The sequence below is a fragment of the Pseudomonas sp. FG47 genome (genome assembly GCF_057809115.1).
This window is the reverse complement of the sequence record NZ_JBMDJI010000006.1, coordinates 57,672-115,342: the sequence shown is the minus strand read 5'-3', so window position 1 is coordinate 115,342 and position 57,671 is coordinate 57,672. Positions and strand designations below refer to the sequence as shown.

The window sequence follows — 57,671 nt, the reverse complement described above, 5'->3', positions numbered from 1 at the left end:
CCTCGGGCCTAAAGGTTTCATGGCGGCGATCAAGCGTCAGCTCAAGGGCCTGGGTGTGCCGGAAGGGCAGAGCCGCTACGAGTTCTTCGGGCCGGCGGCGGCTTTGGAGTGAAGCGCTGAGCCCATCGCGGGGCAAGCCCGCTCCCACGAAGCCTAGGATGGCGGTGTGGGAGCGGGCTTGCCCCGCGATTCATCCCAATCGCTGCGGTTCGGCGTTCCGTCGGGGCGTCAGCACACGGATGCTCCCGGCCGTGGGTAATCGAGAACGAAGCGGACGATGACATTCGGCGCTGTCGGCCTGGCCGAGCGCCGAACCGCAGCGATTGGGCCAACAACCCCTTCTCTATATAAGAGGAGATGAACGCGGTTACACCCGCCTTCATCTTTAATCCTCCTTTAATCACTGTATCCTTCACTCCCGAGTGTCGAGGGGCCTGTCCCTGTCCGGCGCTCGGGTTGCCGTGTTTTTCACGCGCGGCCGTTGAACCGAAACCGACCTGCTCGGTCCTAGGTCAGCAGTGGATCGCGCGCACGTCCTTCCTCGATGCATTCAAAGGTCATCTCCAGCGTGTAGACTTGGCGCCCCCGGGCAGCCCGCGCTGCCACACTCCATCGAAGGAATCGGCAATGAACGAACTCTCATCGCGCCTGAATCGGGAACGGCGCTTTCTGGTGCTGCTCGGCGTGATCTGCCTGGCGCTGATTGGCGGCGCCCTGTACATGCAGGTGGTGCTGGGCGAGGCACCTTGCCCGCTGTGCATCCTGCAACGCTACGCCTTGCTGTTCATCGCCGTGTTCGCCTTCCTCGCCGCGGCCATGCCGGGGCGGCGCAGCCTGACCTTCTTCGAGGCGCTGGTAGTGCTCAGCGCCATCGGTGGCATCGTTGCAGCCGGCAACCATGTGTATATACTCGCCAACCCGATGGTCAGCTGCGGCATCGACACCCTTCAGCCCATCGTCGATGAACTGCCGCTGGCCAAGCTATGGCCGCTGGCATTCCAGGTCGATGGCTTCTGCGCCACCCCGTACCCGCCGATTCTCGGTCTGTCCCTTGCCCAATGGGCCTTGGTTGCCTTCGTCCTGACCGCGCTGCTGGTGCCGCTGGGCATCTACCGCAACCGCCGCCGCGCTTAGACCAAAGTCCCGAATTGACCTGGGTCTATTGCGCAGCGAGATAAGCCGCAAAGTGCGCGCAACGGTTGATCCAGGTCAGGCTTCGGCCCTTGCACTACAAGGGGTTGAGGGCTATCAAGCGGGGTGCGACAAACTGTCGCGAAGTTGATTTTTTGAGCAGTATTGTTACGCATTCTGTAAAAGACTGTTGCTCAATAAGTCATAGTCAAGGTCTATTGACCTATCTACAATCGCCCCCAATTTCCGTTCGGCACTGCTTGCGAGTCGCAGGATTGATGGGAGCCGCAGCGCTTTCCATTTGCTGACTTCGACAAGTTTCGCCCAACGGCGATACCGGGCGGACACCCCTCCGCGTTTTCCCGCACCAAATGGACTTGGTCTGAAGTACAGGCCTGTTGCCTACGAAACCATAAGCACCGCTAACCCGCTTGACGCCAAGATCCTGCAGTCGGATCCCGGGCAGGGGCGAGTACGGGCGCCAATTGCCGCACTTGGCAGGACGAAGTGTTGGCTACCAAAACACAAATTGCATTGAAGCAAGCTGATCTAGAGGTCGTGAGATGAGTAAAAAGCGTTACCCCAGACTGTTTGGCATATTGCCCTTTTTAGGCATGCTTTTACTCAGTGGGTGCAACTGGACCCTGCTCGATCCGAAGGGCCAGGTGGGCATTGAGCAGAAGAACCTGATCCTGATCGCCACCGGCCTGATGCTGCTGGTGGTCGTGCCCGTGATCATCATGACCCTGGCGTTCGCCTGGAAGTATCGTGCTTCCAACAAGGCCGCCACCTACACCCCCGAATGGTCGCACTCGACCAAGATCGAAGCCGCGGTGTGGATCATCCCGATCCTGATCATCATCGCCCTGGGTTACTTCACCTACCACTCCACCCACAAGCTGGACCCGTACCGTCCACTGGATTCCGACGTGAAGCCGGTGCAGATCGACGTGGTCGCGCTGGATTGGAAGTGGCTGTTCATCTACCCGGAACAGGGCATCGCCACGGTCAACAAGATCGTCTTCCCGGCCAACACCCCGGTCAACTTCCGTGTCACCTCCGACGCCGTGATGAACTCCTTCTTCATCCCGGGCCTGGGTGGCCAGATCTACGCCATGGCTGGCATGACCACCAAACTGCACCTGATCGCCAACGAGAACGGTGAGTTCGACGGTATCTCCGCCAACTACAGCGGCGCCGGCTTCACCGGTATGAAATTCAAGGCAACCGCCACTTCGCAAGCCGACTTCGATGCATGGGTCGCCGAAGTGAAGGCCTCGCCGAAGAAACTGGACCAGGCCGAATACGACGCCCTGGCCAAAGCAAGCGAAAACAACCCAGTCGCGCTGTACAGCGAGGCTCCGGCTGACCAGTTCCAGCGCATCGTCGACAAGTACGAAGGCATGAACCGCGGTCGTCCGAACCACGAAGAAGCAGGCAGCAAAGACCTGGCCACTACCAAGGGTGTGGAATCGAGTATGCAACCAGCTGCCGGTGCAGAGGAGTAAGAGATGTTCGGTAAATTAACTCTGGAGGCGATACCGTATCACGAGCCGATAGTCATGGTGACGCTTGCCATGATCGCGCTCGGTGGTATCGCTGTCGTTGGTGCCATCACCTATTTCCGCAAGTGGTCGTACTTGTGGACCGAGTGGTTGACCACGGTCGACCACAAGAAAATCGGCGTGATGTACATCATCGTCGCTATGGTCATGCTGCTGCGCGGCTTCGCCGACGCCATCATGATGCGTACCCAGTTGGCCGCCGCCACCGGTGGCTCCGAAGGCTACCTGCCGCCTGAACACTATGACCAGATCTTCACCGCCCACGGTGTGATCATGATCATCTTCATGGCGATGCCGTTCTTCACCGGCCTGATGAACCTTGCGGTTCCTCTGCAGATCGGTGCACGTGACGTTGCCTTCCCGTTCCTGAACTCCCTGAGCTTCTACCTGCTGCTGGCAGGCGTGCTGCTGGTCAACATCTCGCTGGGCGTTGGTGAATTCGCCAAGACCGGCTGGGTTGCCTATCCGCCGCTCGCGGGTATCCAGTACAGCCCTGGGGTGGGTGTCGACTACTACATCTGGGCGCTACAGCTCTCCGGATTGGGTACGACGCTGACCGGCGTGAACTTCCTCGTCACCGTGATGAAGATGCGCGCCCCTGGCATGAAGCTGATGGACATGCCGATCTTCACCTGGACCTGCACCTGGGCCAACGTGCTGATCGTCGCTTCCTTCCCGATCCTGACCGCCGCACTCGCACTGCTGACTGTTGACCGTTATCTGGACTTCCACATCTTCACCAACGAGCTTGGTGGGAACCCGATGATGTACGTCAACCTGTTCTGGGCGTGGGGTCACCCTGAGGTCTACATCCTGATCCTGCCGGCCTTCGGCGTGTTCTCGGAAGTCACCTCGACCTTCGCGGGCAAGCGCCTGTTCGGTCACCACTCGATGATCTACGCATCGGGCGCGATCGCCATCCTGGGCTTCGCGGTCTGGCTGCACCACTTCTTCACCATGGGTGCCGGCGCCAGCGTCAACACCTTCTTCGGCCTGGCGACGATGCTGATCTCCATTCCGACCGGTGTGAAGCTGTTCAACTGGCTGTTCACCATCTACCAGGGCCGTCTGCGCTTCACCGCGCCGATCATGTGGACCCTGGGCTTCATGGTCACCTTCTCGATCGGTGGCATGACCGGCGTCCTGCTGGCTGTTCCAGGTGCCGACTTCGTTCTGCACAACAGCCTGTTCGTGATCGCCCACTTCCACAACGTGATCATCGGTGGCGCGGTATTCGGCTACATCGCCGGCTTCGCCTTCTGGTTCCCGAAAGCCTTCGGTTTCACCCTGAACGAGAAGTGGGGCAAGGCTGCCTTCTGGTTCTGGATCTCCGGCTTCTACGTAGCGTTCATGCCGCTGTACGCCCTGGGCTTCATGGGCATGACCCGTCGTCTGAACCACTCCGACAACCCGCTGTGGGAACCCTACCTGTACGTAGCCGTGGTCGGCGCCGTGCTGATCCTGTTCGGTATCGCCTGCCAGCTGATCCAGATCTACGTCTCGGTTCGCGACCGCAAGGACAACATGGACGTCACCGGCGACCCATGGGGCGGCCGTACCCTGGAATGGTCGACTTCGTCGCCACCTCCGTTCTACAACTTCGCCCACATGCCTGAGCACGTTGGCCTGGACGCCTGGCACGAAGCCAAGCAAGCCGGCGCCGCGTACAAGGCTCCGGCCAAGTACGAAGCGATCCACATGCCGAGCAACACTTCCACCGGTCTGTTCATGGGTCTGTTGCTGACCGTGTTCGGCTTCGCCTTCATCTGGCACATCTGGTGGCTGGTGGGCGCGAGCCTGGTTGCGACCATCGCCGTCTTCGTTCGCCACGCCGCGCGTGACGACCAGGGCTACATGGTTCCGGCCGAAGAAGTGGCGCGCATCGAAGGCGAGCGCATGAAAGCGCTGGCCAACGCTGGTGCACTGCCTGCCGGCGGCGCACGTGTCGAATCGTTTGAACGGGTGTAATCAATGTCCAGTCAAGTAATCCACGGTGGCGCGCATGGTCATGACCATGCACACGATGACCACCACCACGACTCGGGCCAGATGACCGTCCTCGGTTTCTGGCTGTACCTGATGACCGACTGCATCCTGTTTGCGTCGCTCTTCGCCACCTACGCGGTGCTGTCCGGCAGTTTTGCCGGCGGCCCGTCGGGTCACGATATCTTCCAGCTCGACTTCGTTGCGGTCGAGACGCTGTTCCTGCTGCTGTCCTCGATCACCTTCGGCTTCGCCATGCTGCAGATGTTCAAAGGCAACAAGGGTGGCGTGCTGGGTTGGCTGGCCGTGACCTTCTTGTTCGGTGCTGGCTTCATCGCGATGGAAATCTATGAATTCCATCACCTGATCAGCGAGGGCTTCGGCCCGCAGCGCAGTGGTTTCCTGTCGGGCTTCTTCGCCCTGGTAGGTACCCACGGTCTGCACGTGACTGCCGGCCTGATCTGGATGGCAATCATGATGTACCAGATCAACAAGCACGGCATCACGCCGACCGCCAAGACCCGCATGAGCTGCCTGAGCCTGTTCTGGCACTTCCTGGACGTGGTCTGGATCTGCGTGTTCACCGTCGTCTACCTGCTGGGAGTTCTGTAATGGCTAGCGCACACGACACTCATCACGAAGGCAACCACGGCAGCGTCAAGTCGTACATGATCGGCTTCATCCTGTCGATCATCCTGACCGCGATCCCGTTCGGCCTGGTGATGTACCCGAGCCTGCCGAAGAACCTGACCGTTCTGATCGTGGTGGCCATGGCCGTCATCCAGGTGGTTGTACACCTCGTGTACTTCCTGCACATGGACCGCTCGAAAGAGCAGCGTTCCAATGTGTCGACGTTCCTGTTCACCACCCTGGTGATCGCTCTGCTGGTCGGCCTGTCGCTGTGGATCATGTTCAGCATCCACTTCGAAATGTTGGCCAAGTGAGGTAAGACTGCATGTCCGTGAAGCACTTTATCCAAATCACCAAACCGGGGATCATTTTCGGTAACGTGCTTTCCGTGGCAGGCGGTTTCTTCCTTGCCGCTAAGGGGCATGTGGATTTCGCCCTGTTCCTGGCGGTGGTGATCGGTACGTCCCTGGTGGTTGCGTCCGGATGCGTGTTCAACAACTGCATCGACCGTGACATCGACCACAAGATGGAGCGCACCAAGAACCGCGTCATGGTCCAGGGCGGCATGTCGCTGCCCCTGGCGCTGATCTACGCCACCCTGCTCGGGGTGGCGGGTTTCAGCCTGCTGTATGTCCAGGCCAATCCGCTGGCGGCGTTCTGCGCCCTGGTGGGCTTCGTGGTCTACGTCGGCTTCTATAGCCTGTGGCTCAAGCGTAAATCGGTGCACGGCACCTTGGTCGGCAGCCTGTCCGGTGCCATGCCTCCGGTGATCGGCTATTGCGCCGTGAGCAACAGCTTCGACCTGGCCGCGGTCACCCTGCTGGTGATGTTCAGCCTGTGGCAGATGCCGCACAGCTTTGCCATTGCCATCTTCCGCTTCAAGGATTACAGCGCCGCCAACATTCCGGTGCTGCCGGTGGCGCGCGGTATCCTCGCGGCCAAGAAGCAGATCGTGCTGTATGTGCTGGCCTTCGTGCTGGCGACCCTGATGCTGACCCTGGGCGGATACGCCGGCCTGGGTTACCTCGCCGTGGCGGCCGCCATGGGCCTGTACTGGCTGTACATGGCCTGGGGCGGCTACAAGGCCGAGGACGACAGCAAATGGGCGCGCAAGGTGTTCGGCTTCTCCATCCTCACCGTCACCGCCCTGAGCGTGATGATGGGCGTGGACAGCCAGACCGCGGCCGATGTGCTGATGACCTACGCACGCTGATACAGCGGGCTGTTATCTGAAAAACCCTGGCCTGGTGCCAGGGTTTTTTTATGGGCGCTTTCAAGCTGATGCCATCGCGGGGCAGCCCGCTCCCATGCAGTGGATACTCCTGGGGGAGCAGGCTTACCTCGCGATAATATCCTGTGCTGTTTTGTGAAATAGGTATTTTCAACTATTAAGCCTAAAAACATGTAGATAAACAGGAATTTATCCTTTACCTGTTTGGTATTTCGGGATTATCTTCTGTTTCGGTCGCCACAGCGGCCAACGTCGCTCGGACGGTTCCGGGCGCTTACGTCTGCAGAGGAACACCATGGCCAACTCAGGTTCGCCGCGCCGCTTCGCGCGCATCGATCGTCTCCCCCCTTACGTCTTCAATATCACCGCCGAACTCAAGATGGCTGCCCGCCGCCGTGGCGAGGACATCATCGACCTGAGCATGGGCAACCCCGACGGCGCCACGCCGCCGCACATCGTCGAGAAACTGGTGCAGGTCGCCCAGCGCGACGATACCCATGGCTACTCCACCTCGCGTGGCATTCCACGCCTGCGCCGGGCGATCTCCAACTGGTACAAGGATCGCTACGAGGTCGAGATCGACCCGGAAAGCGAGGCCATTGTCACCATCGGCTCGAAAGAGGGCCTGGCGCACCTGATGCTTGGCACCCTCGATCACGGCGATACCGTGCTTGTGCCCAACCCCAGCTACCCGATCCATATCTACGGCGCGGTGATCGCCGGCGCCCAGGTGCGTTCGGTGCCGCTGGTGCCGGGCGTGGACTTCTTCAATGAGCTGGAGCGGGCGATTCGCGAATCGATTCCCAAGCCGAAGATGATGATCCTTGGCTTCCCGTCCAATCCCACGGCCCAGTGCGTCGAGCTGGATTTCTTCGAGCGCGTGGTGGCCCTGGCCAAGCAGTACGATGTACTGGTGGTGCACGACCTGGCCTACGCCGATATCGTCTACGACGGCTGGAAGGCGCCGTCGATCATGCAGGTGCCGGGGGCCAAGGACATTGCGGTGGAGTTCTTCACCTTGTCCAAGAGCTACAACATGGCCGGCTGGCGGATCGGCTTCATGGTCGGCAACCCCGAGCTGGTCAGTGCCCTGGCGCGGATCAAGAGCTACCACGACTACGGCACCTTCACCCCCTTGCAGGTTGCGGCGATTGCCGCGCTGGAGGGTGACCAGCAGTGCGTGCGCGATATCGCCGAGCAGTACCGCCAGCGCCGCAACCTGCTGGTCAAGGGCCTGCACGAGCTGGGCTGGATGGTCGAGAACCCCAAGGCCTCGATGTATGTCTGGGCAAAGATCCCCGAGCAGTATGCGCACCTGGGGTCGCTTGAGTTTTCCAAGAAACTGCTGGCCGAGGCCAAGGTCTGTGTGTCGCCGGGAATTGGCTTCGGTGATTACGGCGACGATCATGTGCGCTTCGCCCTGATCGAGAACCAGGATCGCATCCGCCAGGCCATTCGCGGCATCCGCCAGATGTTCCGGGCTGATGGGGTGACCAGCAAGTAAGCTGCAAGCCGCAAGTCGATCTGTGCAATACAGCCTTCTTGCGGCTTTGCATATTGAGCGGGGCAGGGAAGAGCAAAGCTTTTTCTTGCCGCTTGTCGCTAACAGCTTGAGGCCGCGACAAGCGGCCATCTTTTTTTCATCGCCCCTCTTCTCAGCCGTTCACGGCTGGATTACAAATAGCGCCGCGGGCGCTCGCCCGGATAACAACAACCTCCCTTCCTGGCCATCATGTCCGAACAGAATCCTTGCATGTCCTGCGGCGCCTGCTGCGGTTACTTTCGTGTGTCTTTCTTCTGGGGTGAATGCCAGTCCGCCGGCGGCCTGGTGCCCGACGATCTGGTGGTGCAGATCAACCCCTCCCGTGTCGCCATGATTGGTACCGACGCCAAGCCTTGCCGCTGCGTGAGCCTCGGTGGCGAGATCGGCACGCAAGTGGCGTGCTCCATTTATCAGAACCGTTCCAGCACGTGCCGAGAGTTCGAGGCTTCGTGGGAAAACGGCGAGCACAACCCTAGTTGCGATGAGGCTCGCGCCGCTTATGGCCTGCCGCCATTGACCCCGCCGGGGGCCAACGAGCCGCATTGGCCAGAGGAGGGCGCCGAGGTCGCTTGATGAGTGATCGACCGCCTGCGCCTCGAGCATATTGGCCATTCGCCATGACCGTTCGTCGGTTGGATCCAACCCGCAAGCGGCTGAAACCCGCGAAACACGTGCCGCCTCGACAAAGTATTAACACCATTTGACCGACCCTGACCCCCAGCCAGCCGGCTGCGAGCGGCTACACATTCCAGCAAAGGAAAATTTGTAGCCATGGTCAGGTGTTTCGCCGTTCGCGTGCCCAGATTCACTGCAACAAACGCTGTTCACGCATTCAGGGACTGAACCGCCTGATCCACGAAGGAGCTCTCCGTGGACAGAATTGTTGCCGCCCGTTTACCTGCTCGTCTCTCTCAATTGTCTCTGGCTGTCAGTCTGGCGGTGGGAGGGATGGCGCTGGGCCTGACCAGTGAACAGGCGCTGGCGGCTTGTTCCCTGGCCGGGTCCACCGTGACCTGCAACGGCGCTGCCAACCCGCTCGCACCGAGCTACTCCAACGCCGCCAGCGGGCTCACCGTGAACGTCAACAGCGGTGCATCCCTGGGCGTGCTGCTGGGCGTGGGCGGCACCGCGCTGTCGCTCACCGGCAACAACATCACGTTGAACAACTCCGGTACCGTCAACCCGTCGTTGCTGGGGATCCTGAGCATCCAGTCCACCGCGGCGCTGATCGGCAACACCAGTACCGCCAGTACCATCAACATCACCAACAATGCCACGGGCGTGATTCGCGGTACCGGCGCCGTCCTCGGCGCCAGCCTGTTGAACCTCACTGGCATGGCCCTGGACGTGCGTAACGCCGCCGGTGGCGTCACCACCATCAGCAACGCCGGTAGCATTGGCTCCGCGGCGCTGGCCAGCCTGACGATCCTCAGCGAGGACACCCCGGTCATCGCCGTGAGCGGGGGCGGGTCGGTGGACTTCACCAACACCGGCACCGTGCTCGGTCGCACAGCATTTCAGGCGTCGGCAGCCGGCAACACCTTCACCAACGCCGGGAGCCTGACCGGCAGCCTGTCCATGGGCGCCGGCAGCACCAACCGCTTCAACGCCATCACCGGCTCCAGCCTCAGCGCGGGTGCCGGTATCGGTGTATCGCTGCTGGTCACCAGTAACCCCAACCTGGCCTTCGCGCCTGCCGGCGTGGTCGACGGCGGTTCCGGCGGCACCAACACCCTGGCGTTGCAGAACGCCATCGGTGGCGGCAGCGGCACCAGCGGCAGCGGCACCATCAACGCCTCGAACTACATCAACTTCAACCGCCTGATCGTCGACAGCGGTACCTGGTCGTTGATCGGGCAATTGCTCAACGGCACCACCCAGACCACCCTCAACGGTGGCTTGCTCAATTTCGACAATGCCAGCGCCTTCGGTAGTGGTGGCATCACGGTGAACGGCGGTGGCCTCGCGGGCACGGTGGCAGGCCTGGGCCTTAACAATGCGCTGACCTTGAATGCCGGCCTGAACGTGGGCGGTGCCACCGACATGGCCCTCAACGGCGTGGTTTCGGGCGTCGGCGGCTTGACCAAGACCGGTGCGGGGCTGCTCACCCTTGGCGCCAGCAACACCTACAGTGGTGGAACCACCCTGGCCGCTGGCGGCCTCAACCTGACCAGTGCCACGGCACTCGGCAGCGGCGGGCTGACCGTCAGTGGCGCCGGCAGCCTGCAAGGCAGCGTGCCGCTGGTGTTGAACAATGCGGTGGCGCTGAACGCAGCCTTGACGCTGCCGGGCAGCAACGCACTGACCCTTGGCGGCGTGCTCAGCGGCACCGGCTCATTGGTCAAGAGCGGTACCGGCAGCCTGACACTCAATGGTCTCAATACTTTCAGTGGCGGCACCTCCCTGGGCGGCGGAACGCTTACCTTGGGCAGTGACACGGCGCTGGGCAGCGGCGCGCTGACAGTGACCGCCAGCAGCATCCTGGACAGTGCCTCGGCGCTCAACCTGGGCAACGCGATCGCCCTGAACGCAGGCACGCTCACCCTCGCTGGCAACAATGCCACCACCTTGGGCGGCGTGATCAGCGGCACTGGCGCGCTGGCCAAGGCGGGCGCCGCCGACCTCACCCTCAACGGCGTCAATACCTACAGCGGCGGTACCAGCCTGGCGGGTGGCAAGCTTACCGTCGGCACCAGCAGTGCGCTGGGCACCGGCGCGCTGACCCTGGGGGGCAACGCCAGCCTCGATGCCAGCAGCGCGGTCAGCCTGGGCAACGCCGTCAGTCTTGGCGCCAACACCCTGAACCTGCTCGGCACCAGCGCCACCACCCTGGGTGGCGTGATCAGCGGTACCGGTACACTGGTCAAGAGCGGGGCAGGGGACCTGGCGCTGAACGGCAACAACACTTTCAGTGGCGGCCTGACCCTCAACGCCAGCAAGCTCACCGTGGGCAACAGCAACGCCCTGGGCACCGGCGCCCTTACCCTCGCCGGTAACGCCAGCCTGGACGCCAGCACGGCGGTGAGCCTGGGCAACGCCGTCAACCTCGGCGCCAATACCCTGAACCTGCTGGGCACCAGCAGCACCACGCTGGGCGGCGTGATCAGCGGTACCGGCGCGCTGGTCAAGAGCGGCAGCGCCGGGTTGACCCTGAACGGCAGCAACACCTTCAGCGGCGGCACGACCCTCAACAGCGGTGTCCTCACCGTGGGCAACAACAACGCCCTGGGCACCGGCGGCCTCACCTTGGGTGGCAACGCCAGCCTCGACGCGGGCGTGGCGGTGAACCTCGGCAACGCCATCGACCTGGCCGGCAACACCCTGACCTTGCCTGGCACCAGCGCAACCACCTTGGGCGGCGTGATCAGCGGCACCGGCGCGCTGGTCAAGAACGGCAGCAGCAACCTGACCCTGGGCGGCGCCAACACCTTCAGCGGCGGCCTCACCCTCAACGCCGGCACCCTGACCCTGGCCAGCGCCACGGCGCTGGGTACCGGCGCCCTGACCGTGGGCGGCGCATCGACGCTGGCCAACACCGCGGCGCTGACCCTGAGCAACGCGGTCAACCTGGGCGGCAACCTGACCCTGGCAGGCGCCAACAACCTCAACCTGGCCGGGACCCTCAGCGGCACCGGCGGCCTGGTCAAGAATGGCAGCGCCAGCCTGACCCTCAGCGGCAACAACACCCACAGTGGCGCCACCGCGCTCAACGCCGGCACCCTGGTGCTGGGCAGCAACACCGCGCTGGGCACCGGCGTGCTCAACGCCGCGGCCAACACCAGCCTGGACACCAGCGTCGCCGGGCTGAACATCGGCAACGGCCTGAACCTGGCCGGTAACCTCAACCTGCCGGGCAGCAACGACCTGACCTTGAGTGGCGTCATCGCCGGCAGTGGCGGCCTGACCAAGGCCGGCAACACCACGCTGACCCTGACCGGCGCCAATACCAATAGTGGTTCCACCTTCCTCAACGGTGGCACCCTGGTAGTCGGCAACAATACGGCGCTCGGTACCGGCATCCTCAACACCGCCGTGGGTACCCACCTGGACGCCAGCACCGCGGTCAGCCTGGCCAACGACGTCATCGCCGCCGGCCCCCTGACCATCGACGGCACTGCCAACCTCGGGCTGAGCGGCGTGATCAGCGGCATCGGTTCGCTGGTCAAGAACGGCAACGCCAGCCTGACCCTGAGTGGCAGCAACACCTTCACCAACGGCACCCAGCTCAATGCCGGTACCTTGATTCTCGGCAGCAACACCGCACTGGGCATCGGCGGCCTGACCTTGGGCGGCAACGCCAACCTGGACACCAGTACCGCCGTCTCGGCGACCAACAGCATCAGCCTGGGCGGCAACACCTTGACCGTGCTGGGCAGCAACGCCACCACCCTGACCGGGCAGATCAGCGGCACCGGCGCTCTGGTCAAAAGTGGTAGTGCCGGCCTGACGCTCAATGGCAACAACACCTTCAGTGGCGGCACCACCCTCAACGCCGGGCTACTGACCCTGGGCAACAGCAATGCCCTCGGCACGGGCGGCCTGACCCTGGGCGGCAATGCCAGCCTCGACGGCAGCGGTACCCTGAACCTGGGTAACGCCATCAATCTTGCCGGCAACACCCTGACCCTGCCAGGCAGCAACACCACCACCTTGGGCGGGGTGATCAGCGGCACCGGCGCACTGGTCAAAAATGGCGCCACCAACCTGACCCTGAGCGGCGCCAATACCTTCAGCGGCGGCCTCACCCTCAATGCCGGTACCTTGACCCTGGCCAGCGCCGCCGCGTTGGGAACCGGCGCGTTGACGGTCGGTGGCCCGGCGACCCTGGCCAACTCGACGGCGATGACCCTGAACAACGCCGTCAACCTCGGCGCCAACCTGACCTTGCCGACCACCAGCAACCTCACCCTGGCCGGCACCCTCAGCGGCACTGGCGGCCTGGTCAAGAACGGCAGCGCCACCCTGACCCTGAGCGGCAACAACACCTACAGCGGCGCCACCGCCCTCAACGCCGGCACCCTGGTGGTCGGCAGCAATACCGCACTGGGCAGCGGCGCGCTCAACGCCGCCAACAACACCACGCTGGATACCAGCGTGGCCGGGCTGAACCTTGGCAACGCGCTCAACCTGGCGGGCAACTTCATCCTGCCCGGCAGCAACGACTTGACCTTGAGCGGCGCCATCGCCGGTGCCGGCGGCATCACCAAGAATGGCGGCACCACCCTGACCCTGACCGGCAACAACAGCAACAGCGGCATCACCCGCCTGAACGCCGGCACCCTGGTGGTCGGCAGCAACACCGCGCTGGGTACCGGTACCCTCAACACCCTGGCCGGTACCCACCTGGATGCCAATACGGCGGTGAGCCTGGCCAACGATGTGAACATCGCCGGCCCGTTGACCATCGATGGCAGCGCCGACCTGGGCCTGAGCGGCGTGGTCAGCGGCATCGGTTCACTGGTCAAGAACGGCAACGCCAACCTGACCCTGAGCGGCAACAACCTCTACACCAACGGCACCCAGCTCAATGCCGGCACCCTGACCCTGGGCAGCAACACCGCGCTGGGCATCGGCGCCTTGACCGTGGGCGGCAACGCCAATCTCGACGCCAGCACCGCCGTTGCCGTGACCAACGGCATCAACCTCGGCGCCAATACCCTGACCGTGCTTGGCAGCAACGCCACCACCCTCGGCGGTCTCATCAGCGGCAGCGGTGCACTGGTCAAGAACGGCAACGCCGTGCTGACCCTCAACGGCAACAACACCTACAGCGGCGGCACCACCCTCAATGCCGGTACCCTGGTCCTGGGCAACAACAACGCCATCGGCAGTGGCGCCCTGAGCGTGGGCGGCAATGCCAGCCTAGACTCCAGCGCCACCCTCAACCTCGGCAACGCCATCGCCCTTGGCAACGGCGCCACCCTGACCCTGCCAGGCAACAACACCACGACCTTGGGCGGCGTGATCAGCGGTGCCGGGGCCTTGACCAAGAACGGCAGCAGCAACCTGACCCTGAGCGGCGCCAACAGCTTCAGCGGTGGCCTGAACCTCAATGCCGGCACCCTGACCTTGGCCAACGCCGCCGCGCTGGGCACCGGCGCATTGAACGTCGGCGGCGCCTCGACGCTGGTCAACAGCGTGGCAATGACCCTGGGCAACGACGTCAACCTCGGCGCCAACCTGACCCTCGGCGGCAGCAACAACCTGACCCTGGGCGGCGTGCTCGGCGGTACCGGCGGGTTGATCAAGAACGGCGTGTCCGACCTGACGCTCAGCGGCAACAACACCTTCAGCGGCGCCATCGACCTGCTTGGCGGCAGCATCACCACGGTCGGCAACACGGCCCTGGGCAACACTTCGGCGGTCAGCGTCGGCGCCGGCACCAGCCTCAATCTCGGCGCCAGCGCCACCATCGGTGGCCTGAGCGGGGCCGGCACGGTGAACATCGCCGGCGGCGGTGCCCTGACCCTCGGTGGCAACAACCTCAACAGCGTGTTCAGCGGTGCCCTGGCCGGCAGTGGCGGGCTGATCAAGACCGGTACCGGCAGCTTCGAACTGTCTGGCGTCAACGTGCTCGGCGGCAACACCACGGTCAATGCCGGCCTGCTCAACGTCACCGGTTCGCTGGCCAGCGCCAGCGTGCAGGTCAACAGCGGCGCCAGCCTCGGCGGCACCGGCAGCCTGCTCGGCGCAGTCGACATTGCCAATGGCGCGCACCTGCTGGCCAATAGCGGCGCGACCCTCAGCACCGGTGCGCTGACCCTGCACAGCGGCTCGATCCTCGATTTCGGCCTGGCATCGCCGGCCACCGGCGGCACCGCAGTGGTCAGCGTCAATGGCAACCTGACCTTGGACGGTACCCTCAACGTCACCGACCTCGGCGGCTTCGGCACCGGTATCTACCGGCTGTTCGACTACACCGGCGCGCTGGTCGACAACGGCCTGCTGGTCGGCAACGTGCCGGGCGTCATGTTGCCCGGCGATCTCCAGGTGCAGACCTCCATTGGCAGTCAGATCAACCTGCTGGTCGGCGGCGCCAGCGGCACCGTGCAGTTCTGGGATGGCGCGCAGAGCGTGCCCAATGGCGTGATCGACGGCGGTACCGGTACCTGGAATGCTGGCAACACCAACTGGACCGATGTCAACGGCGTGCTCAATGGCAGCTGGGCCAGCGACTTCGCGGTATTCCAGGGCACCGCGGGCGATGTCAGCGTGGTCGGCACCCAGGCCGCCACCGGCCTGCAGTTCGTCACCAACGGCTATCGCCTGATCGGCGCCGGTGGCCTGGACCTGGTCAACGGCAGCAACGGCGCCTTCGCCTTGCGCGTCGACCCGGGCGTCACCGCGACCCTCAACGTTGGCCTCTCTGGCAGCGGCCAACTGGCCAAGCTCGACAGCGGCACGTTGGTGCTCAATGGCGCCAACAGCTATACCGGCGGCACCCTGTTCAATGGCGGCACGCTGGTGGTCGGCAACAACACCGCCTTCGGTACCGGCACGGTCAGCACCGCCAACGGTACTACCCTGGACAGCAATACCGCTGTCACCCTGGGCAACGCCTTCAGCCTCAGCGGTGTCCTGACCGTCGCCGGTTCCGCCGACCTGGGCCTGTCCGGCGTGGTATCGGGGACTGGCAGCCTGATCAAGAACGGCGGCGCCAACCTGACCCTGGGCAATGCCAATACCTACAGCGGCGGCACCAGCCTGGGGGCCGGTACCCTGATCCTGGGCAACGCCCAGGCCCTGGGCACTGGCGGCCTGACCGTCACTGGCGCCTCAAGCCTGGACTCCACCGGCAACCTGGCGCTTGGCAACACCATCGCCCTGAACGCCAACCTCACCCTGTCGGGGAGCAACGACCTCACCCTCAACGGTGCGCTCAGCGGCACCGGTGGCCTGATCAAGGGCGGCGCGGGTACGCTCACCCTCAACGCCAGCAACAGCCAGCAGGGCATTACCAGCCTGAACGGCGGCACCCTTGTGGTCGGCAGCAACACGGCGCTGGGCACGGGTGCCCTGAACGCAGCCGGTGGCACTACCCTGAGCAGCAATGCCAACGTCACCCTGGCCAACCTGATCAACCTGGCCGGTAACCTGACCGTCGCCGGGGCGCAGAACCTGACCCTGGGCGGCAACGTCACCGGCGTCGGCGGGCTGACCAAGACCGGCAGCGGCACCCTGACCCTGAACGGCACCAATGGCAATCTGGGCAACACCAATCTCAATGCCGGCACCCTGGTGCTCGGCAGCGCCAGCGCTCTTGGCCTCGGCCAGCTCAACGCGGCTGCCGGCACCACGCTGGACAGCGCTTCGGCGATCACTATCGGCAACACCGTCAACCTGGCGGGCAACCTCACCATCGCCGGCAGCAACGACCTGGGCCTGGGCGGGCTGGTAACCGGGGCCGGCAGCCTGACCAAGAACGGTGCCGGCAACCTCACCCTCAGTGGCGCCAACACCTTGGTTGGCGGCGTGACCCTCAATGCCGGCACGCTCACCCTGGGCAACAACCAGGCGCTGGGTACCGGCAACCTTGTCGTCGGCGGCGCCAGCAACCTGGCCACCACGGGTGCCTTGACCCTGGCCAACCAGGTGGCGCTGAACGACACCCTTAGCCTGGCCGGCAACAACGACCTGACATTGAACGGCGTGATCAGTGGTACCGGCGGCCTGACCAAGACCGGTACCGGCAACCTCACCCTCGGCGCAGCCAACACCTATCAAGGCAGTACCACGCTTGGCGCTGGCACCCTGACGCTGGGCAACAACAGCGCGCTGGGCACGGGCAACCTGGCGGTGACTGGCAACAGTACCTTGGCCAGCTCCGGCGTGCTGCAAGTGACCAACGCCATCGGCCTCGGCGCCGCTGCCACCCTGGGTATCAACAATGCCCAGGCCCTGACCCTCGATGGTGTGATCAGCGGTGCCGGCGCGCTGAACAAGCTGGGTGCCGGGCAACTGGTGCTCAATGGCAGCAACACCTACGCTGGCGGCACCTCGCTGCAGGCTGGCAGCCTGCTGCTGGGCAATGCCGGCGCCCTGGGCAGCGGCGCCCTGACCGTCAACGGCGCCGCCGGCCTCGACGCCAGCCAGGCGCTGGTACTGGCCAATGCCGTCAACCTCGCCAGTGGCAACCTGACCCTTGGCGGCAGCCAGGCGCTGACCCTCGGCGGCGTGGTCTCCGGCAACGGCGGCCTGGTCAAGAACGGCTCGGCCAGCCTGACCCTCAACGGCAACAACACCTACAGCGGCGGCACTACCCTCAATGGCGGCACCCTGGTGGTCGGCAGCAACACCGCGTTGGGTAGCGGCGACCTCAGCACTGGCGCCAACACCAGCCTCGATGCCAGCGGCGCGGGCGCTACCCTGGCCAACAACCTGCACCTGGGCGGCACCCTCAACCTGCCGGGCAGCGCCGACCTGACCCTCACCGGCGTGGTGGATGGCGTCGGCGGCCTGAACAAGGCCGGTGCCAGCACCCTGACCCTCAACGGCGCCAATAGCTACCTGGGCGGCACCACCCTCGGTGCCGGCCGGCTGGTGGTCGGCAATGACAACGCGCTGGGGCAGGGTGCCCTGACCGTCGCCGGTGTCTCGACCCTCAGCAGCGGCGCCAGCAGCACCACGCTGGCCAATAACGTCACGCTCAACGCAGGCCTGAGCGTCGAGGGCAGCAACGACCTGACTCTCAACGGCGTGATCAACGGCACCGCCGGCCTGACCAAGACCGGCAGCGGCAACCTGACCCTCAATGGCAACAACGGCTACCAGGGCGGCACCCAGCTCAACGCCGGGCGCCTGACCCTGGGCAGCAGCGGCGCGCTGGGCACCGGCACCCTGGCGGTCACCGCCGACGCCACCCTGGCCAACAGCTCGGCCATGGCCCTGGGCAATACCCTCGCCCTGAGCAACGGCGCCAACCTGACTGTCGAAACCACCAATGCGCTGATCTTCAGCGGCGATCTCGGCGGCAGTGGCAACCTGGTCAAGACCGGTGTCGACGACCTTACCCTGGTCGGCGTCAAGACCTTCACCGGCAACGTCGATATCCAGGCGGGCTCCCTCACCACCCTCGGCAGCGGTGTGCTGGCCAACGTCGACACCCTCAACGTCGGCGCCAGCGGCCAGCTCAACCTCAACGGCAACGCCAGCCTCGGCAGCCTGACCGGCAGCGGCCTGGTCGATGTCGGCGTCGGCAGCGTCCTGAGCCTGGGCGGCAACAACCTCGGCAGCACCTTCGCCGGTGGTCTCAACGGCCTGGGCGGCCTGACCAAGGTCGGCAGCGGCACCCTGACCCTGACCGGCACCAGCAGCCTGGGCGACAACACCCAGGTCAACGCCGGTACCTTGAAAGTCGACGGCACCTTGGGCAGCAACCTGCTCACCGTGGCCAGCGGGGCGACCCTCACCGGCAGCGGCAGCGCCAATGCCGCGGTGGTGATCGACAACGGCGGTCACCTGGCCGGGCAGAGCGGCGCCACCCTGGGCCTCGGCAGCCTGGTGCTCAACAGCGGTTCGATCGTCGATGCCGGCCTTGGCGCGCCGTCCAGTGGCACCACCGCGCTGTTCAACGTCGCTGGCAACCTGACCCTCGACGGTACCCTCAACGTCAGTAACGTCGGTGGCTTCGGCAACGGCGTGTACCGGCTCTTCGACTACAGCGGCGGCCTTACCGACAACGGCCTAGACTTCGGCAGCCTGCCACTGGGTGTCGGCTTGGCTGACGTGGCCTTGCAGACCGCCCTGGCCAACCAAGTCAACCTGCTGGTCAGCGCCGCCGGGCTGAACATCCAGTTCTGGGACGGCAGCCAGAATGTGGCCAACAGCCAAGTCGATGGCGGTAGCGGCGTGTGGAACGCCGGCAACAGCAACTGGACCGACCTCAACGGCTTGGCCAACAGCACCTGGGCCAGCAACTTCGCGGTGTTCCAGGGCACCGCGGGCGATGTCACCGTCGACGGCAGCCAGAGCCTCGGCGGCATGCAGTTCGTCAGCAATGGCTATCGGCTGTTGGCCGGCACCGCTGGCGCGCTCAACCTGGTCAACGGCAGCAGCGGCGACACCAGCGTGCGGGTCGATCCGGGCGTGACCGCCACCCTCGATGTCGGCCTGACCGGCAGTGGCAAACTCAACAAGCTCGACAGCGGCACCCTGGTGCTCAACGGCATCAATACCTATGGCGGGGGCACCACGCTCAGTGGCGGTACGATCGTGGTAGGCAGCGACAGTGCCTTGGGCAGTGGCGTGCTTGCCGCCGCCGCCGGCACCAGCCTGGATGCCAACAAGGCGGTCGCCCTGGGCAACGCCATCACCCTGGCTGGCCCGCTGAGCATCGCCGGCAGCAATGACCTGGCCCTGGGCGGCGTCATCAGTGGTGCTGGCGGCTTGGTCAAGTCGGGCACTGCGCGGCTATCGCTGAGCGGCATCAACACCTACGCCGGCAACACGGCGCTCACTGGCGGTACCCTGGTGCTGGGCTCCAACACCGCCCTGGGCACCGGCATCCTGAACACCTCCTCTGGCACCGGCCTGGACAGCAGCCAGGCCGTGACCTTGGCCAACACCATCAACACCACCGGTGACTTGACGATCGTGGGCAGCAACGACCTGACCCTCGCCGGCACCGTCGGCGGTAGTGGTCGCCTGCTCAAGGCCGGGCTCGCCCGCTTCGCGCTGATGGGCGCCAACACCTACAGCGGCGGGACCGAGTTGCAGGCCGGGACGCTGGTACTGGGCAATAACGCCGCCCTCGGCACGGGTGGCCTGGATGTCACCGGCAACGCCAACCTCGATACCGCCAGTGCCGTGACCCTGGCCAACCCGGTCAATGTCGGCGATGTGCTCAATGTGCTGGGCAGCAACGACCTGCACCTGGCCGGCGTGCTCAGCGGCGCCGGCACGCTGAACAAGAGCGGCCTGGCCGACCTGACCCTGTCGGGCAACAATACCTTCAGCGGTGTTCTCAACCTGCTGTCTGGCAGCCTCAGCACCCTCGGCACCACCGCCCTGGGTACTCAGAGCGAGCTGAATGTCAGCAGTGGCGCTATCCTCAACCTCGATGGCAACACCACCCTGGGCGATATCGGCGGTAGCGGGGCAATCGACATCGCGCCGGGCAACAGCCTCAATGTCGAAGGCGGCAACTTCGCCGGCAACATCGGTGGCACCGGTACCCTCAACAAGCTCGGCGTCGGTGTCCTGGCGCTCAGCGCGGTCAACAGCCACAGCGGTACTACCAACGTCCAGGCCGGTAGCCTGAAGGTCGATGGCAGCCTGGCCAGCAGCACGGTCAACGTTGCCAGCGGCGCCACCCTGGCCGGTGCCGGCAGCCTCGGCGGGACGGTGAACGTGGCCAACGGCGGCAACCTCAACGCAATCACCGGCAGCACCCTGAGTGCCGGCGACCTGACGCTCGGTAGCGGCGCCAACTTCAATGCCTCGCTGGGCACTGCTGGCACGGGCGGCGGGCCGCTGGTCAATGTGGCCAACAACCTGACCCTTGGCGGCACCCTGAACATCACCGATATCGGTGGGTTCGGTGCTGGCGTGTACAGCCTGTTCAACTACGGCGGCAGCCTGACCAACAACGGCATGGCGTTCGGCAGCACGCCCGTGCCGGTCACCGACCTGACCGTGCAGACCGCCATCGCCAACCAGGTCAACCTGGTGGTCGGCGGGGCCAGCAATGTGTTGTTCTGGGATGGCAGCCAGACCGTCGCCAACGGCCTGATCGAGGGCGGCAGCGGCACCTGGAACGCCACCAACAGCAACTGGACCGACGCCAATGGCGTGCTCAACAGCACCTGGAACGACACCTTCGCGGTGTTCCAGGGGGCTCCAGGCACTGTCACCGTGGACGGCAGCCACAGCATCAGCGGCCTGCAGTTCCTCACCGATGGCTATGTGCTCAACGCTGGCACGGCGGGTGAGTTGCTGGGCAATGGTGTCAGCAACCTGCGGGTCAACCCAGGCGTCACCGCCACCCTCAACGTCGCCCTCAATGGCACCGGCAGCCTGGCCAAGCAGGATGCCGGCACCCTGGTACTCAACGCCGCCAACGGTTACAGCGGCGGCACCGCGCTCAACGGCGGCACCTTGGTGCTGGGTAACGACAGCGCGCTGGGCAGTGGCGTGCTGACGGCCGCTGGCGGCACCACGCTGGACAACAATACCGCCGTGACCCTGGCCAACGACGCCGTGCTCAATGGCGCCCTGGCCATCGGCGGCAGCAACGCCCTGACCCTCAACGGTGTGGTCAGTGGCAGCGGTGGGCTGATCAAGAACGGCGCCGGCCTGCTGACCCTGAATGGCGCCAACACCTACGCCGGCGGCACCCAGATCAACGCAGGCAGCGTGGTCGGCAATACCACCAGCCTGCAAGGCGCGATCCTCAACAACGCGGCGCTGACCTTCGAGCAGAACGCCAACGGCAGCTACACCGGCAACCTTACCGGTACTGGCACCCTGACCAAGAACGGCACCGGCGAACTGCTGCTGACCGGCATCAATGGCCTGACCGGCGCGGCCCAGGTCAACGCCGGCAGCCTGCTGGTCAACGGCCGCCTCGACAGTGCCAGCGTGCAGGTCGCCACTGGCGCCCGCCTGGGCGGCAGCGGTACCTACGGCGGCGTGGTGCAGATCGCCAATGGCGCCACCCTGGCCGCGGGCCAGGGCGCCACGCCGCTCACCGTAGGCAGCCTCGACCTGGCCTCAGGCAGTGCCCTGGACTTCAACCTCGGCGCCCCGGCTGCCTCCACTACCGTGGTCAAGGTCAACGGCAACCTGGTGCTCGACGGTACCCTGAACATCACCGATGCCGGCGGCTTCGGCACCGGCGTGTACCAGCTGTTCAACTACGCTGGCGCGCTGACCGACAATGGCCTGGTGTTCGGCGCCATTCCGGGCAGCGTGGTGCTGGGTGACCTGACCTTGCAGACGGCCATCGCCAACCAGATCAACCTGGTAGTGCAGAACTATGGCGAGGATTTGCAGTTCTGGAACGGCGGCAAGACCAACCCTGACGGCAGCATCGGCGGTGGCAGCGGCACCTGGGGTTCGAACACCGGCTGGACCAACGCCAGCGGTACCAGCAACGAAGGCTGGAGTGGCGGCTACGCGGTGTTCGGCGGTACCCCGGGTACCGTCACCGTGGTCGGCAACCAGTCGTTCGAGGGCTTGCAGTTCCTCAGCGACGGCTACCAGGTGGTGCCCGGTGCCGGCGGCAGCCTGACCCCGGTCAACGACGCGGACGGCAGCCTGGCGTCGGTACGGGTCAACGCCGGTGCCACCGCCACCGTCAGCGCGCCTCTGGTGGGCAGCGGCGGCATCGAGAAGCTCGACGCCGGCACGCTGATCCTGGCCGGTGCCAACACCTACAGCGGTGGCACCACCGTCAGTGGCGGTACCCTGGTCGGCAACACCACCAGCCTGCAGGGCAACATCCTCAACAATGCCAACCTGGTCTTCGCCCAAGGCAGCAATGGCACCTTCAATGGCACCCTCAGCGGCACCGGCACCACCACCAAGCAGGGGGGCGGCACCTTGCTGCTGACCGGCAACCAGCCATTGAGCGGCGCCTTCAACGTCAACCAGGGCGTGCTGCAAGTCGGCGATGCCGGCAACCCGGGCAGCAACCTCGGCGCCCAGGTCACCGTGGCCAATGGCGCTGCGCTGACTGGCAACGGCACCGTCGCCGGGTTGACCAACAACGGCACCGTGCTGCCAGGGCCGGCTGGCAACCTGAACGTCTCGGGCAACTTCACCAATGGCGCCAGCGGTACCCTGGTCATCGACCTGGGCACCGCGCCGGTGAACTACCTGAACGTGGGCGGCACCGCCAACCTCGGCGGTAGCCTGATGGTGGCCAACCTCGCCAGCGGCAATGGCCAGTACACCGTGGTCAACGCCGCGGGCGGGGTGAATGGCACCTTCGCCACCACCAACCTGGCCAACTCGGCGTTCATCAACAGCGCGCTGGCCTACGGCGCCAACCAGGTGACCTTGTCGGTCAGCCGCAACGGCACCTCGTTCGCCGAGGTCGCCGCCACCGGCAACCAGCGCGGCGTGGCCAATGCCCTGAGCAGTGCCGGGGCACCGGCAGCGTTGGTCAACAACCTGCTGCCGCTCGACCGTCAGGGCGCCCAGGCCGCGTTCGACAGCCTGTCCGGCGAGATCCACGCCAGCACCGCGACCGTGCTGATCGAGGACTCGCGCTACATCCGCGACGCGGTCAACGACCGCCTGCGCCAGGCCGATTGCAGCAACCAGGACGACCCGCGTCGGACCCTGGCGCCGACCGCCAACCAGCAACTGACCAGCGAAGGTTGCCAGGGCCAGGCAGTGGGTTGGATCCGTGCCATCGGCGGCTGGGGCACCTACGACGGCAGCAGCAGCCATGCCAGTGTCGACCGCGACCTGTCGGGCTTCATGCTCGGTGCCGACCGTGCCCTGGATGACCAGTGGAAGGTCGGCGCCGCCGCCGGCTACACCCGCTCGAGCATCGATGCGCACCGTCGCCATTCGGACGCCACGGTGGACAGCTACCACCTGACCACCTACCTCGGCTACCAGTTGGACGCCTTCGCCGCGCGCCTGGGCGTGGCTTACAGCTGGCACGATATCGACAGCAAGCGCGATGTTCAGGTGGGCAGCTACAGCGATCGCCTGAAAGCCAAGTACAAGGCGCGCAGCGCCCAGGTGTTCGGCGAGGTGGGCTATGCCATCGACGCCGCTGGCATCGCCCTGGAGCCGTTCGCCGGGCTGGCCTACGTCAACTACGACAGCGACACCGCCCATGAGAAAGGCGGGGCCGGGCGCCTGCAGGGCAAGGTCAAGCAGGACGTGACCTTCTCCACCCTTGGCGTGCGCGCCGGCAAGCGCATCACCCTCGACAACGGCAGCCAGATCACCCCACGGGTATCGCTGGGCTGGCGCCATGCCTTCGGCGACGACAAGCCCGATGCCGACCTGCGCTTCATCGGTGGTGGCGACGGTTTCAGCACCGAGGGTGTGCCGATTGCCAAGGACGCGGCGGTGGTCGAGGCCGGGGTGGACCTGTCGGTTGGCGCGAGTGGCAAGCTGGGGGTCGGGTACTCCGGGCAGTTGTCTAGCGAGAACCGCGACCATGGGGTGGTCGTGAGCTTCAGCATGGGGTTCTGAGGTAGATCGCCGGGGCTGCCTTGCAGCCCTTTCGCGACACAAGGCCGCTCCTACAAGGGATCGCGTTTCCCTGTAGGAGCGGCCTTGTGTCGCGAAAGGGGCGCAAAGCGCCCCGAGGGATGCCAGACCGGCGCACTGTCGTTAGACTGTCATCTCCCGCAATCGGACAGGAGTCCCGGTGTGCCCGACCCCCGCAGTTTCCCCAGCGACCTGTGCCTCGATAGCCCACGCCTGCAACTGCGCCCCATGCGCCATGGCGACGCGCAGCAGTGGCTGACCATCATGGCCGACCCCGAGGTCATGCGTTACTGGTACCACGCCCCCTGGCAGACCCTGGCCGAGGCCGAAAGCGCCCTGGCCGCCGACCGTGAAGCCTACGCCGCCGGCCAGTTGCTCAAGCTGGGCATGTACCGCCGCGACAACGGCGAACTGATCGGCATGGTCCAGCTGTTCAACCTCGAGGAGGGCTCGCGCCGTGGCGAGATCGGCTACTGCCTGGCCAAGTCGGCTCAGGGCCGTGGCTACATGGACGAAGCCCTGACCTGCTTCATCGACTACCTCGCGCACACCTTGCACCTGCGCCGTCTGGAGGCGGAAATCGACCCGCGCAACCAGGGGTCGGCACGTACCCTGGAGCGCCAGGGGTTTGTCCTCGAAGGCACCTTGCGCGCTCGCTGGTGCGTGGCCGGCGAGTTGTCTGACTCGGGGCTTTACGGGTTGCTGTTGGAACCTCCTGTTGCCTGAGGTGTGGCTTGTGCGTGAAACGGCTCTACAGTGTTCCGCTGATGCCTAGCAACAGGGCCGGGTCACGGAGGTTGCCTTGCTCGGCGCTGAGTCCGATGGAGGGACGCAAGCCCCACAGGCGCGCGCGCAACCCGATCGCGAACGATGCCTGATCGTTGTTGGTAGCCAGGCCAGGGACCTGCCATTCACCGACCTGGGGTAGGGTTCGAGACCATGCTTTGGCTTTGGGCAGGTTTCTGAATGAGTGATTCCAGTGTATTTGCACATAGGGGGCCAGCATGTCGCCCTCGTAGCGCAGTTGTAGGCCGGCACGTCCTTGCAAGTAGTCGTAGTGCTGGTTGGGGTAGCCAAGCGCGGTCGCACTGAAGGGTTCCTCGAGGTAGCTTTTCAACTGGACCGTCTGCGAGGTCAAGGCGAGCAGAGGCCCATAGCGCAAGCCGCGTTCCTCTCCCCATTCGTAGCCCGCCTGTATCGCAGCGACAATATTGCTTCCGGTGGTATCGCCTTGGTGCTCACGGACAGCAGGGCCTAGACGAACGCGACGACGCACGTCATAGGAGAGCCAGCTGTAGCTGACCTGTACATTCAGCCACGCGCGTGCGTCGTACCAGCCACCGGACAGGCCAAGGGTCGTGGCGGATTGCGTGAACCCTCCTTGCTCCTGGCCAAACCCCACCCGCGCGCGGCCGGCGCCAACGAATCCCCCCACTGCCCACGCGCCGTTGACCCAATCGATACCGGCCAGTCCTGCCGGAGCTGACTGTATATGCGGTGAGTTGTTATCTCGGCCAGTTTCCTGCACCCCTCCCCACCAATGCCAGCCTGCTGCAGGGCGTTGCTCCAGATGCTGGGCAACCTGGTCCGCCTGGTGGATTGCCTGACTGACCGCAGACAGGGGGAGCTGTTGTTGCAGACGTGGCGCCTCCAGTATCGACAGCGCATAGTCTCCCAATAGCTGATGAAAAGCCGTGGTCGGGTGAACGGCATCGGCAAACAGATACGAGTGATTGGCGCCCGGCGCGTTGTAGTCGGCAGGCGTACAGTTCAGTGACGTGAGTGGCCCGGTCGCGTTTCGGCATGCAGCGCTTTGCGTGTGGCTGAAACCATAGCTTTGTGGATCCGCGGCGACTTCTTGCAGGAGGTGAAAGGTGTCCAAGGGGATCACTCGATACCCGGCCTGGGCCAGGCGGGTGAACAGGCGGTTGTTGAGCGTATCGCTCAAGCGGGTCATTTCGGCACGTGTCCCCGGTATGGCCGTCTCGGTTTGTATTGCATACGGGATCAACCCCAAGTCTGGAATGTTTGCCACCAGGATGTAGCGTGCGCCCGCGCCACTGAGCTGGCTGACCATCCCCGAGATGCCTTGTGTTGCCTTTTCGAGGACCGCTGCTTCGGGCTGTCCGCCAGGTCGGATAGCGAAAATGTCGTTGGTGCCACTCCAGATCATGTACAGATCATCACTGCCAACGGGCGCGGGTAGGGAAGACAGATACCGGTGCAGTTGTGACACGGTGGGGTCGGGACCCCCATTGGGGCTGACGGTCCTTGCGCCACCTTGGGCGTAGTTATCGCCTCCCGTGTTGTCGGTCGCGGCATTGGCTCGGTAATGGTGGGCAACATGCTCCGCCCAGACCCATCCTGGGTTGGTGGTAAATCTACCGGCTATTGTCTGAAGCGCGGGGGGGACAGGTAGCGAAAATGGCCGGCATCACTCAGGCTGTCACCGAATACGACTACCTTGGCGTAGGGCGTACTTGCCTGAGCAGACGTGGCATATGCCAATCCCGCCAGGATGCTGGTGAACACCATGGGCGGGAGTTTAAGCCAGTAAGGGTGCATGCTGCGGCGTACTCCCGATCCATGGTGGCATGGATGGATTATTCGCCTGGTTTTGGAAGCTGGATACTGGCAAGAATGCCAGGCTGGCCGGGTCGGTTTGGAAACACTGTGGTGCTTGGGTTAAGGTCGCGGCTTGTCCTATGTTTCCTGGTGCAGAACGTGCCCGCTTTTTACCTGACCTGCAGCCTGGCGCTGTACCTGCTAAGCCTGGCCTTCGATGGCGCGCTGAGCGGCGCCGGGCGGCACATCCCAGCGTTGCAGATGCTGCTCTATGGCCCTTGGGGTATCGCCTTCGGCTTGTACCAATGGTTCGCCAATCCACTGCTGGCGCTGGCGATCCTGGCCCATCGGCGCTTTCGCCGGCTGGCGCTGGGCTGTGGCCTGGCGGCGCTGTACCTGGCGGCCAGCAGCTTCACCATCGAGCGATTGCCCGACAATCAAAGCTACGGTTTCCAGGATCTTACCGGTTTCGGCACAGGGTTCTACCTGTGGTTGCTGGCGATGCTGGTGTTCTGCGCAGGGCAGGCCTGGTGGTGCTGGAGGGCGCGCTCGGCCGCTGACATGCCGGGCTGGCGCTGGCTCGACGTGGCCCTGATCGCGGCCCTGGGCGTCACGCTGTATGCCGCTACGCAAATGCCCTCGCTGCGCTTCGAGCCGCACAAGGTGATCGTGCCGCCGGAGCAGCCGCAGACCTTGTGAGGGTGCCCCGCGATAGGGTTGCCACCTCAGGCGCTCAACGCACCGTGCCCCACTGCACCACGATCATGCCGATCACGATCATCCCCACTCCTGCCAGTCGCAACAGGTTTACCGGGCGCTCCGGCAGGCCCATGAGGCCGAACTGGTCGATCAGCAGCGACGACAGCACCTGCCCTGCCACCACGCAGACGATGAACCCCGCCGCCCCCAGGCGCGGCGTCAGCACCAGCGCGGCAGTGATGTAGAGTACCCCGGCGACCCCGCCGAACCAGGCCCACCAGGGCGCATGGGCCAGTTGCTGCACCTGCGGCACAGGCGCGCGCAGCAGCAGCAGGGCCGGCACCAACATCAGCAGGCTGACCAGCAACGACACCCCGGCGGCCCACAAGGGATGGCCGAGCAGGCGCCCGAGCGCGGCGTTGCTGCCGGCCTGAAACGGCACGGCGGCCCCGGCGAGCAGGGCGATGAGCAAGGGGAGGGCGGCTAAGAGGCTGGCGGGCATGGTGTCTACTCCTGATCAAAACAGTGGCTTTAGTCTCAGTCATGCATTTCAATGATGGAAATTCGAATTTTGCACGGTCTGTATTCGTACCATGGATGATTTACGCCGTATTGACCTCAACCTGCTGCTCACCCTGCACGCGCTGCTCAGCGAGCAACATGTCTCCCGCGCGGCGCTGCGCCTGCACCGTAGCCAGCCGGCGGTCAGCCATGCGCTGGCGCAATTGCGCGAACTGTTCGCCGACCCGCTGCTGGTGCGCCGCGGCGGCCGATTGCAGCTCAGCGCCCGCGCCGAGGCCCTGCGCGAGCCCTTGCAGCAGGCCTTGCAGCAGCTCGATGGCCTGCTTGGCAGCCCCGGATTCGAGCCTGGCAAGGCTCGGCGTACCTTTCGCCTGGCAATGTCGGACTACGGCGCGCGGGTGGTGCTGCCGGCGTTGATGCGCCTGTTGCGCCGCGAAGCGCCGGGCATCGATGTGCTGGTGGCCCAGGGCAGTCGCGAGGCGATGCTCGGGCAGTTGATCGATGGCGAGGCGGACCTGGCGCTGGGGGTGTTTCCGGAGCTGCCGGAGGAGATGGCCCAGCAGGTGCTGTTCGAGGAATCCTTCGTCTGCCTGGCCGATCGCGCCAGCCTGCCGGCGCGCGGCGGGCTGGACTTGCCCCAGTGGTTGGCCCGGCCCCATGTGCTGGTGGCGGTGCGGGCGGGTATCGACAACGAGATCGACCTGGCCCTTGGCGCCTTGGGCGAGCGTCGCCGTATCGCCCTGACCCTGCCCCACTGGGGCGTGGCCCAGGGCGTGATCGCCGGCACCGACCTGGTCCTCACCGTCGCCCGCCGCAGCCTCGCCGGCGCGCGCCTGGACCCGGCCTTGCGCCAGTTCTCACCGCCCTTGGCCATTGCACCTTTCGCCTTCACCCAGGCCTGGCATCCGCGGCGCGAGGGCGATGCCGGGCACCGCTGGTTGCGCGCGCAGATCGCCGCCTTGTGTGTGAATGAAAGCGCGACAGGGTGCTAGTCTGTGCCGCGATCACCCGATAAAGGAATGCCCATGTTCAAGCACTATCTGCTCGGCGCCAGTGCCTTGCTGGCGATGGCCTGCGCCCAGGCCGACGACTATTCGTCCACCTACACCCAGTGCATGGACAAGGCCTCCAGCACCTTGGCCATGGGCGCCTGCATCCAGGCCGAGACCAAGCTGCAGGATGACCGTCTGAACCGGGTGTACAAGCAACTGATGGCCAAGCTCGACAGCCAGCAGCAGAAGGACCTGCGCGAGGTGCAGCGCACCTGGATGAAGTACCGCGACGGCAATTGCGCGTTCCATGGCAAGCTGAGCAACGGCAGCATCTATCGCATCGAAGGGGCGATGTGCGAGATGGACATGAGCAAGGACCGCGCCGCGGAGCTGGAACGAATCCTCAGCCCGGGGCAGTGACCGTCAAGCGCTGCGCTGTTGGCGCCTGGCCCGGGCCTTGAGGTACTCGCGCACCTCCACGCCATCCCCGGCGAACTCGATGCGGCTCGACTTGGCCTCGCGCTGGTAGGCATACATCGGGTCGTAGTATTCCTTGAGCAGCCCTTCGATCCAGCCGCGGTGCAGGTTCACATCGCCACTGCGCAGTTGCTCGTCCAGGGCCTGCCCCAGCAGCTCGGACAAGCGCTGGAAACGCTCGCCGCCGAGGCGCTTGTGGATATTGGCCATGCTCTGGCGCATGCGCTCGGCGAACAGCCCGCGGCCTTCTTCCTCGCCGTGCACCGCGACGAACTCGGCGCACAGGTTGATCACGTAGTCGCGCAGGATGCGCTCCACGCGGTTGGCAAAGCTGTCTTCCAGCCATACCAGCGGGTACTGCTGCATGCCCTGGTACAGCTCCAGCGGCACCGAGCAGCTGCCGACGATTCGCCCTTCGTCCTCGAGCACGAACTGCTCGATGCCACGGTGGCGCTTTTTCAGCACATCGATGGCCAGGGCGTTCTCGAAGTCGATCTGCGCCGGCTGCGCCGTGGCGCGCTTGCCGAAGCTGGAGCCGCGGTGGTTGGCGTGGCCTTCGAGGTCGAGCACGTTGTCCAGCTGGTGCAGCACGTCGGTCTTGCCAGTGCCGGTGAGCCCGCCGACCAGCACGAAGTCGCACTGCTCGACCGCCTGCTGGGTGGTTTCCAGCAGCAGGGTGCGCATGGCCTTGTAGCCGCCGACGACTTTCGGGTACTGGATGCCGGCTTCCTTGAGCCAACCCTGGACGATCTGCGAGCGCAGGCCGCCACGGAAACAGTACAGGTAGCCGTCGGGGTGGGCCTGGGCGAAGGCCGCCCAGGCGTCCAGGCGTTGCTGCTTGAGCGCGCCGTTGACCAGTTGGTGGCCCAGGGCGATGGCGGCGGCCTGGCCTTGCTGCTTGTAGCAGGTACCAACCTTCTGCCGCTCCTGGTCGGTCATCAGCGGCAGGTTGACCACGCCGGGAAAGGCGCCCTTGGCGAACTCGACGGGGGCGCGCATATCCATCAGCGGCACGTCGTCGAGGAACAGCTGTTTCAGCTCGGTGCAGTCGGGGCGCATCAGATCACCTCGACCGCGTGGCTCTGTCGCTCGACCAGCGCGCCGATTGGCGCCAGGTCCAGGCCCAGCTCCCGGGCCACGGCAAGGAATTCGGCCTCGTCCTCGGGGGTGACCGCCACCAGCAGGCCGCCGCTGGTTTGCGGATCGCATAGCAGGTGCTTCTGATCGTCGCTGAGCGCGCCGATCTTATGCCCGTAGCTGTCGTAGTTGCGCAGGGTGCCGCCGGGGATGCAGCCTTCGGCCAGGTAGTAGTCGACGCTGGGCAGGCGCGGCACCGCGTCGAACTGCAAGCGCGCGGTCAGGCCGCTGCCTTCGGCGACCTCGACCAGGTGGCCGAGCAGGCCGAAGCCGGTGACGTCGGTCATCGCCTGCACGCCAGCGAGCTTGCCGAAGCGGCTGCCCGGAGTGTTGAGGGTGCACATCCAGTCGCGGGCCAGGCCTTGGTCCTGCTCGCGCAGCTTGGCTTTCTTCTCGGCGGTGGTGAGGATGCCGATGCCCAGTGGCTTGGTCAGGTACAGCTTGCAGCCGACGCTGGCGGTGTCGTTGCGCTTGAGGTGGCGCTTGCTGACCACGCCGGTGACGGCCAGGCCGAAGATCGGTTCGGGGGCGTCGATGGAGTGGCCGCCGGCCAGCGGGATGCCGGCCTCGGCGCACACCGCGCGGCCACCACGGATCACTTCGCGGGCCACCTCAGGTGGCAGTACGTTGACCGGCCAGCCGAGGATGGCGATGGCCATCAGCGGGTCGCCGCCCATGGCGTAGATGTCGCTGATGGCATTGGTGGCGGCGATGCGCCCGAAGTCGTACGGGTCGTCGACGATGGGCATGAAGAAGTCGGTGGTCGAGACCACGCCGCGCTCGTCGTCCAGGGCATAGACCGCGGCGTCGTCGCGCGAGGCGTTGCCGACCCAGAGTTTCGGGTCCAGCGCCTGCGTGCCGCTCTCGGCGAGGATCACATCCAGCACCTTGGGGGAGATCTTGCAGCCACAGCCGGCGCCGTGGCTGTACTGGGTCAGACGAATCGGCTCGCTCATACGCACCTCGGGATTTTCGTGATGGGCGATTGTAGCAAAGCTGGCCTTTGCGCCTGCGCCTCTTATAATTCCACTGCGTCGGCGTTTTGCCGCACCTTCCCCGCTATTGAACCGGAGAACCCCCATGTTCAAACGCCCCCTGGCACTCGCTGCCGGCCTCGCGCTGTCCTGCTGCGCCGTTTTCGCCCAGGCTGCCGACGTACTGCGCGTCAGCGCCATCCCCGACGAAGCACCGACCGAACTGCTGCGCAAGTTCAAGCCGCTGGGTGAATACCTCGAGCAGCAACTGGGCATGAAGGTGCAGTTCGTGCCGGTGAGTGACTACCCGGCAGTGGTCGAGTCGCTGGCCAGCAACCGCCTGGACATGGCCTGGCTGGGTGGCTTCACCTTCGTCCAGGTGCACCTGAAGGACCCGACCGCGACCCCGCTGGTGCAGCGTGAGCAGGACGCCCAGTTCACCTCCAAGTTCATCACCGCCAACCCCGAGGTGAAGAGCCTGGCCGACCTGAAGGGCAAGACCTTCGCCTTCGGCTCGATCTCGTCCACCTCCGGCAGCCTGATGCCGCGCTACTTCATGTTGAAGCAAGACAACATCAAGCCCGAGGGTTACTTCAGCCGCGTCGCCTACTCCGGGGCCCACGACGCCACCGTGGCCTGGGTTGCCGCAGGCAAGGTCGACGCCGGCGTGCTCAACGCCAGCGTGTGGCAGAAGCTGGTCGATGCCGGCAAGGTCGACACCAGCAAGGTCAAGGTGTTCGCCACCACGCCGACCTACTTCGACTACAACTGGACCGTGCGCGGCAACATGGACCCGGCGCTCAAGGCCAAGATCAAGCAGGCCTTCCTCGCCCTGGACCCGGCCAAGCCCGCCGACAAGGCGATCCTCGACCTGCAGGCGGCCAGCCGCTTCATCGAGACCCAGCCGGAGAACTACCAGGGCACCGAGCAAGCCGCGCGTGAGGCCGGCCTGCTCAAGTGACTATTCGTCTGCAAGGGGCCAGCTTGCGCCACGGCCAGGTCCAGGCCCTGAATACAGTGGATCTGCGTATCGACCAGGGTGAGCGGGTGGCGATCATCGGCCCGTCCGGGGCCGGCAAGTCGAGCCTGCTGCACCTGATGGCCACCGCCGTGCAACCCAGCGCCGGGCAACTGACGTTGCTCGACGCCCAGCCTTGGGCGTTGTCGGCGCGCGCCCGCCAGCGCCTGCGGGCACGGGTGGCACTGGTGCACCAGGCGCCGACCTTGCCGCCGCGCCAGCGGGTAGTGACCGCGGTGCTGGCCGGGCGCCTGGGGCAGTGGAGCACCCTGCGCGGGTTGCTCAACCTGCTGCACCCAGGCGATGTGCCGGGCGCGCGCCAGGCCCTGGCCGAACTGGGGTTGGCGGACAAGCTGTTCGTCCAGTGCGGGCAGTTGTCCGGCGGCCAGTTGCAGCGGGTCGGCATCGCCCGGGCGTTGTACCAGCGCCCGCAGGTGCTGCTGGCCGACGAGCCGGTCTCGGCGATGGACCCGGTGCTGGCCGACCACAGCCTGGCGCTGCTCAACCGTCATGCCCAGGCCCATGGCGTGACCCTGGTCGCCAGCCTGCACGCGGTGGAGTTGGCGCTGGCGCACTTCCCGCGGGTCGTCGGTATCCGCGAAGGGCAGGTGGCCTTCGACTGCCCGGCCGAGGCAGTGACCGAAAGCCTGCTGGATGCGCTGTATGCCAACGAGCAGTTGGCGTCGCCGGTCACCGCCGGGGCGACCCTGACGGTGCAGATCCCACGATGCTGAACGCCGCTGTCCGCGACCCTGCGGCGCTACCTCGCCTGTTGTTGACCTTGCTGTGCCTGGCGCTGCTGTGGCCCGGATTGCAGTTGAGCGAACTGAACCCCGGCGTGCTGTTGCAGGCGGAAAACCGGCAACAGATGGCCAGCTTCGTCAGTGGCTTCTGGCCGCCGGCTCACGATCACGACTTCCTTGGCCTGCTGTGGCAAGCCACCTTGCAGACCCTGGCCGTGGCCACTGCCGGCATGGCCCTGGCCTTGCTGCTGGCGGTGCCGGCGAGCCTGTTGGCCAGTCGCGCCCTGTCGTTGCGCGCAGCCTCCCGCGGCGGGCGCCCGGGGTTCTGGTCGCGCACCTTGCGCCTGCCGGTGCGCGGCCTGCTGGTGTTCCTGCGCAGCGTGCCGGAGATCGTCTGGGCGCTGCTGTTCGTCCGCGCCGTGGGCCTGGGCCCGACCGCCGGGGTGCTGGCCATCGCCATCACCTACAGCGGCATGCTCGGCAAGGTCTATGCGGAAATCTTCGAGTCGGTCGACCAGCGCCCGGCCCATGCCTTGTTGCAGGCCGGCAGCGGCCGCTTGGCTGCTTTCTGCTATGGCATCCTGCCCAATGCCGCGGCCGAGGTGGTGTCGTACACCGTCTACCGCTGGGAGTGCGCGGTGCGCGCCTCGGTGGTGATGGGCTTCGTCGGTGCTGGCGGCCTGGGCCAGCAGATCGATTTGTCGATGCGCATGTTCGCCGGCGACCAGGTGGCGAGCATGCTGCTGGCGTTCCTGGTGCTGGTGGTGCTGGCCGACCTGCTTAGCCGTTTTCTGCGCGGGAGGCTGGCATGAGCCGGGCAATCAACCTGTTGGTGCTGTTGGGCATCGTCGCGGCGCTGGTGGCGTCGTTCGCCTACCTGGAGCTGGACCTGCACGCGCTGGTCGGCGAGGGCGGGCTGGGGCAGATGGCGGAGTACGCCGGGCGCTTCCTGCAGCCGGACCTGTCGCTCGAGCACTTGCGCGCCGTGGCCCGTGGGGCGCTGGAGACCCTGGCGATGTCCGGGCTCGGCACCTTGCTGGCGATGCTGCTCGGCATGTTGCTGGCGCTGCCGGCGGCAGGGCGATTTGGTTGGCCGCTGCAAGGCGCGGCGCGTTTGCTGCTCAATGCGCTGCGGGCGATTCCCGAGCTGGTGTGGGCGGCGCTGACCGTGCTCGCCGCAGGGCTGGGGCCCAACGCCGGCACGCTGGCGCTGGCACTGCATACCGCCGGCGTGCTCGGCCGCCTGTTCGCCGAGGCCCTGGAAAACGCCCCGCCTGAGCCGGCGGCGGCAATTCGCCTGCAGGGCGGCAGCCAAGTGGCGGCGTTCTGTTTCGGCACCTTGCCCAACCTTTGGCCGCAACTGCTGGCCTACAGCCTGTACCGCTGGGAGAACAACATCCGCATGGCCAGCGTGCTTGGTTTCGTCGGAGCGGGCGGCCTGGGGCAGATGCTCTACACCACCCTGAGCCTGTTCCAGGAAGCCCAGGCCAGCACGGTGATCATTGCCATGCTGGTGTTGGTGTTGCTGGTGGATGCGTTCAGCGATGTGCTGCGCCAGCGGTATGTGAGGGCCTAGACAGGCGCTATCCCTGCAGGAGCCGGCCTTGCCGGCAAACACCGGCAGCGCCGGTGCCATCCACCGCGTTGCCGGGTTCGCCAGCAAGGCTGGCTCCTACACGCCGCAACCTCCGCCCCCCCCGTAGGAGCCGGCCTTGCCGGCGAACACCGGCAGCGCCGGTGCCATCCACCGCGCCGCCGGATTCGCCAGCAAGGCTGGCTCCTACACGCCACAACCTGCGAACACCCCGTAGGAGCCGGCTTGCCGGCGAACACCGGCAGCAAGCTGGCTACGGCATGGCGTTCGCCGCAGGCACCTGCTCCCCACGCTGCATCGACTCCAGGTTGCGCTCGATGGTCTCGCAGATGCTATCCATCGGGATCTGGTGCTCGCTGGCGCGAAACGGGCTTTGCAGGTCGGTGCCGATGCGCTCGATCGCCAGCAGCATGAAGCCCACCACCGTCGACGCCAGCGGGGTGAACCAGCCCAGCGACTCCACCAGCCCCACCGGCACGATCAGGCAGAACAAGGTGATGAACAGCCGCGGAAAGTACACGTAGGGGTAGGGCAGCGGTGTATTGGCGATGCGTTCCATGCCGCCCTGGGCATTGGACAGATCCACCAGCGTCGACTCCAGTCGCGCCAGGCGAATGCTGTCCAGGCGCCCAGCCTGGTACTCCTGGGCCAGCAACGCCGCCGAGCCTGCGAGAATATCGTTGGCGAAGTTGTTCGAACGGTTGCGCCGCTCGAACTCGGCGGGCGGGATGAACGCCATCAGTTCGTCCGGACACTTGTCGCCCTTCAGGTGCGCCGCCAGGCAGTTCACATAGGCGATATGCCGGCGCAGCAAGGTCGCCTTCACCGGGTTCGGCCCATCGTCCGGGTCGTCCATCAGCGTCAGCACTTGGCGGGCAAAGCTGCGCGAGCCGTTCACCAGCGCGCCCCACAAGGTGCGGGCTTCCCACCAGCGGTTGTAGGCGCTGCTGTTGCGAAAGCTCACCAGCACCACCAGCGCCGAGCCCAGCAAGGTCAGCGGGATCAGCGGCAGGCTGAACTTGCTGTTGAAGAACAGCATGAAGTCGATGGTGACCAGCACGTCCCAGATCAGCAGCCAGAACAGCGACCAGCCGATGTAGCCGAAGGTCTTGACCACCAGGCGGTACTTGCGGGCGAGGAGGGTTTTCACGTGGGGGAACCTCGAAACGATGGATGCAGGTTCCGACGCCGGCGGCGGGGTAAGGTTCGGTGTGTTTCGTCGTGTAGGAGCCAGCCTTGCTGGCGAACCAACGCCACGCGCAAATCGGCGGTGGTGCTGTTCGCCAGCAACGCTGGCTCCTGCCGGGTCATGGGTTGCACATCTGCTTCATCCGCACCAGCGCCACCCGGCTGCCATCGGGCGCTCGACGTTGTTCGATCGCGAACGGGACGAAACCCAGTTGTGGATAAAGCAGCAAGCCTGCGGTGTTGTGGTTGAAGCACGACACCCACAGCTCCCGCGCGGCGAACTGTTCGCGGGCCAGGGCGAGCATGCTTTGCACCAGGTAGCGCGCCACCCCCTTGCCCCGTGCGGCCGGCGCCACCACCACGTTGCCCAGCGCGCAGACGCCGCCGTGTTCGGCCTGGTAGAAATTGGCGAAGCCAACGAGCACGCCATCGGCCTCGATCACCGTCGAGCCGCTGCGCTGGGCGATGGCGTCGCTCAATTGTTCGGGCGTCAGGGGGTAGGTGGCCTTGGGGAACATGTAGAACAGTTCGTCCGGGCCCTGTGGGAAGCAGCAAAGGGCGGGGATATCGGCATGCGTGACGGGGCGGTGGTGTAATTCCATAATCTGGCTCCGTGTGGGGATGAGCGGAACTTGGTTCGTGTAAGAACACACTATCCTACCGACTCGGAGCGACTTGCAGCGGCTCAGGGCTGCCTATACGGCAGTGAACTCCTTGGCCGCCATATCGCGGCAGTGAATAGATTTCTGAGCTGCCTATACGGCAGTGAACGCTCTCGGGATCCCCTGGAAGATCATGCAGATTTTCTGAGCTGCCTATACGGCAGTGAACCTATTCGAGGCTTGGTCTAGCAAGGATCATCATTTCTGAGCTGCCTATACGGCAGTGAACACACTCCGATGCAGCCTGGTGATGGGGAACCATTTCTGAGCTGCCTATACGGCAGTGAACGCGAGGGATTTCTCGCGAGGCACTTCGGTGGTTTTCTGAGCTGCCTATACGGCAGTGAACCCGGGCTGACGATCGATGCCATCCACCTGCTATTTCTGAGCTGCCTATACGGCAGTGAACGCCACGGTCGTCCTGACCAGCTCCACCGCCGTTTTCTGAGCTGCCTATACGGCAGTGAACGCGCCGATGCAAGGCTACGTGAAGGAGTCAGCTTTCTGAGCTGCCTATACGGCAGTGAACGGGTCAAGCGGCCACGCATCGACAGTAACGAATTTCTGAGCTGCCTATACGGCAGTGAACTCGGCACCGTAGGCCAGGCTCCAGCGGTGGCATTTCTGAGCTGCCTATACGGCAGTGAACGTTGTCCTCCGCCTACACGAAAAATCACCGGTTTTTCTGAGCTGCCTATACGGCAGTGAACTAGAGCAAATGTTTCCCAACCTATTGATGAGTAAAGAAAAAGGGTAAAAACCAAGTTATCCACCCTTTTTCTGGCCACCTCCGCAACTCATTGATTTTACGAAGGTGGCCACCCTTTGCCTGAAAAAGGGTCAGAACCAAGGCACTGTGGCAACCCCACTCAAGCCATACCCACCAAACGGCCCTACCTGTGCATGATCTAGCAATGGCCCCTGCTGAATGAACAGTTTGAACCCTTGTCCGTTGGAATGGCTCCGCAACTGGGCATAAGGCAAGTTGCAATGTTTGGCCAAATGGTTCGGTATTCGCCGCCGCGCTTCGTCTTCACTGATGTCATGTCGTTTCATCAGCCTGCGGCGCAGTCGCTCTGGGCTGCTGTCGACCTGGACGCGGGCGAAGCTGCGATAGCGGGCTCCATCCGGGACTGGCTCCGGACCTGCGAGCTTTGCATGGTCATGCATGCCGCTGAGCCAGTTCACTGCCTGCAAATGCTCCAGGGCCTCCATGCAACCATGTACCCTCAACCGGGTGCCTAGGCTCTGGGGTTTCAAACGGTACTCCGGGAAGCTGACGCCGACATCGTTTCGCCTCAGGTCATGCAACGCGCGGTGGAGTTTGGCCAGCAGCGCGTTCATCAACATTGCCTGGGAGAACTCCGGATCGGGTAACAGCGTCAGTTCAAGGTAGTGATCCATGGCTCAGCCCGCCTCACCGAACACACCGCCGCGGATCAGCGTGGCGATGACGAAATGCTGTTGTTCCAGAGGTGGAACCTTGTCTTTAAGTACCCAGGCGTCCAGTAGAGAGTAGAAGTCGTCTTTGTTCTTGTTGCGTGGCTGGCGGTAGGCCTTGCCTTGGGTAGTGACGGAACCATAGGGTTCCACGGCGATCGGGCCATTGGCCTCGGCTTCCTCGTACCAGGTATCGATACTGCGCAGGGCGTTGCCAACCTTCTGCGAGTGGAGCCCAGCGATGCCACCGACGGTGTACAGGGTCTTGCTTTTGTCGCCGCGGCTTCGATCCATGATCAGCTCCTGGGACGGAAACACTTCCTGGCCAGCGCCAAGGCGGGCCAAGGCGGTGACCCGAAGCAGCACGTGCTGTTCGCCCATCAGCCCGTTGCCGATGACTCCAGCCAGTGCCTTGAGCGCTGTTGCGTTGGCTCCATGGCTGTCGAAATGGCGCAGGGACAGGCTGAACGCGTCGAAGGTCCAGGCTTGGTTGGGTTGGCCTTCAACCAACTGCTCGACCCGCACTTCAACCTGTTCGGCGCCAATGCGGTTGCGCCATAGGAAGCGCGCGTTGGCCAGGTTGCAGGCATAGCGGTAAGCCAGGGCCTCAAAACCGTTCTGCTCGGCATACCCTTTCACAGTTGCCTGCAGTTTGTGACGGTAGGCTGCGTCGTTGCAGGCTGATGGCTGGTCGATATTGCCCAGTACACGCAGGGTGAAGGACACCTGCAACGTGTCTGTGTCGTGGGGCAAGGTAGCGACATCGATGGTCTGAAGGTTTGGCTTTTGTGCTTCGGCGTCCAGTTTTGCCGGGTCCAGGTCCTTGGTTTTCATGCGGTTGGAGATGGTGCCGCGCACGGACTTCTCGCGTACGGCAATGGGTACCCAAAGGTCGCGATCTTTCCAATCACCGGCCTGGAACAACGCGTCAGAGGGGTCGAGCTTGCGTTCGAAAGCCAGTACGGAAGCAGTCTTGAGGGGGTCGGTAGTCATTGGCAAATCCTTCTGTAATGAGATGACGGCTTCAGTCGAAGCTGTGTTCGAGTTCAGGTTGGTAGTCGTTGCGGCAGCGATAGAGGCCGTTGTGCATATCGGTGCTCGGGTACCACAGCAGTTGCTCGACCGACTCCAGTCGATGCGGGCTCAGCCATTCGCCAATGCTGTACAGGCTCTCCGCCAGGCGCATAGGTGTATCACTGTCGCGGGCATTCGCCACCGAGCCGCCTGGAAGGGCTGGTGTCAGCGCACTGTAGCCAACGGGAATAGGTACTACCCAGCCAAGGCCTTGGCGGTCGTTATGCCACGTGGCCTTTTCGTTGGCATTGACTTCGCCCGCGTGCCAATTGATTCGCGCGAGCGACAGCCAGGCATCCAGTGCCGTGGCTTCGGGCTGCATGGCTTGCAGTTCGTGGTGGCGCCGCTGCAGCAGATCGGAGCGCTCGACCAAGGTGAAACCGGGGAGCCAGTTCGGTACCGTGCTGGCAAAGACATCCAGCCGATCGTCTTCGCTGCCACCCAGTGACATGAAATAAGGTGTGTGTTCGGCGCGTCGTTGTCGCGGCGGTACCAGGCTGCCGCCTGCTATTCGCATGCGGTAAAGCTGATCGAGCAATTGCCGGCAGAGTGAGGCAGCTTGGGTTGGGTCATCCAGTGCGGCGCCCTTCACACCCAGCAACAGCGTGAGCTCCAGGTGAATGCGGCCCTCCTCGATGATGGGCGAGGGGCTACCCGTGCGGTCGTTAGGGTTGCGGGTGAGGTGTAGAGTCTTGACGTAGCGGTCCGAGGTTGCCTGTTCCTCGTGCCGGTGCACCACCACGCCCACGGCTGGGAAGCGCAAGTCGATCGCGGCTGCCCGGGCCTTGCGTTCCATTGCCCACATGAGCCCGATGAATGCGGTCATCGATGGGAAACCATGGGTCAGGGGACTGGAGATAGCGTTGGCGTTCTGGATCCGCAGGTGAGGTAAAACCAGTATCGCTTCGAGGTTCGGCAGCTCAGGCACGAGTAGCCTCCTTCGGCAGGGCAGCAAACCCGAGGGTGTGTTCCATGGCCTTGCGCGCCCATTGTTGATGTTCCGTATCGCTCACGGCGAAGCCTTTGCGCAGCAGCAGGCCGTTAAGCCAGAGGGCGTAGTTTTTCGCGACGGCGTCGGGCCAGGTTTGTTGGGCGATAGCATGGCGGAAGGCCAGGTCTTCGTCCTCATAACCCTCGCGGACTTCCAGGCCGGCCCGGCCGGGGTCCAGCCAGGCTTGTTCGCACAGCGGCAGCAGGCATTGCGGGTCACGGGTCCAACCGGCGGTGGATTGGCCGCGGATGTAAAGGCCAAAGGCCGTCAAGGCCCGGCTCAAGGCGCGCTCGATATGCTTGCGCCGTTCACGGTTTGGCTGGGTGGCCGTCGGCTCTTCCTTGATGAAGTTGCACAAGGCATTGAGCTGGCGCTGTACACCCTCGAAATGCTGGAAACGGTGAAAAGCTGACTCCATTGCTAGCAGTGGTTTGCTTGGCAGTGTTTTCCAGGTGGGCGGCAGCGAGGCGAGCAGGTAGTTGACGCCACCCCGCTCGCTGTTGAGCTGGCTGATGTTTTGCGGTTTGGTGCCGCCCAGCTTGCGGGCCACCAGGTCGCGATACTCGCGATAGAGGCCGGGGTATGGCTGATTAGCGCGGCGCGCCTGCCTGGCCAGCTTGTTGGCTTCACCAAAGCGTGCGTCATTGATGTCGGCGTGCACGGCATGCACCAGGCTGCTGGGAAACAGCGGTTGCAGCAGGTGGAACGAGGCGTTTTGCGTTGCATCGCTGCCCACGCACCAGTACAGCTGCTTGGCCTTTTCGTGGGACACCAGCGGCTCGCCGGAGCGGACCAGGCTCTTGAAGGCTGTAGCCCAGGCTCTGGCCAGTTCGGCTTCTGGCGCCAGCGCGCTCAACAGGTCGGCATCGTCTTGTTGTAGCCAGTCCAGCAGTGAGCGGCCTTCGACCTGCAGCTTGAGGAACTTGTAGACATCCAGGGCTGCGGCGTTGCCGACGATATCGGTGGCGAAGCGGTCGCCCAGCGTGTGGCTGCCGACTTCGTCTCGGGCTGGGAGTGAGCGAGGTTCGACGAACAGACTGCTGCCGCGTGCATCGGGGTGGGTGGCCTTGAGTACGTGGGTCACGGCCTGGATTTGTGTGACGCGGCGGGCGGCGTCGGCGAGCCAGGTGGCGTACTGATACTTGGCGGCGGTGGTGGGGTCGTCCTTACCGTTGAGCTTGGTGTCGCGGCGCTCGGTGATGAATTGGGTGATGGTGGATTTGAACAGGTGTGTTCGAGAGAGTTTTTCGTCCATGTTGCAACTCGAGATAATTCGACGATAGGTCGAGGGCCTTATAGAATCCCTGCAGCAACTGCCGCGGGGACCCGAAGATCAATGGGGCTTACGCCCTCACGGATATTCTGAGCGTGTGCTTGCCAGACACGTTTCCTCCTTGGCACCCGCAGGGTGCTCTGGGTCGACAGATGGCCTGTGGTTGTTGCGCTGAGGAGCTGTGCCAGCAGCTCCTCAGCCTTTAGCGTAGGTGAAACAATCGATAAATCCATTGTAATCAGATTTAGTTGATCTACTTTTACTGGTACTGCTGAAAAGCAGCTCAGAAAATTGTTAGCTGTTTTGTGAACGGTCTTGACTACCGAATAGGTAGCTTCTGCAACGGGCGGCGCTTAGCCGCCTTCGTTTTTTGTTAGCCCCAGTTCCGGATGGAAGCGCCAGCCAGCTTTTGCATCGGCAACCTGAACGGGTGTAAATCGCTCTGCAGTATCAGAAAGTGGTAAGCCCAACTCATCCGCCAGAGTGTCCAGCATCTGTGCCAGATCCCTCTTGCCCCACGGCAATATCCTGTCGCCGAGCTGACGTTCCAAGGGGATTCGTTCAAGCCGCTCCTCGCTCTTGAGATATTCAGGTGCCGCACGAGGGTTTGGTCGGAACAGGCGATAAAGGACTAATCGTTCTTCAGCCTCATCGGGCCTGAACACTAGGTTGGCCTCGGCCTGCTTCTGCTCGCGGAATGGTTGGTGTTGCGGCAGCGCCCAAGTCAGGGCGGTTTGCGGATACTGCCAGGCACAGGCTGCGTTCAGATCTTGTTCCTCATCCCCTGGCAACATCTGTGCATCGATTCGCGCATGTTCCAGGTCCACCAGATTGTTCTTCGGATCACGTTCCTCTAACGGACGAGGCAGGATACGTGCGGCAGCGGTCAGTGGCAGGTAGTCACTCAAGCGCAGCAGCTTATCGAGACGGTGACTGCTCAATCTCCAGCGATGAGTCGGCTCTTTCCGGTCAATTTCGAAACCGGGATGAATAAATGCTGGTTTCAGGCGGTCCTCTGGATTGGTCTGATTCTCGTAGTGCTTCAAGTTGGTATCGAAAACCAACAGGTTGGGTGTGCTGCACGGTTGACGTCTGTGCCTTTGCACCCGGCCTGCCAGCTGGACAAGCGAGCGCATCGAGGAAGGCTCCACGATTGCCCAGTCGTAGTCATGATCGCGGCCGACTTCGGTAACCGGCGAGCCCAGCACGACGAACAAATGCTCCTGTTCAGGATGGCTGTCCAGAGCCTGGCGAACATCGGGCATGTCAAATACTGCAAACGGCTGCTTGCGATTAAGGCAACGATCCAGTTGAGCCTCAATAGCCGAGCGCAATATCAGTGAAAACCCTGCATGGTAGACACACAGGTGGATGCGTTGGCCTGCAGGCGAACCTTGTTTGAACAGTGTCAGCGCCACGTCGAAGAGGGGGTTGATGTTGGCCATTCGGATCAGGCCAAAACTGACGCGTTTACCGCTGTGTGGGCATACCTGTGCATGGCGTGTGTGAGCAGCCTGCATTGCCAATTGGAGTTGGCCTGCGAAATGTTCACGTACTTGTAGTCTTGAACGAACAACCGGTATGTTCCATGGCCGTATCTCGACCAGGCGTAGCGCAACTCGACCTTTTTCAACCAGGGTCTGTGCGCGCTTGGTAACAAAGCGGGTGTGCATATCGGCGAAGGTCTGGGCGTCCCGGCAACTCTCTGCGGTGGCAATGTACTCATCGACCCAAAGGCAGGGAATTTTCACTTCGGGCTGAAAGGTATCTACTGGCTCACCGCGGTTGCGCCGAAAATGCTGACGACCGGCGCGATAGGCCTGGAACAAGCCATTCGCCAGGCCTGGGGAAATTGTCGCGGTGGAAAGCAGGACTCGGGCGCCAAGCAGTCCAGCCCAGTAAACCAGCCGAGTTACCGCCGGTTGGTCCGGGATGTCGAAGTCATCGACTTCATCCAGCACCAGGTCCCCACTCATCAATCTCAACATCGGTGCAATTTGCCGCCCGCCGCGTTGGGCTTCAGTCGCGGGCATCAGATGGTCGATGGTGCAGACCAGCATCGGTGCTGCCAGCATGGCGCGGATAGCCGGATCGCCCATGGCCTTGCCCAGCAGTCCGTGGTCATCGGTATTACCTTCGTAGAACACATGGCTGTCTTCATCGATCAGGCTCTGGATCGAGGCCGAACCATGGGTTTCGTGCTGGGCTTCGAAATATTGCTGCAGTAGCCCCGCATCCGAGCCGCCAACGCGGATGGCCAGTTCGTCATCACCCAGGTGCAGATCGTGTCGGTAGCTCTCGCCGGTTTGCCGGGTGAGGGTGCGCAGGCCCAGGGCAAAGGCACAGCGCAGGCCTCGCTGGGGTTCGGCCATGGCATTCATGATGCGCGCGTTCGCCAGGGTCTTGCCGCAACCGGTAGAGGCCATGTTGATGATGAAGGCGCCGTGTTGGAGGCTGGCCTCCCGTATGCCGGCGGCTTTGTCGGTGGCCTGGTCTTGCCACCGGAAGCGTTCATCGCCGCTGCGCTTGCGCAGGCCTTTGTGCTGGATGAGGTGTGGCAGGTGATGCTCGAAGCGGGGTAAGGCATGGACGATGCTGGCGGCCATCCGGTCCACGCCCAGAAGATGTTCGTCCAGTGCCTGTTTGGGCTTGCCGTCACGGTCAGTGTTGGCGTAAAGAGGTGTGCGCCCATCCCCTTTGACGCGGCGCGAGTCGTCGACGCCGAGGCTGGAGTAATAGTGGTCACCGAGCATCAGGCTCAAGCGGGCCAGGTGCATCACGTACGGATTGTTCAACCAGTCGCCCTTGCCGGGCTTATTGCATAGCGCCAACAGCTTGGTGGCCACTTTGGCAGCCTTGGCTCGCCACTTGGGTTCGGTAACTGGCAGGCCGTGATCGAACTGCCAGTAGCTTGGCGGTAGCTCTGAGCTTTGTGAATCGTGAAGTTCATTCCACTGGTGAGTGATGTTTTCCAGCACCTGCCCCAATTTGCGTCGGTTTAGATCGCGGGTCGGCTTGCCGAAGTAGTTGGGGCCGCGGGTGCGTTCATCTTCAAGGTTGGGCACCACCGGTAGGCGATGGTGGCTGAGCACAAGCCAGCCAATGGCTGCGGCCAACGGCGGTAACTGTCTAAAGGGTGGCGGGGTATGTGCATCCAGACCATCGCGTATCAGGCGCCCCGGTGCTAGCCAGCTTGCATCGTCCTGCGGGGTAGGTGCGATTAATCGCTGCAACCAGGTGGTGTCATCATCATCGCCGACGAAGGCCTGGAAAAGGCGTAGCGAGATCCATTCGTGGCGATACAGGTTCTTGCTCTTGGCTGGTTTACTCAAGCGTGCCTGGAAAGACGCGCAGGCTTTGCCCAAGTCGTGCAGCAGCGCAGCCATGCGCGCCAGCAACTGAATATCTTCTGCGTTGTGCCAGTCGTTTTCGTCCTCCCGGCGCAGCACGTTGCGTTTTGTCGTGTGGGTGGGGACGCTGCCTTGGGTGTTGAAGCGGCTGGCATCGCCGACCACCCAAAGCAGCTCGCTGTGGTCCAGGCCGCGAATCCAGTGGCAGGCCACAGCGGTGTTACGCCGGGCGGTCTTTCTCAGCAGGCGGCGCAAAGTATCGAGGCCGGCCTTTGTGATCGGGGTTTGCCAGGTGCGATCGCCGCGCCGCTCGGCGAACTGGTCGAGGATACGTCGGGTTTCGCTAAGGGCACGTTTGTCGCATTGAGAGATCAGCAGGATGTTCACGCCAATGGTGCTCCCAACTGCTCGGCCACGGCTTTGAGGCTGTCGATCATGAAGTCGAGGGCCTCGTTGCGGGTGAGGCTTTCGATGCAGGCCTGACGGAAAGCCTGCTCATCGTCGCCGCGCATGGCCGAGATAAACGCCTGGGGTAAGATCAAGCCATCTTTGACCAGGTCGGCGACATCGAACACCAACCCGCCACGGCGCGTCTTGCCGTGCAGAACGGCCAGCCCATGCGGTAGCCCGAGTACCCAGGTGGCAGTGGCTCCCAGGCCGTAGGCCAGGTAGTTGCCGTGGTCGAGAAAACTGTTGGCGGGGTCGGCCCCGCTGCCACGCTTGGCGCGGGTGAAATCGCCATAGCCGGTGGCGTTGGCGGCAAGTTTGAACAGTTGCTTGGTCAGGCGTGCCTCTTCGAGCAGCAGGGTGTCATGGTTGTGAGCTTGCTCGATACGTGCGAGCGACTCGCTGATCAGGGCGGTGAGTGTCTCTGCGGCGATCTTTAAACCCGCTTTGTCGAAAGCGCGGCTGCCTAGCCACTGCTTGCCCAGGTAGTCCAGGCGCAGGCGTTGGAAAGCCTTGGCCGCTGTCAGACGCTTTGGTGCATCGAACCAGAACGACACCCAGCGTTGCAGGTATTCGGTGGGACGGTACTCGCTCTGCGGGGAGAACCAGGCGACGTCGATATCCACTTCGTTGGCGCTGAACAAAGGCGTTGCACCGCTGCCGCAGAAACCCACCAGCACGCCAGCCCGGGCTAGTTCGCGCATGGCCGCCTGGGTGACCGAGGTGCCAGTGCCCAGCAGCACGGTGGTGGTATTGGCGATGGGGATGTTCCAGTAGAGGGATTGTTTGCCCGCATCGGTGACGTATTCGACGCGGCCACCTTTTACCAGGACGCGGCAGTGTTGCAGGTAGTAGATGTTGGCGCGCTTGGAATGGAGGATGCTCTTGAGATCGGACGAGGGGATGCCTTCCATGTGGCCTTCTGCTCGTTGCTTGATAGAGAGGTGGCCGTTATAGCTGAAATGGAGCGGGGGAGGGTGGGGGATTCTGTTGCGGGAGGATTCGGGTCCGTGGGTGAGGATTTTGATGGAGGTGGACCCTTTTTCTGGGGTTTGGGTGGTATGCCTTTTGAATCAATGAGTTAGAGATTCTCTGGGGAAAAGGGTTTTTAGATGCGTATGGGCGGTTTTGGTTTTGTAGTCAATGGGTTAAGGTTTGGGAGGTCTGGTTCACTGCCGTATAGGCAGCTCAGAAATGGCAAACCGATGCGGGCAGCCTGGCCAGTTCGTTCACTGCCGTATAGGCAGCTCAGAAACAGGCGCTCGAGCTGATCCAGGGCCTGACCGGGTTCACTGCCGTATAGGCAGCTCAGAAAATCACGGCCAACGGCAGCGATGCCAGCCAGCTGTTCACTGCCGTATAGGCAGCTCAGAAAACGGTAGTAACTGCCACGGCGACCGACGCTTTGTTCACTGCCGTATAGGCAGCTCAGAAACTTATCCAGGGCGGCCGATACCATCGTGCCACGTTCACTGCCGTATAGGCAGCTCAGAAAACAATGCCGATGGGGCTCATGCTCGCTATGCCGTTCACTGCCGTATAGGCAGCTCAGAAAGCGTCGTTCGCTGCCTTGCCGCCAAACACCTTGTTCACTGCCGTATAGGCAGCTCAGAAAATCACCTTGACGGCATAGTCTTTCGTCCACCGGTTCACTGCCGTATAGGCAGCTCAGAAAAGATGGCCATCCACTTCCTGCAGGTCCTGGCCGTTCACTGCCGTATAGGCAGCTCAGAAACAAGGCCCGGCGTTGCTCGATCAACTGGTCAACGTTCACTGCCGTATAGGCAGCTCAGAAATGCAGGCCGCAGAAGTATGGGAGGGTCACGAAGTTCACTGCCGTATAGGCAGCTCAGAAATGCCGGCGATCCTGGAAGGCTATATGCATGGGGTTCACTGCCGTATAGGCAGCTCAGAAAACACGTCATTGCCATACTTCTGGCCAGGGTTCGTTCACTGCCGTATAGGCAGCTCAGAAATACACCCGCACTGGCGCCTGGGCGCTGGATTGGTTCACTGCCGTATAGGCAGCTCAGAAATGCCGATAGTCGATACCACCCGCATTTCTGATGTTCACTGCCGTATAGGCAGCTCAGAAAAGGCACGGGTGACGCCGGCACACTCCAGGGCCGTTCACTGCCGTATAGGCAGCTCAGAAAGATCACAGTAGGGATGCGGGCGTCTTCGGAGAGTTCACTGCCGTATAGGCAGCTCAGAAAATGTCACGGTCGAAGCCGATCAGCGGGTCGATGTTCACTGCCGTATAGGCAGCTCAGAAAAGAAGACCGACGCCGGCATGGTCAAGCATAGTGTTCACTGCCGTATAGGCAGCTCAGAAAGATCCAGTCCGACGACTACGCCGACGCCGGGAGTTCACTGCCGTATAGGCAGCTCAGAAAAAGGGACTCGCCGCCCATGCCCCCCAGGGCCAGTTCACTGCCGTATAGGCAGCTCAGAAAAGGGGCAGGGTGGTCATGCGTGCGGTGGCCACGTTCACTGCCGTATAGGCAGCTCAGAAAAACGATAGATCTCGTAGAGATGATTGCTGGGCGTTCACTGCCGTATAGGCAGCTCATAAAAGGACAAAATCGCGGTCGTGCAAGCGGTCGCCGTTCACCGCTTCATGGGTAGAACTGTGCGGACTCAACAGTGGAACGGTACATAGCACCGGCTGCGTTGGTGCTCGGTGCTACCCCCACACCGAGGGCGCTGCGCCCAGGAGGTAGCAACAAAATCCCAGGCACAAAAAAACCGACCATAAGGTCGGTTTTTTCTGGATCTTGGTGCCCCGAGGGAGACTCGAACTCCCACTCCTTTCGAAAACGGATTTTGAATCCGCCGCGTCTACCAATTCCGCCATCAGGGCTTGTGGCGCCGCAGTATAGAGAGGTCGCTCAAGGCGGTCAATCGGCTTTCATGGTCAATTTTCATGCATTGGGCTAAACTTCCCGGCCCTGTCGAACCGAACATCATCATGCGCGTCGCCGATTTCTCCTTCGAACTTCCAGACTCCCTCATCGCCCGCCACCCCCTGGCCGAGCGTCACGGCAGCCGCCTGCTCGTGCTCGATGGCCCCAGCGGTGAGTTGGCCCACAAGCAGTTCACCGACCTGCTCGACTACCTGCGCCCCGGCGACCTGATGGTGTTCAACAACACCCGAGTGATCCCGGCGCGGCTGTTCGGCCAGAAAGCCTCCGGCGGCAAGCTGGAAGTGCTGGTCGAGCGCGTGCTCGACAGCCACCGCGTGCTGGCCCATGTGCGCGCCAGCAAGGCGCCCAAGGCAGGCGCGGTGATTCTCATCGATGGCGGCGGCGAGGCCGAGATGGTCGCGCGCCACGAGACCTTGTTCGAGCTGCGCTTCAACGAAGAAGTGCTGCCGCTGCTCGAGCGCGTCGGGCACATGCCGCTGCCGCCCTACATCGACCGCCCCGACGAGGGCGCTGATCGCGAGCGCTACCAGACCGTCTACGCCGAGCGCGCCGGCGCGGTGGCGGCGCCCACCGCCGGCCTGCACTTCGACGAAGACCTGCTGGCGAAGATCGCCGCCAAGGGCGTCGAGCGGGCCTTCGTCACCCTGCACGTGGGCGCGGGCACCTTCCAGCCGGTGCGGGTCGACAAGATCGAAGACCACACCATGCATAAAGAGTGGCTCGAAGTGAGCCAGGATGTGGTCGACGCCGTGCAGGCCTGCCGCGCCCGTGGCGGGCGAGTGGTCGCGGTGGGCACCACCAGCGTGCGCTCGCTGGAAAGCGCGGCGCGCGACGGCGAGCTCAAGGCCTTCAGCGGTGATACCGATATCTTCATCTTCCCGGGCCGGCCGTTCCATGTGGTCGATTGCCTGGTCACCAATTTCCACCTGCCGGAGTCCACGCTGCTGATGCTGGTCTCGGCCTTCGCCGGTTACCCCGAGACCATGGCTGCCTACGCGGCGGCGGTCGAAAACGGTTACCGCTTCTTCAGTTACGGTGATGCCATGTTCATCACCCGCAATCCGGCGCCACGCGGCCCAGAGGATCAAGCATGAGTCGCACCTGTCGAATGTCGTTCGAACTGCTGGCCACCGACGGCAAGGCCCGTCGCGGCCGGCTGACCTTCCCCCGTGGCACCGTCGAGACCCCGGCCTTCATGCCGGTGGGCACCTACGGCACGGTCAAGGGCATGCTGCCGCGCGATATCGAGGCCATCGGCGCCGAGATCATCCTCGGCAACACCTTCCACCTGTGGCTGCGTCCGGGCACCGAGGTCATCAAGAAACACAACGGCCTGCACGACTTCATGCAATGGAAAGGCCCTATCCTCACTGATTCCGGTGGTTTCCAGGTGTTCAGCCTGGGCGCCATGCGCAAGATCAAGGAGGAAGGCGTGACCTTCGCATCGCCAGTGGACGGTTCCAAGGTGTTCATGGGGCCGGAAGAGTCCATGCAGGTCCAGCGCGACCTGGGCTCGGACATCGTGATGATCTTCGACGAGTGCACGCCGTACCCGGCCGAGCACGACGTGGCGCGTACCTCGATGGAGCTGTCGCTGCGCTGGGCCCAGCGCTCGAAGAACGCCCACGGCGACAACACCGCGGCGCTGTTCGGCATCGTCCAGGGCGGCATGTACCAGGACCTGCGCATGCGCTCGCTGGAAGCGCTGGTCAACATCGACTTCGACGGCCTGGCCATCGGCGGCCTGTCGGTGGGCGAGCCCAAGCACGAGATGATCAAGGTGCTGGACTACCTGCCGGCGCAAATGCCCGCTGACAAACCTCGTTACCTTATGGGGGTAGGCAAGCCGGAGGATCTTGTAGAGGGTGTGCGCCGCGGCGTCGACATGTTCGACTGCGTGATGCCTACCCGCAATGCGCGCAACGGCCACCTGTTCGTCGATACAGGGGTGATCAAGATCCGCAACGCGTTCCATCGTCACGATGAATCGCCGCTGGATCCGACCTGCGATTGCTATACCTGCACCAACTTCTCCCGCGCTTATCTGCACCACTTGGACAAGTGCGGCGAAATGCTGAGCAGCATGCTGAATACCATCCACAACTTGCGCCATTACCAGCGCTTGATGGCCGGTTTACGCGAAGCTATCCAACAAGGTAAATTGGCCGCCTTTGTCGACGCCTTCTATGCCAAGCGCGGGCTGCCTGTGCCGCCCTTGGACTGACTGTTCGCATCCATTATTAGAAAATTTGCATTAGGAGTGCCCAATGAGCTTCTTGATTCCCGCCGCCTACGCGGACGCAGCAGCCCCCGCCGCCGGCCCAGCCGGTACCGGCTTCGAGTGGATTTTCCTGGTCGGTTTCCTGGTCATCTTCTACCTGATGATCTGGCGCCCGCAGGCCAAGCGTGCCAAAGAGCAGAAAAACCTGCTGAGCAACCTGCAAAAAGGTGACGAAGTGGTTACCAATGGCGGCATCGCCGGCAAGATCGTCAAGGTTGCCGACGACTTCGTGGTCCTGGAAGTGTCCGACAACGTCGAACTGAAGTTCCAGAAGGGCGCCATTGCCGCGACCCTGCCAAAAGGTACGCTCAAGGCTATCTGAGTTACCGGTTTCATTTTTCCAGTCGGGGCGCGCAAAGCGCCCCGCGTCTTGAACGGGCGGCGTGATGCTGAACAAATACCCTCTGTGGAAATACCTGCTGATCGTGTTGGTACTGACGGTCGGCTTCATTTATTCCGCACCCAACCTCTACCCGGATGATCCGGCGGTGCAGATCAGCGGCGCCAGCTCCGCCCTGCATGTCAGCCAGGCCGACCTCGACCGCGTGACCAAGGCGCTGGGCGATGCCGGCATCACCGTCAAGGGCGGCAGCCTGGGCGAGAAGGGCAGTGCCCTGGTGCGCCTGAGCAACCAGGAAGACCAGCTGCCAGCCAAGGATGTGGCGCGCAAGGCCCTCGGCGACGACTATGTCGTGGCCCTGAACCTGGCCCAGACCACCCCGCAGTGGCTGCGCAACCTGGGTGCCAGCCCGATGAAGCTTGGCCTGGACCTGTCCGGTGGTGTGCACTTCTTGCTGGAAGTGGACATGGACAAGGCCATGACCGCGCGCATGAAAGTCTACGAAGGCGAGGTCAAGACCTTGCTGCGCAAAGAACGCATCCGCTACCGCAGCCTGCCGCAGCAGGATGGCGGGATCATGCTGGGCTTCGCTGACGATGCCACCCGCGAGCAGGCCCGTAGCCTGATCCGCAAGAATTTCAATGATTTCGACCTGACCACCACCGAGCGCAGCGAACTCGCCGTGCTGCGCCTGGCGCTGACCCAGGCCAAGGTCGCCGAGATCCGCGAATACTCCATCAAGCAGAACCTGACCACCGTTCGCAACCGTGTGAACGAGTTGGGCGTGGCCGAGCCGCTGGTCCAGCGCCAGGGCGCCAACCGCATCGTGGTCGAGCTGCCGGGCGTGCAGGATACCGCCGAGGCCAAGCGTATCCTCGGCAAGACTGCCAACCTGGAGTTCCGCTTCGGTGCCGAGCCGGGCGCGTCCAAGGCCACCACCGAGGTGTTCGAGTTCCGCGAAGGCGGCCGCTCCGCCGCGGTCGAGCGCGGCCTGATCATCACCGGTGACCAGGTCACCGACGCCCAGGCCAGCTTCGACGAGCACGGTCGCCCGCAGGTGAACATTCGCCTCGACGGCCATGGTGGCGAGCTGATGAGCCGCGCCACCCGCAGCAACGTCGGGCGCAGCATGGCGGTGATCTTCATCGAGCAGAAGCCGATCACCCGCTACGAGAAGCAGACCGTCGACGGCGTCGAGAAGGACGTTGCCGTACAGAGCTTCAAGGAAGAGAAGAAGATCATCAGCCTGGCGACCATCCAGTCGCCGCTGGGCAGCCAATTCCGCATCACCGGCCTGAACGGCCAGGGCGAATCGTCCGAGCTGGCCCTGCTGCTGCGTGCCGGTGGCCTGGCCGCGCCAATGTACTTCGCCGAAGAGCGTACCATTGGCCCAAGCCTGGGTGCCGACAACATCACCAAGGGTATCGATGCGTCGCTGTGGGGCATGCTGTTCGTCTCGCTGTTCATCATCGCCATCTACCGCGGCTTCGGCGTGATCGCCACCGTTGCCCTGGCGGGCAACATGGTCCTGCTGCTGGCGCTGATGTCGCTGCTGGGCGCCACGCTGACCCTGCCGGGTATTGCCGGTATCGTGTTGACCATGGGCATGGCAGTGGACGCCAACGTGCTGATCTTCTCGCGTATCCGCGAGGAGCTCAAAGCCGGCATGTCGGTGCAGCGCGCCATCCACGAAGGTTTCAACCGCGCCTACACCGCGATCATCGACGCCAACCTGACCAGCCTGCTGGTCGGCGGCATCCTGTTCGCCATGGGTACCGGCCCGGTCAAGGGCTTCGCGGTCACCATGTCCCTCGGGATTTTCACCTCGATGTTCACCGCCGTCATGGTGACCCGCGCCATGGTCAACCTGACCTGCGGCGGGCGTGACATCAAGAAGCTGTGGGTTTGAGGGAGCTGCGATGAAAACCATCAACTTCATGGGCGTGCGCAATGTCGCGTTCGCCATTACCGTGCTCCTGACCGTGCTGGCGCTGTTCAGCTGGTGGCAGAAAGGCCTGAACTTCGGCCTGGACTTCACCGGCGGCACGCTGATCGAGCTGACCTACGAGCGTCCGGCGGATCTCAAGGCCGTGCGTGCCGAGCTGGTCGATTCCGGCTTCCACGAGGCCGTGGTGCAGAGCTTCGGCGCCACTACCGACCTGCTGGTACGCATGCCGGGCGACGACCCGCAACTGGGCAACAAGGTGGCCGCGGCGCTGCAGAAGGCCGGTGGCGACAACCCGGCCACGGTCAAGCGCGTCGAGTTCGTAGGCCCGCAGGTGGGTGAAGAACTGCGCGACCAGGGCGGCATGGGCATGCTCCTGGCCCTGGGCGGCATCCTCATCTACCTGGCCTTCCGCTTCCAGTGGAAGTTCGCCGTGGGCGCGATCATCTCGCTGGTCCACGACGTGGTGGTCACGCTCGGTATCCTGTCGTTCTTCCAGATCACCTTCGACCTGACGGTGCTGGCGGCGGTACTGGCGATCATCGGTTACTCGCTCAACGACACTATCGTCGTGTTCGACCGGGTGCGCGAGAACTTCCGGGTGATGCGCAAGGCTTCGCTGATCGAGAACATCAACGTCTCGACCACCCAGACCCTGCTGCGCACCATCGCCACCTCGGTGTCGACCTTGCTGGCCATCGCCGCGCTGCTGTTCTTCGGCGGCGACAACCTGTTCGGCTTCTCCCTGGCGCTGTTCATTGGCGTCATGGCAGGTACCTACTCGTCGATCTACATCGCCAACGTGGTGCTGATCTGGCTGAACCTGAACAGCGAAGACCTGATCCCGCCGGTGAAGACCGAGGGTGTGGACGAGCGTCCATAACGCTGGGTCCCACGCCGTTTGGCGTAAAGAAAGGCGCGAGTGTTGAACTCGCGCCTTTTTTTTTGCTCCAAGGCAGGGAGAAGGCGGGCCAAGACCCCGCGGGTATGACTAGGAGGTTCGCGTGAACAAATCAATGCTGGTGGGTGCGGTACTGGGTGCTGTCGGTGTAACCGCCGGAGGTGCTGTGGCGACCTACAGCTTGGTCAACAAGGGGCCTGAGTACGCCCAGGTCACCGACGTGCAGCCGATCAAGGAAACCATCAAGACGCCGCGTCAGGTGTGCAAGGACGTGGCGGTGACGCGCCAGGCGCCGGTCAAGGACCAGCACCAGATCGCCGGCACCGTGGTCGGCGCGCTCGCCGGCGGCCTGCTGGGCAACCAGATCGGTGGCGGCACCGGCAAGAAGATCGCCACGGTGGCCGGCGCGGTCGGTGGCGGTTATGCCGGCAACAAGGCCCAGGAGTACATGCAGGAGCGTGACACCTACACCACCACCCAGACCCGCTGCAACACGGTCAACGACCTGAGCGAGAAGGTGGTGGGCTACAACGTGACCTATTCCATCGGTGACCAGGTGGGCAAGGTGAAGATGGACCGCGACCCGGGCTCGACCATTCCGTTGGACAAGAATGGCAAGCTGGTGCTGAGCCAGAATCAGCCGGGGCAGTGATCCCGGCGCGGGCTGCTTTGCGCCCCTTTCGCGACACAAGGCCGCTTCTGCAAGGGGGGGGCGTGGTTCGCGGGACAATAGGCATAAAAAAAGCACCCGAGGGTGCTTTTTTTGTGCCCGAAGCGATCAGCGCTTCATGTGCTCTGGCAGGTGCGGCTGGATGGCAGTCAGCACGGCCTTGAAGCACTTGATGTTACCCGCGACGATGTGGCCCTTCTCGAGGTGGTCGTGGCCACCGTTGAAGTCGCTGACCAGGCCACCGGCTTCCTGGATCAGCAGCACGCCGGCCGCCATGTCCCACTCGGACAGGCCCGACTCCCAGAAGGCGTCGAAGCGGCCGGCGGCCACGTAGGCCAGGTCCAGGCTGGCGGAACCGGCGCGGCGGATGCCGGCGGTCTGGCCGGTCAGGGCGCGGAACATGCCCAGGTAGTTGTCCAGGTCGGCCATCTGGTTGTCGCGGAACGGGAAGCCGGTGCCCAGCAGGGCGCCGTCCAGGCTGGTGCGCGAGCTGACGCGGATGCGGCGGCCATTGACCTGGGCGCCACGACCACGGCTGGCGGTGAATTCTTCCTGGCGAACCGGGTCGACGATCACGGCGTGCTCGAGGCGGCCGCGGTATTTGCAGGCGATGCTGACCGCGAAGTGAGGAACGCCACGCAGGAAGTTGGTGGTGCCATCGAGCGGGTCGATGATCCACAGGTAGTCCTTGCCTTCTTCACCGGAGCCGGCGTGCAGGCCGGTCTCTTCACCCTGGATGGAGTGGTTCGGATAGGCCTTGCGCAGGGCATCGACGATGACTTTCTCGGCGGCGCGGTCGACCTCGGAGACGTAGTCCTTGGCCTGCTTTTCGTCGACTTTGATGCTATCCAGGCGTTCGATGGAGCGGAAAATCAGTTCACTGGCGCTGCGAGCGGCGCGCAGGGCGATATTCAGCATAGGCTGCATGGGCGTTTCACCTGGGATGTTAAAGAGGAAAGCCGCATAGTCTATCAGAAATCCACGACGGCAGAAGGGTCAGATGCGCTTTCGTGGCGTTACGTCCGTCGCTTCTGTAAGATCGTTTGCCCCTTTATCCCTACTCCGTGAGCTCAACACCTTGTTGCAGAATATTCGTGTTGTTCTGGTCAATACCAGCCACCCCGGCAATATCGGCGGCGCTGCTCGTGCCATGAAAAACATGGGCCTGTCGCGCCTGGTGCTGGTGCAGCCAAAAGAGTTCCCGTCAGGCGACGCCACCGCGCGCGCCTCGGGCGCCGACGACATCCTGGCCAATGCCCAGGTGGTCGACAGCCTCGAGGATGCGTTGGTCGGTTGCAGCCTGGTGATGGGCACCAGCGCCCGCGAGCGCAGTATCCCCTGGCCGCTGATCGACCCGCGCGAGTGCGGGGCCAAGGCCGTGGAGCACGCCCGTGGCGGCGAAGAGATCGCCCTGGTGTTCGGGCGCGAGCACGCCGGCCTGACCAACGAAGAACTGCAGCGATGTCACTTCCACGTGCATATTCCCTCGAACCCCGACTTCAGCTCGCTGAACCTTGCCGCCGCGGTCCAGGTGCTCTCCTACGAGGTGCGCATGGCCTGGCTGGCGGCCGAAGGCGCGCCGTCGAAAGTCGAGAAGTTCGATGCCAACTCGCTGCGCAGCAACGAGCCGGCGACCATGGACGAAATGGAACTGTTCTACGACCACTTGGAAAAGACCCTGGTGGACATCGGCTTCCTCGACCCGGAAAAGCCCAAGCACCTGATGCCGCGCCTGCGCCGGCTCTATGGGCGCAGCGCGGTCAATCGTTCGGAAATGAGCATTTTGCGCGGCATCCTCACCGAGACCCAGAAAGTCGCACGGGGCGAGCCGCATAAACGGAAGGACTGAAAGATGTTCGAGCGTCTGCGTGAAGATATCCAGAGCGTGTTCCATCGTGACCCGGCGGCGCGCAACGCCTTCGAGGTGCTGACCTGCTACCCCGGCCTGCACGCGATCTGGCTGCACCGCCTGGGTAACGCATTGTGGAAGCGTGACTGCAAATGGCTGGCGCGGCTGGTGTCGAACTTCGGACGCTGGCTGACCGGCATCGAGATCCATCCCGGCGCCACCATCGGCCGGCGCTTCTTCATCGACCACGGCATGGGCATCGTCATCGGCGAAACCGCCGAGATCGGCGACGACGTCACGTTGTACCAGGGCGTGACCCTGGGTGGCACCAGTTGGAACAAGGGCAAGCGCCACCCGACCCTGGAGAACGGCGTGGTGGTCGGTGCCGGCGCCAAGGTGCTGGGCCCGTTCACCGTCGGCGCCGGGGCCAAGATCGGCTCCAATGCGGTGGTGACCAAGGCGGTGCCGGCCGGTGCCACCGCGGTGGGCATCCCCGGGCGGATCATCGTCAAGAGCGAGGATGACGCGCTCGAGGCCAAGCGCAAGGCCATGGCCGAGAAGATCGGTTTCGACGCCTATGGGGTCAGCGGCGACATGCCCGACCCGGTGGCGCGCGCGATCGGCCAGATGCTCGACCATCTGCAAGCCGTCGACGAGCGCCTGGAGGGCATGTGTGGCGCGCTGACCCGGATGGGCAGTGACTACTGTGCCAAGGAGCTGCCGGCGCTGCCCGCCGATGAGTTTGCCGAAGCCTGCGCCGAGGCCAAGCAGGGCGACACTCAGTCGCATTGATTGCGCCGGCCCGATACAAGGGGCGTGTGCTCGCGCCCCTTGTCTGCTACACTCGCGCCCGCCTCCCGCATGCATACCCGACTAAAGCACTAGGTCTAATAGTTGACTTAAATGCTCGGGAATCGCATACTCGCACACATCCTGTAACTCCCGTGGTACCCATACGCCATGCGACTGACTACCAAAGGCCGATACGCCGTGACCGCCATGCTCGACCTGGCGTTGCACGCGCAGCATGGGCCGGTGTCTCTGGCCGATATTTCCGAGCGCCAGGGCATCTCCCTCTCTTATCTGGAGCAGCTGTTCGCCAAGCTGCGCCGCAGCAGCCTGGTTTCCAGCGTTCGCGGCCCGGGCGGCGGCTACCAGCTGTCGCGGGGCATGGAAACCATCCAGGTGGCCCAGGTTATCGACGCGGTCAACGAATCGGTCGATGCCACCCGCTGCCAGGGCCTGGGGGATTGCCACGCCGGTGATACCTGTCTGACCCACCACCTGTGGTGCGATCTCAGCCAGCAAATCCATGAATTCCTCAGTGGCATCAGCCTGGCCGACCTCGTCATG

At 63.8% G+C, this 57,671-nt stretch carries 40 protein-coding genes, 1 tRNA gene and 2 CRISPR repeat arrays (2 of these 43 cut by a window edge); of the genes, 27 read left to right on the top strand and 14 right to left on the bottom strand.

The window, feature by feature from the left end; all coding sequences use genetic code 11:
• The 11 genes from hmpA to ACODS5_RS07780 all read left to right on the top strand — a co-directional run.
• Nucleotides 1-112: the final stretch of an NO-inducible flavohemoprotein gene (gene hmpA / locus ACODS5_RS07830; RefSeq protein ID WP_134690019.1), read on the top strand. Its footprint begins 1,067 nt before the window's first position; the window shows 112 of its 1,179 coding nt (coding positions 1,068-1,179); its start codon lies off the left edge, out of view; the stop codon is at nucleotides 110-112.
• Nucleotides 113-627: 515 nt separating this feature from the next.
• Nucleotides 628-1,134 carry a disulfide bond formation protein B gene (locus ACODS5_RS07825; protein WP_134690018.1) on the top strand — a complete coding sequence of 169 codons (507 nt, stop codon included), beginning with the start codon at nucleotides 628-630 and terminating at the stop codon, nucleotides 1,132-1,134.
• 560 nt (nucleotides 1,135-1,694) lie between these two features.
• Complete coding sequence (gene cyoA / locus ACODS5_RS07820; RefSeq protein ID WP_134690016.1) at nucleotides 1,695-2,639, top strand: ubiquinol oxidase subunit II; 945 nt, start codon at nucleotides 1,695-1,697, stop codon at nucleotides 2,637-2,639.
• A 3-nt stretch (nucleotides 2,640-2,642) separates the two neighbouring features.
• Nucleotides 2,643-4,664, top strand: coding sequence for a cytochrome o ubiquinol oxidase subunit I (gene cyoB / locus ACODS5_RS07815; protein ID WP_134690015.1), 2,022 nt, complete (start codon nucleotides 2,643-2,645; stop codon nucleotides 4,662-4,664).
• Nucleotides 4,665-4,667: 3 nt separating this feature from the next.
• On the top strand, nucleotides 4,668-5,291 hold the full coding sequence (gene cyoC / locus ACODS5_RS07810) for a cytochrome o ubiquinol oxidase subunit III (protein ID WP_134690014.1): 624 nt from the start codon (nucleotides 4,668-4,670) through the stop codon (nucleotides 5,289-5,291).
• Nucleotides 5,291-5,623, top strand: coding sequence for a cytochrome o ubiquinol oxidase subunit IV (cyoD, locus tag ACODS5_RS07805; protein WP_134690013.1), 333 nt, complete (start codon nucleotides 5,291-5,293; stop codon nucleotides 5,621-5,623). The genes cyoC and cyoD overlap by 1 nt, the downstream gene beginning before the upstream one ends.
• A gap of 11 nt (nucleotides 5,624-5,634) precedes the next feature.
• Nucleotides 5,635-6,522 carry a heme o synthase gene (gene cyoE, locus ACODS5_RS07800; protein WP_028689798.1) on the top strand — a complete coding sequence of 296 codons (888 nt, stop codon included), beginning with the start codon at nucleotides 5,635-5,637 and terminating at the stop codon, nucleotides 6,520-6,522.
• Between the two features lie 313 nt (nucleotides 6,523-6,835).
• Nucleotides 6,836-8,044: an alanine transaminase gene (gene alaC / locus ACODS5_RS07795; protein WP_134690012.1), complete on the top strand. Its 1,209-nt coding sequence runs from the start codon at nucleotides 6,836-6,838 to the stop codon at nucleotides 8,042-8,044.
• A 228-nt stretch (nucleotides 8,045-8,272) separates the two neighbouring features.
• Entirely contained in the window at nucleotides 8,273-8,656 is a 384-nt protein-coding gene (locus tag ACODS5_RS07790; RefSeq protein ID WP_134690011.1) for a YkgJ family cysteine cluster protein, read from the top strand.
• A 297-nt stretch (nucleotides 8,657-8,953) separates the two neighbouring features.
• Complete coding sequence (locus ACODS5_RS07785; protein ID WP_489108340.1) at nucleotides 8,954-24,241, top strand: autotransporter-associated beta strand repeat-containing protein; 15,288 nt, start codon at nucleotides 8,954-8,956, stop codon at nucleotides 24,239-24,241.
• A 180-nt stretch (nucleotides 24,242-24,421) separates the two neighbouring features.
• Nucleotides 24,422-24,985: a GNAT family N-acetyltransferase gene (locus ACODS5_RS07780; RefSeq protein ID WP_134690010.1), complete on the top strand. Its 564-nt coding sequence runs from the start codon at nucleotides 24,422-24,424 to the stop codon at nucleotides 24,983-24,985.
• A gap of 25 nt (nucleotides 24,986-25,010) precedes the next feature.
• Here the strand turns inward: ACODS5_RS07780 and ACODS5_RS07775 are convergent, their stop codons facing one another.
• Entirely contained in the window at nucleotides 25,011-26,651 is a 1,641-nt protein-coding gene (locus ACODS5_RS07775; protein ID WP_489108375.1) for an autotransporter domain-containing protein, read from the bottom strand.
• A 332-nt stretch (nucleotides 26,652-26,983) separates the two neighbouring features.
• On the opposite strand from ACODS5_RS07775, the gene ACODS5_RS07770 reads away from it, so the two are divergent.
• Nucleotides 26,984-27,523, top strand: coding sequence for a hypothetical protein (locus tag ACODS5_RS07770; protein WP_489108339.1), 540 nt, complete (start codon nucleotides 26,984-26,986; stop codon nucleotides 27,521-27,523).
• 34 nt (nucleotides 27,524-27,557) lie between these two features.
• Here the strand turns inward: ACODS5_RS07770 and ACODS5_RS07765 are convergent, their stop codons facing one another.
• A complete protein-coding gene (locus tag ACODS5_RS07765; RefSeq protein WP_134690008.1) occupies nucleotides 27,558-28,025 on the bottom strand; it encodes a DMT family transporter in 468 nt (155 codons plus the stop codon).
• A gap of 91 nt (nucleotides 28,026-28,116) precedes the next feature.
• Between ACODS5_RS07765 and ACODS5_RS07760 the strand changes: the two genes are divergently transcribed.
• A complete protein-coding gene (locus tag ACODS5_RS07760; RefSeq protein WP_134690007.1) occupies nucleotides 28,117-29,037 on the top strand; it encodes a LysR family transcriptional regulator in 921 nt (306 codons plus the stop codon).
• Between the two features lie 33 nt (nucleotides 29,038-29,070).
• Entirely contained in the window at nucleotides 29,071-29,457 is a 387-nt protein-coding gene (locus tag ACODS5_RS07755; protein ID WP_134690006.1) for a lysozyme inhibitor LprI family protein, read from the top strand.
• Between the two features lie 3 nt (nucleotides 29,458-29,460).
• Here the strand turns inward: ACODS5_RS07755 and mnmH are convergent, their stop codons facing one another.
• Together mnmH and selD are read right to left on the bottom strand one after the other, a co-directional pair.
• A complete protein-coding gene (mnmH, locus tag ACODS5_RS07750) occupies nucleotides 29,461-30,573 on the bottom strand; it encodes a tRNA 2-selenouridine(34) synthase MnmH (RefSeq protein ID WP_134690005.1) in 1,113 nt (370 codons plus the stop codon).
• The gene (gene selD / locus ACODS5_RS07745) at nucleotides 30,573-31,607 is read right to left on the bottom strand and encodes a selenide, water dikinase SelD (protein ID WP_489108338.1); all 1,035 of its coding nucleotides are present in this window, start codon (nucleotides 31,605-31,607) and stop codon (nucleotides 30,573-30,575) included. The genes mnmH and selD overlap by 1 nt, the downstream gene beginning before the upstream one ends.
• A 124-nt stretch (nucleotides 31,608-31,731) precedes the next feature.
• On the opposite strand from selD, the gene ACODS5_RS07740 reads away from it, so the two are divergent.
• The 4 genes from ACODS5_RS07740 to phnE are packed head-to-tail and all read left to right on the top strand — an operon-like array spanning nucleotide 31,732 to nucleotide 34,962.
• A complete protein-coding gene (locus ACODS5_RS07740) occupies nucleotides 31,732-32,586 on the top strand; it encodes a putative selenate ABC transporter substrate-binding protein (protein ID WP_134690003.1) in 855 nt (284 codons plus the stop codon).
• Entirely contained in the window at nucleotides 32,583-33,377 is a 795-nt protein-coding gene (locus ACODS5_RS07735; RefSeq protein ID WP_489108337.1) for a phosphonate ABC transporter ATP-binding protein, read from the top strand. Before ACODS5_RS07740 ends, ACODS5_RS07735 begins: the two co-directional genes overlap by 4 nt.
• A complete protein-coding gene (locus ACODS5_RS07730; RefSeq protein WP_134690001.1) occupies nucleotides 33,371-34,198 on the top strand; it encodes a PhnE/PtxC family ABC transporter permease in 828 nt (275 codons plus the stop codon). The genes ACODS5_RS07735 and ACODS5_RS07730 overlap by 7 nt, the downstream gene beginning before the upstream one ends.
• Nucleotides 34,195-34,962 carry a phosphonate ABC transporter, permease protein PhnE gene (phnE, locus tag ACODS5_RS07725; RefSeq protein ID WP_489108336.1) on the top strand — a complete coding sequence of 256 codons (768 nt, stop codon included), beginning with the start codon at nucleotides 34,195-34,197 and terminating at the stop codon, nucleotides 34,960-34,962. Before ACODS5_RS07730 ends, phnE begins: the two co-directional genes overlap by 4 nt.
• Before the next feature lie 271 nt (nucleotides 34,963-35,233).
• On the opposite strand, the gene ACODS5_RS07720 is transcribed toward phnE, so the two are convergent.
• The 9 genes from ACODS5_RS07720 to ACODS5_RS07680 form a co-directional block, all read right to left on the bottom strand.
• A complete protein-coding gene (locus tag ACODS5_RS07720) occupies nucleotides 35,234-36,130 on the bottom strand; it encodes a bestrophin family protein (RefSeq protein WP_489108335.1) in 897 nt (298 codons plus the stop codon).
• 157 nt (nucleotides 36,131-36,287) lie between these two features.
• The gene (locus tag ACODS5_RS07715; RefSeq protein ID WP_489108334.1) at nucleotides 36,288-36,770 is read right to left on the bottom strand and encodes a GNAT family N-acetyltransferase; all 483 of its coding nucleotides are present in this window, start codon (nucleotides 36,768-36,770) and stop codon (nucleotides 36,288-36,290) included.
• Between the two features lie 81 nt (nucleotides 36,771-36,851).
• Nucleotides 36,852-37,540: direct repeats of the CRISPR family, unit length 28 nt; unit sequence TTTCTGAGCTGCCTATACGGCAGTGAAC.
• A 130-nt stretch (nucleotides 37,541-37,670) separates the two neighbouring features.
• Nucleotides 37,671-38,234, bottom strand: coding sequence for a type I-F CRISPR-associated endoribonuclease Cas6/Csy4 (gene cas6f, locus ACODS5_RS07710; RefSeq protein WP_489108333.1), 564 nt, complete (start codon nucleotides 38,232-38,234; stop codon nucleotides 37,671-37,673).
• Between the two features lie 3 nt (nucleotides 38,235-38,237).
• A complete protein-coding gene (gene csy3 / locus ACODS5_RS07705; RefSeq protein ID WP_489108332.1) occupies nucleotides 38,238-39,263 on the bottom strand; it encodes a type I-F CRISPR-associated protein Csy3 in 1,026 nt (341 codons plus the stop codon).
• A 31-nt stretch (nucleotides 39,264-39,294) separates the two neighbouring features.
• Nucleotides 39,295-40,272, bottom strand: coding sequence for a type I-F CRISPR-associated protein Csy2 (gene csy2, locus ACODS5_RS07700; RefSeq protein WP_489108331.1), 978 nt, complete (start codon nucleotides 40,270-40,272; stop codon nucleotides 39,295-39,297).
• Nucleotides 40,265-41,590, bottom strand: a complete 1,326-nt coding sequence (gene csy1, locus ACODS5_RS07695) for a type I-F CRISPR-associated protein Csy1 (RefSeq protein ID WP_489108330.1) — start codon at nucleotides 41,588-41,590, stop codon at nucleotides 40,265-40,267. Before csy1 ends, csy2 begins: the two co-directional genes overlap by 8 nt.
• A 371-nt stretch (nucleotides 41,591-41,961) precedes the next feature.
• Entirely contained in the window at nucleotides 41,962-45,345 is a 3,384-nt protein-coding gene (gene cas3f / locus ACODS5_RS07690; RefSeq protein ID WP_489108329.1) for a type I-F CRISPR-associated helicase Cas3f, read from the bottom strand.
• Nucleotides 45,342-46,319, bottom strand: a complete 978-nt coding sequence (gene cas1f / locus ACODS5_RS07685; RefSeq protein WP_489108328.1) for a type I-F CRISPR-associated endonuclease Cas1f — start codon at nucleotides 46,317-46,319, stop codon at nucleotides 45,342-45,344. Before cas1f ends, cas3f begins: the two co-directional genes overlap by 4 nt.
• A 253-nt stretch (nucleotides 46,320-46,572) precedes the next feature.
• Nucleotides 46,573-47,981: direct repeats of the CRISPR family, unit length 28 nt; unit sequence GTTCACTGCCGTATAGGCAGCTCAGAAA.
• A gap of 202 nt (nucleotides 47,982-48,183) precedes the next feature.
• Nucleotides 48,184-48,268: transfer RNA gene (locus ACODS5_RS07680), tRNA-Leu, on the bottom strand.
• 108 nt (nucleotides 48,269-48,376) lie between these two features.
• Between ACODS5_RS07680 and queA the strand changes: the two genes are divergently transcribed.
• The 6 genes from queA (at nucleotide 48,377) to ACODS5_RS07650 (ending at nucleotide 54,451) form a co-directional block, all read left to right on the top strand.
• Nucleotides 48,377-49,426 carry a tRNA preQ1(34) S-adenosylmethionine ribosyltransferase-isomerase QueA gene (gene queA, locus ACODS5_RS07675; protein ID WP_134689996.1) on the top strand — a complete coding sequence of 350 codons (1,050 nt, stop codon included), beginning with the start codon at nucleotides 48,377-48,379 and terminating at the stop codon, nucleotides 49,424-49,426.
• Nucleotides 49,427-49,440: 14 nt separating this feature from the next.
• A complete protein-coding gene (gene tgt / locus ACODS5_RS07670; RefSeq protein WP_023629281.1) occupies nucleotides 49,441-50,556 on the top strand; it encodes a tRNA guanosine(34) transglycosylase Tgt in 1,116 nt (371 codons plus the stop codon).
• A gap of 43 nt (nucleotides 50,557-50,599) precedes the next feature.
• Entirely contained in the window at nucleotides 50,600-50,935 is a 336-nt protein-coding gene (yajC, locus tag ACODS5_RS07665) for a preprotein translocase subunit YajC (protein ID WP_110735801.1), read from the top strand.
• Between the two features lie 64 nt (nucleotides 50,936-50,999).
• Nucleotides 51,000-52,862, top strand: a complete 1,863-nt coding sequence (gene secD, locus ACODS5_RS07660; RefSeq protein ID WP_134689995.1) for a protein translocase subunit SecD — start codon at nucleotides 51,000-51,002, stop codon at nucleotides 52,860-52,862.
• A 10-nt stretch (nucleotides 52,863-52,872) separates the two neighbouring features.
• Complete coding sequence (gene secF, locus ACODS5_RS07655) at nucleotides 52,873-53,781, top strand: protein translocase subunit SecF (RefSeq protein WP_134689994.1); 909 nt, start codon at nucleotides 52,873-52,875, stop codon at nucleotides 53,779-53,781.
• Between the two features lie 121 nt (nucleotides 53,782-53,902).
• Nucleotides 53,903-54,451, top strand: coding sequence for a glycine zipper 2TM domain-containing protein (locus tag ACODS5_RS07650; protein ID WP_134689993.1), 549 nt, complete (start codon nucleotides 53,903-53,905; stop codon nucleotides 54,449-54,451).
• A gap of 126 nt (nucleotides 54,452-54,577) precedes the next feature.
• Here the strand turns inward: ACODS5_RS07650 and suhB are convergent, their stop codons facing one another.
• Entirely contained in the window at nucleotides 54,578-55,396 is an 819-nt protein-coding gene (suhB, locus tag ACODS5_RS07645) for a type III secretion system regulator SuhB (protein ID WP_134689992.1), read from the bottom strand.
• A gap of 151 nt (nucleotides 55,397-55,547) precedes the next feature.
• Between suhB and trmJ the strand changes: the two genes are divergently transcribed.
• From trmJ to iscR, 3 genes are all read left to right on the top strand, one after another.
• Nucleotides 55,548-56,318, top strand: a complete 771-nt coding sequence (trmJ, locus tag ACODS5_RS07640) for a tRNA (cytosine(32)/uridine(32)-2'-O)-methyltransferase TrmJ (protein WP_134689991.1) — start codon at nucleotides 55,548-55,550, stop codon at nucleotides 56,316-56,318.
• 3 nt (nucleotides 56,319-56,321) lie between these two features.
• Nucleotides 56,322-57,110, top strand: a complete 789-nt coding sequence (cysE, locus tag ACODS5_RS07635; RefSeq protein WP_489108327.1) for a serine O-acetyltransferase — start codon at nucleotides 56,322-56,324, stop codon at nucleotides 57,108-57,110.
• A gap of 168 nt (nucleotides 57,111-57,278) precedes the next feature.
• On the top strand, nucleotides 57,279-57,671 hold the 5' portion of the coding sequence (gene iscR / locus ACODS5_RS07630) for a Fe-S cluster assembly transcriptional regulator IscR (protein WP_042111731.1). Its footprint extends 99 nt past the window's final position; 393 of the gene's 492 nt are visible here — the first part of the coding sequence; it begins with the start codon at nucleotides 57,279-57,281; the stop codon falls past the right edge of the window.

Bases quoted from the DNA above. Each gene is read 5' to 3' on its own strand.
- csy3 (WP_489108332.1), bottom strand. From the start codon at position 39,263: ATGACTACCGACCCCCTCAAGACTGCTTCCGTACTGGCTTTCGAACGC.
- csy1 (WP_489108330.1), bottom strand. From the start codon at position 41,590: ATGGACGAAAAACTCTCTCGAACACACCTGTTCAAATCCACCATCACC.
- cyoE (WP_028689798.1), top strand. From the start codon at position 5,635: ATGTCCGTGAAGCACTTTATCCAAATCACCAAACCGGGGATCATTTTC.
- cyoA (WP_134690016.1), top strand. From the start codon at position 1,695: ATGAGTAAAAAGCGTTACCCCAGACTGTTTGGCATATTGCCCTTTTTA.
- ACODS5_RS07825 (WP_134690018.1), top strand. From the start codon at position 628: ATGAACGAACTCTCATCGCGCCTGAATCGGGAACGGCGCTTTCTGGTG.
- queA (WP_134689996.1), top strand. From the start codon at position 48,377: ATGCGCGTCGCCGATTTCTCCTTCGAACTTCCAGACTCCCTCATCGCC.
- secF (WP_134689994.1), top strand. From the start codon at position 52,873: ATGAAAACCATCAACTTCATGGGCGTGCGCAATGTCGCGTTCGCCATT.
- cyoC (WP_134690014.1), top strand. From the start codon at position 4,668: ATGTCCAGTCAAGTAATCCACGGTGGCGCGCATGGTCATGACCATGCA.
- suhB (WP_134689992.1), bottom strand. From the start codon at position 55,396: ATGCAGCCTATGCTGAATATCGCCCTGCGCGCCGCTCGCAGCGCCAGT.
- secD (WP_134689995.1), top strand. From the start codon at position 51,000: ATGCTGAACAAATACCCTCTGTGGAAATACCTGCTGATCGTGTTGGTA.
- ACODS5_RS07730 (WP_134690001.1), top strand. From the start codon at position 33,371: ATGCTGAACGCCGCTGTCCGCGACCCTGCGGCGCTACCTCGCCTGTTG.
- cyoD (WP_134690013.1), top strand. From the start codon at position 5,291: ATGGCTAGCGCACACGACACTCATCACGAAGGCAACCACGGCAGCGTC.
- alaC (WP_134690012.1), top strand. From the start codon at position 6,836: ATGGCCAACTCAGGTTCGCCGCGCCGCTTCGCGCGCATCGATCGTCTC.
- cysE (WP_489108327.1), top strand. From the start codon at position 56,322: ATGTTCGAGCGTCTGCGTGAAGATATCCAGAGCGTGTTCCATCGTGAC.
- selD (WP_489108338.1), bottom strand. From the start codon at position 31,607: ATGAGCGAGCCGATTCGTCTGACCCAGTACAGCCACGGCGCCGGCTGT.
- cyoB (WP_134690015.1), top strand. From the start codon at position 2,643: ATGTTCGGTAAATTAACTCTGGAGGCGATACCGTATCACGAGCCGATA.
- mnmH (WP_134690005.1), bottom strand. From the start codon at position 30,573: ATGCGCCCCGACTGCACCGAGCTGAAACAGCTGTTCCTCGACGACGTG.
- ACODS5_RS07765 (WP_134690008.1), bottom strand. From the start codon at position 28,025: ATGCCCGCCAGCCTCTTAGCCGCCCTCCCCTTGCTCATCGCCCTGCTC.
- yajC (WP_110735801.1), top strand. From the start codon at position 50,600: ATGAGCTTCTTGATTCCCGCCGCCTACGCGGACGCAGCAGCCCCCGCC.
- ACODS5_RS07715 (WP_489108334.1), bottom strand. From the start codon at position 36,770: ATGGAATTACACCACCGCCCCGTCACGCATGCCGATATCCCCGCCCTT.
- cas1f (WP_489108328.1), bottom strand. From the start codon at position 46,319: ATGGAAGGCATCCCCTCGTCCGATCTCAAGAGCATCCTCCATTCCAAG.
- ACODS5_RS07760 (WP_134690007.1), top strand. From the start codon at position 28,117: ATGGATGATTTACGCCGTATTGACCTCAACCTGCTGCTCACCCTGCAC.
- phnE (WP_489108336.1), top strand. From the start codon at position 34,195: ATGAGCCGGGCAATCAACCTGTTGGTGCTGTTGGGCATCGTCGCGGCG.
- ACODS5_RS07790 (WP_134690011.1), top strand. From the start codon at position 8,273: ATGTCCGAACAGAATCCTTGCATGTCCTGCGGCGCCTGCTGCGGTTAC.
- ACODS5_RS07740 (WP_134690003.1), top strand. From the start codon at position 31,732: ATGTTCAAACGCCCCCTGGCACTCGCTGCCGGCCTCGCGCTGTCCTGC.
- tgt (WP_023629281.1), top strand. From the start codon at position 49,441: ATGTCGTTCGAACTGCTGGCCACCGACGGCAAGGCCCGTCGCGGCCGG.
- cas6f (WP_489108333.1), bottom strand. From the start codon at position 38,234: ATGGATCACTACCTTGAACTGACGCTGTTACCCGATCCGGAGTTCTCC.
- ACODS5_RS07755 (WP_134690006.1), top strand. From the start codon at position 29,071: ATGTTCAAGCACTATCTGCTCGGCGCCAGTGCCTTGCTGGCGATGGCC.